The sequence below is a fragment of the Ellagibacter sp. genome (assembly GCF_048412355.1).
Lineage (GTDB): Bacteria > Actinomycetota > Coriobacteriia > Coriobacteriales > Eggerthellaceae > Ellagibacter.
In genome coordinates, this window is the sequence record NZ_DBFSAP010000055.1 from 1 (window position 1) to 50192 (window position 50192).

The window sequence follows — 50192 nt, forward strand, 5'->3', positions numbered from 1 at the left end:
GTCGGCGCGCGTGGTAAGATTCATCGTGAAGGGCCTTTCTCTTGCTTGCTTTGGCTTAGACACCCGCAAGCATACCGAAGGGCCCTTTTCCTTCGCTAGCAGATTTCTCGGCTGTTTTTCCTCAAAAACTTAACTCGCACTAGCGAGGGCGCCCGCGTAAGGCGCCCTCGAACGAAGTTCCCTTGTGTTTCAGCCGCTGCAGCGCGCTACTTCCTGAGGTAGCAGCCCACGATGCCGTCGCCCCAGTCGAGCTTGACCACCTTGTCGCCGTCATAGTAGAAGTCGTAAATGAAGTGGCCACCGTCAGCGTTCTCGTAATCGTAGGACTTGAAGTAAATGGTGATGCGGTCGACCGCCGTCACCTTCCATTTTTCGAAGTTGCTGCATTTGGGGCCGACATCGACCGTGCCGTCGGCGTTCAGCGTGAAGTAGTTGTTGTCGGGATCGTCCTTGTCGGCCCAGGAAGTGTCCGCGACCAGCTTCTCGTACTTGGCAACATCGCCGTCGCCGCGCAGGTACCACGTCTCGGTCACATAGTCGTAGCAGGTCATCGCGTCGTTGAACACGATATCGTAATCACGAACGTCGGTGCTTTCGGGACGCAGGTGCTTGTCCTCAACCTTCGAGCTGCCGGGCTCGGTGATCGTACCGTCGGCATCGACGAACACGGCCTGGGGGTAATAGAAGTTTTCGAAGAACAGGCCGCCCTTCGACTTGTCGCCGTCCACGTACCACATGTCGTTCGAGCCGCTCGGATCGCCGAAGTCGTTCGGGCCGCACGTCTCGAGCATCCGAGGATGCTCGTTCGCAGCGGGTTCCTTCTTCGCCACCGCTCCGCCGCCGTTATTTCCGCCGCAGCCTGCAAGGGAAAAAGCGAGCACCGCCGCGCAACACGCGACGAGCAGAGCCGTCAGGGCCTTCGATCCATGCCAACCGATATGTCGTCGAGTGACTTTCATGAGGTTCCTTTCCGCAGTGGCCATTCCTCCTCGTACAGCATCTGCGAAAAGAACTGCGATATAAAGCACCCGAAGGCCCAAATTTGCGAAGGTCCCTCCCCTGCAAGTCCAAAGCCGCAGGAAAGCGGGAACGAGGGGCGAGAATGCGGCCGCCGGCGGAGCAAGGCGAGAAGCGAGGAGGGCAACGCAGGACGGGCGTCGAATCCGCGATCGCCTAGCGAGGGGAATGAGGCCGCGACCGCCCGCCAAGGCCAGCGAACCTCCGCTCGCCTAGCGCACCTTCGCAATCACCACAACAAGCACGCAGACAGCGAGCACAGCCGAGATGCCGAACGCCGCCTGATAGGCGAAGGACATACCCATCGCTCCTGACTGCGCAGTCGCAGAAAGCGACGTGATCACAAGCACCATAATCGCCGTGCCGAGCGACGCGCACGCCTGGCGAACCGCCGCGAAGAACGCGCTCGCGTCCATCATGATCTCGCGTGGAAGCCCGCTCATGCCCCACGAGTTCAAAGGCCCGATCAGCGCGCTCACCCCCATGCCGCGAACCGTCTGCATGAGCGTCGTCATCCAAAGCGGCGTGTTCTCATCCATGAACGCCATGGACACGGCGCCCACCGTGAGGAGCGCCGCCGCGACAATCACCACCGGCCGCGCGCCTACCTTGTCGGAGAGAATGCCCGCAAGGGGGTTCACCACCACGGCCAGGATAGTCGCGGGGATGAACACAATCCCAGCTTCGACGGCGCTGCCCCCGCAGAGCCCCTGCACGTACAACGGTACGATCAGCGTGATTCCCATGAACGACGCGAACAGGCAATTCTGCGCGATAAAGCTAATGCGAAAGTGGGACGACTCGAAGATGCGCATGCTGATGAGCGGGTGCTCAATCCGCTTTTGGCGCGCCACGAAAAGCACGAGGCACGCAATGCCCACGACCGCAGGCACCCACACGAGCGGGCTTTGCACGCCCAGGCTTGCCGCGTTGGAGAAAGCGAGCAGAAGCCCGCCGAAGCCAAGCGCGGAATACAGGAAGGACACGCCTTCGAAGCGCGCGTCGCGCATCGGGGCGTCTTCGCGCGCGATCAGGAGGAACGCCGCAAGAATCAAAAGGACGACGATGGCGATGAACAGCCAGAAGAAGCTGCGCCATCCCCACGAGTCGACGAGCGCGCCCCCGATGAGCGGGCCAATGTTCGGGGCGAACCCCATGGCGATACCCGCGATACCCATCGCCGTACCGTTTTGCCCTTTGGGGAAGCGCGTCATCGCGATCGACTGCAGGACGGGAAGCGTGATGCCCGCACCGACGGCCTGAAGCACGCGCCCGAAAACGAGCACCCCAAACGTCGGGGCGAGCACATCAACGATGCCTCCGACCAGGAACAATCCCAATGCGAGGAAAACGACGTTGCGAAGGGAAAGGCGCTGCGACAAAAACGTCACAGCAGGAACGGTGATGCCGAGCACGAGCATGTAGATCGTCGTGAGCCACTGCCCAACGCTCGCGTTCACGCCGAAGTCAGCCTCCACGCCGCCGAGCATGGAATTCATCACCGTTTGCGTGAGCGATCCAAGCGCGCACGCCAAAACGACAATTGCAAAGAGCGCGTAAGTGCGCCCTTTTTCGGACAACGACATGATGCCCCACTTCCTGTGCTCCGGGGCGCTACGCACCTATCTTACCGCTCAAGTAGGAACGTTTCGCGTCGGAGCCCCGCCCGACGCGCAAGCAGCGCTCATTATACCCTTCAATCAGGAAGGGAGGACAAAGAACACGCCTCAGTGTCGGCAGGAGGAGAGGCGAGAAAAGGCCCGACTCCCAAGGTTGGGAATCGGGCCAATCGAGATAACGTTTGAGCGCTAGCGGAATTCTGTCCCTTGAGCACCTGATAGACGCTCAGCGATGTCTGGCAACCTTATCGGGCCAGCGCCATCGCCACACGCTAGTTGAATTTCTGCTGCGTCTTCTCCAACCCATGCTCGATGAGGAACAGTGCCGCCTCGCATCCCAAGTCGGTCGCCTGCGCGAAGTCGTCCGCCGCGTCCTTCTTGGGAAGGGACAGCACGTAGTCGGCCACCGGCATGCGTCCCGGCGGGCGCCCGATTCCGCAGCGCACGCGGAACCAATCGCGCGTGCCAAGCTTGTCGCAGATCGAGCGCAGGCCGTTGTGGCCCGCATGCCCGCCACCGAACTTCACGCGAATCGTGCCCGGGTCGATATCGAGCTCGTCGTGGATGACGACGAGGTAATCGGGCGACACGCCGTAGGCGTTCATGAGCTGCTTCACCGGACCGCCCGATGTGTTCATGTAGCTTTGCGGCTTTGCGAGCACCACGTCGATGTCGTGGTAAGCCCCTTTGCCGGTCAGCGCGCCGCACTCGTTCTTCCAGTAGCGCACGCCGATTTCCGCTGCGATCTTATCGACCGTATCGAACCCGGCGTTATGGCGCGTATGCTCGTATTCCTCCCCGGGATTCCCCAGGCCAACAATGAGAAACATATATTTCGTACCCTATTCGAACAGCGAAGCGACCGAGCCGTTGCTGTAAACGTTTTTGATAGTCTGAGCGAACAGCGGGGCAAGCGTGAGGACCTTGATCTTGCCGGTCTGGCGCTCGAGCGGCACGGGGACGGCGTCGGTCACGACGACTTCCTCGATGCAGCTGTTCTCGATGCGATCGTACGCCGGGCCGCTGAACAGGCCGTGCGTTGCGCAGGCGAACACTTTCTTCGCACCCTTCGCCTTCAGCGTAGTCGCCGCGGCGACGAGAGAGCCGGCAGTGTCGATCATGTCGTCGTTCAGGATGCAGACCTTGCCCTCGACGTTGCCGATAAGCGCCGTGATCTCGGCCTGGTTGTGCTTGGGGCGGTCCTTGTGCATGATCGCGATGTCGCAATCGAGCAGCGTGGAGAACTTCTTCGCGGCCTTCGCGCGGCCCACGTCGGGGGACACCACGCAAAGCTCCTCGGGGTCGAAGCCCATGGCCTTGTAGTAGTCCACGAAGATGGGCATCGCGGTCATGTGGTTCACCGGCTTGTCGAAGAAGCCCTGGATAGCATCCTGGTGCAGGTCGATCGCGATAATGTTGTCAGCGCCGGCGGTGGTGAGCAGGTCGGCGACGAGCTTCGCCGTAATCGGCTCGCGCGGAGCGGCCTTGCGATCCTGGCGAGCGTAGCCGTAGTGCGTGATGACGGCGCTCACGCTGTGGGCGCTCGCGCGCTTGGCAGCGTCGATCATGATGAGCAGTTCCATCAGGTTGTCGTTGACGTCGAGGCCGTTGGGGCTCGAGCACACGGACTGCACGATGAACACGTCCGCGCCGCGCACGCTTTCAAGATAGCGCGCGTAGATTTCGCCGTTCGCGAACTTCTCAAGCTTCACATTGCCCAAGGAAATGCCCAGCTCGTGAGCGATTTCGTCAGACAGCCTCGGGTTGGAAGATCCCGAAAATACAGCGATTCTCTTCATCTTCTCGAATTCCATGCGGCGCTCCTTCTTGTGCCAGTCGACTCATCTTCTTCCTGCCCAGAGGGCAAGACCCGTACCGTCCATTGTATCCAAGCCCCGCGCCGCTGCGCGAGAAGTTCGCGGTATCTTCGCAGAGGGGCGCGAAATCCCGCGAGCGTGCAGAGGGGCCGCATAGGTCGCAAACAGCGAGTGCGGCATGGCGGCGCCAAGACCGAACACGCCCACCGACGTGGGCAAGCGGGCTTCAAGCCATATTCGCGAGCCGGTCATGACAGCTATATTCAACGTGTTTCGGTCCTGTTAGCGCACCTCGACCCCGCTGCCACCGCCACATGTCCAATCAGGAGCTGCAGCCCTAATCGATCTCGCTTTCCCCGATTGCGGCCTCGATCGCCGCAATCAAAACCGCCGTCGCACCCTCGCCCGCCCGCGAGTCGTAGTAATCGACGAACCGCTCGTCTTCGAGATAGCTTTGCGCGAGCGCAACATGTGCATCCGTCGAATATGCCCCTTCGCCCCATTGCATGCGAATCCATCGGGCATGCATCTGCGCGAGCTTCGCCGCCTCGGGCCCCTTTGCATTTCCGGCAGCCACCGCCGCTTTCAGCTGCTCGATAATTGCCTGTTCAAGCGTTTCTTTCGCGTCCCACTCAGCCTCGCTCATGCCGAGCAGCCTTTCATTCGCGGCATCGACGGCAGCATCGCCGTAACGCTCGCGCGCTTCTTTCCCGTGCCTCATCTCGTTGGCATGAACAGCACTCCAGCGCTTCAAATGCGGCAGCACCGCGCCCATAAGCGACACCGCTTCGTCGCGAGACATGCCTGTGTTTTCGGCCAAGCGCGGCGCGCAATCCTCGATCATGGCGTCCATCGTGGTTTCGTAGGTATATTTTCCCTGTTCATAGCACCATTTACAGTAATGCTCATCTTTGGAGCCGTCGGCGTCGGAGCCGTAATCGGCCGGCGTCAAAATCATGCCGCAGCTCTCGCAATAGCGCTCGGGCAAATCGAGCAGATGCATAATGGGCTCGTCGAGCACGTTCGCGATGAGCTTCATCATGTCGATGCCCGGCACAATCTCGCCGCGCTCCCAGCGCGACACCGCCTGCCGCGTCACGTACAGCTTCGCCGCAAGCCCTTCCTGCGTCAGGCCCTTGCGTTTGCGCAGCTCAATCAGTTTTGCTGCAAAATCCATCGAAAGCTCCTCTCTCGATTCTGTTGGCAAAACTCTATCCCAACCAAGCGCGAATTCCTAGCAACCTTCAGTTGCGAGTCCAATCGGCATGAAGCGCCTACTCCATTTCAGCCTTTATGCACCGAGGAATTCAGAAAATTGCTCGATGTGCGTAGGTCTTCGCGGTGCGAGCTCGGATGCCGATTAGTGCCATATGCGTGACCTGGGCTTTTCTGATTCCGAAGCGCTGCTGCGAAATGCCCTACGCCAAAGCCTACGCACATCGGGCATTTTTCTTCATTGGCAGCGCATCGGAAGGTGCGGGGGCTCGGCGGCGGGGGCTCGGCGGACGGTGCGGAGCGGAAGGAGCGGGGCGGCGGGGGGCTAAGTGGAAGGGGTGGGGCGTCCCTTGGCAGCAGCGGGTGCGGAGCAGTCCCGAGCCACTGTAGGGGCGGAGCGACGTCCTGCGCATCGGAGGGGGACGGGACGGATGGTGCGGGGCGGCAGCCCTGCGCGCCGAATGATGCGCGCGGCGGCCTTGCGAGCCGCCGCGCGTTTGAGAAGGTGGCGAGATTAACCATCAGCTGGAGAAATTGACCAGCTCCGGCGTTTTAGCTCGATGTCGAGCGCCGCGTGGTAGGAGCCACCTCAGCTGGCCAGCGCCGCACTGCCAACGCCGCCTTAGATGTCGAGCGCCGCGTGGTAAGCCTCGTACACCGCAGTCGTGATGTTGGAAGGACGCACTGCATCACCGACGATGCGCACGAACGGCGCCGCATCCCGCAGGGCGTCCGCGACATCGCTGCGCGAGCGCTGGCCGATGGCGCAAATCACCGTGTCACCAGGAACAAGGTGCTCCTTCCCCTCCCCGTCCGCAACGACAAGGCCACCACGCTCCACGCGCACACCGCGGGCGTTCAGGTTGACGTCAATGCCCGCGCGCTCGACTTCCGCAAGCAAGATGGGCCTATGCCGGATATTGGCGTCGATGGCAAGCCCGTCGCGCATCTCGACGATGTGCGCACGCCTACCAAGTCGCACCTGGTTGATCGCGCATTCGCAGCCCGTCAGCCCACCGCCAAGAACGACAACCTCATCCCCCGGTTGCTCGCCTTCCAGGTACAGGTCGTCGATCGAGAGCACGCGCGCACCCTCTTCGACGGGAAGCGGCATCGGAATCGGAGCCGACCCTACGGCGACAATCACCGCATCGGCCGCAATCCTCTCCGCGAACGCCGCGTCGACCTCGGTGTTCAGGCGGATATCCACCCCAAGGCGATCGAGCAGGTGCGCGTAGGTGCGCCCCAGCCCATACATGTCGCGCTTGAAGGGCAGTGCCGCCTCGGTGCGCAGGATGCCACCGAGCTCGCCCTCGCGCTCGCACAGCACGACGTCGTGCCCGCGACGGGCCGCCGTTGCCGCGGCGGCCATGCCAGCAATGCCGCCGCCCACGACGAGCACCTTGCGCGATCGGGGCGAGCGCGCGATGTCCATCCCCTCGAATTCGCGTCCGATGAGCGGGTTCACCGCGCAGCGGCGCGTTTGCGTCACGGCACGCTCGGCCATGCACACGTAGCAGCGAAGGCATTTCACCACATCGTCGCCGCGATTCGCCATCACCTTCGCGGGGAGCTCGGGGTCGGCCAGAAGCCCGCGCGCCATGGCGACGGCGTCGGCCTGACCGCTCGCGATGATTTCCTCCATCTGCGCGGGGTCGGAAAGCCCGCCGATCGCCACGACAGGAATGCTCACGTGCTTCTTGATTTCCGCCGCAAGATGCACGTTGCAACCGTGGTCGCGGAACATCGACGGGTGCGTGATCGAGAAGCCAAATTGATAGGACCCTGCCGATACATGCATGAGGTCGACCAGATCCTCGAGCGCATGGGCGATGCGGGCGCCCTCGACCACATCGTAGCCGCCCTCGAAAAGCTCGGCTCCGCTTATGCGCAGCTCAATGGGGAATCCGGGGCCAACGGCGCTACGCACCGAAGCGAGAACCTCTCGCGCGAAGCGGATGCGGTTCTCAAGCGGCCCGCCGTATTCGTCCTCGCGCTTATTGAAGTAGGGGGAGAGGAACTGGTTGATCAGCCAGCCGTGCCCCGCATGCACCATGACCATCTGGAAGCCGGCACGCTTCGCGAGCGCAGCCGCCTCACCATATGCTGCAACGATACTCGCAATCTGCTCATGCGAAAGCGCGCGCACGGGCATGCCGTCGGGGCGCACGCCATCGGAGGGCCCCCACTGGCACAGATCGCCCTTCTTCTCCTTGTCGACCATATAGGTGCCGGCATACTGCCCCGAATGCGAAAGCTCGATGGATGCGACCGCGCCGTGACGTTTGATCGCGTCGGCAAGGTAGGTGAAGGCGCCGAGCTGACCGGGCGTCTTCAGCGACAGCCGCAACATTTGCGAGCCGTCGGTTTCGGGATGGACCACCAGCTCGCTCACGGTGACGACTGCCGCGCCGCCCTTTGCGCGCAGCTCGTAGAATCCCAGGGTGCGCGGCCCGGGCGTGCCCTCCGCCGTAATGTCGGTCGCGCCCATCGGCGCAGATAGCATGCGGTTTCGAAGCGTCAGGCGCCCCACCGTAAGTGGCGCACAAAGATGCGGATAATCTCGCTTCATCGAACTCCCCTTCTTATCGATAATTCCCCTCCGCCGCGCTTGCCGGGCTGCATCGCGCGGGTATACCGCGCGGGCTACGCCGGCCGCGCCCGCTGGTCGCTCCCACAGGCTCCCACACGGTCGCACCCCGCATGCGCGACGAGCGGGTGCGGCGCCCCTCCCCGTTCGGGCGCCACCTACCAAACACCGCGAAGTCTAGTTCGACGAACGGTGCTTTTCAACCCAGCCTTCGTGGTTTTCCTGACGACCACGGGCGATAGCGAGCGCGCCGTCGGGCACATCCTTCGTGATGACAGAGCCCGCAGCCACAAGCGTATGTGCGCCCACGTTCACGGGAGCCACCATCATGGTGTCGCTGCCGATGAAGGCACCGTCGCCGATGGTGGTCGGCCACTTCTTAGCGCCATCGTAGTTGCAGGTGATCGAGCCGGCGCCGACGTTCACGCCCTCGCCGAGCGTCGCGTCGCCGATGTAGCTCAGGTGAGGAACCTTGCTGCCGCGGCCGATTGTGGACTTCTTGATTTCCACGTGCGTGCCGGCCTTCGCGCCCTCGCACAGGTGCGCTCCGGGGCGCAGGTACGCGCGCGGACCGCACGTGGCCTCATCGTCGATGCGCGCCTCGATCGCGACCGTCTCGTCGATCGTGCAGCCCGAGCCGACGACGGTGTCGGTCAGGCGCGTGTTCGGGCCGATGACGGAATCCTCCCCGACCTGGGTTTTTCCCAAGAGGAAGGTCTGCGGGAGAAGCTCAACATCGGGCGCGATCTCCACGTCGGGGCCGATCCACACCGAGGCCGGATCCCACATGGTGACACCCGCCGCCATGTGCTCCTTGTTGATGCGCGACTGCAGGGCGCACGTCGCCGCGGCCAGCTGGACGCGTGAGTTCACGCCAAGGCACTCGGAGACGTCGCTTGCGGGAAGCGCAAGCACGTCGCGCCCAGCGGCGCGGCAAATCTCGAGCACATCGGTCAGGTAGAACTCGCCCTGCGCGTTGTCGCTTCCCACCTGCTCGAGCGCCTCGAAAAGCGCCTGCGCGTCGAAGCAGTAGAAGCCGGAATTGCATTCGGTGACGGCGGCCTCGGCGGCGTTCGCGTCCTTCTGCTCGACGATGCGCTCGACGCGCCCTTCGCCGTCGCGGATGATGCGCCCGTAGCCGAACGGGTCGTCGAGCTCCATGGTGAGCACCACGACCGCCGCGTTCGAGCGGGAGCGCATGTCGGCGAGCTCGCGAATGGTATCGGGCGTGATGAGCGGGCAGTCGCCCGACAGCACAAGCAGCGAGCCATCGAAGCCGGCAAGCGCATCCTTGCAGGTGAGCACCGCGTCGGCCGTGCCGCGTTGCGCCTTCTGCACGACGACCTCGGTGTCGGACACCAAAGGCTCCACGATCTCGCGAGCGTGCCCCACCACCGACACGATGCGGTCGGCGCCGGCCTCGCGCGCGGCGTCAACGACCCAGCGAACGAGCGGCTTGCCGAGAATCTCGTGCGCGACCTTGGGTTTTTTCGACTTCATACGAGTTCCCGCACCTGCGGCGAGCACGATGGCGGCAGTATTCATTGAAACGACCTTCCGATTGGTTGAAAAATGCCAGGAAAAGTATAGCGCAACCCGAAACTGACGCGTTCCCGCAGGCTGCAGGCTCACTGGTATACCATCAAAGATAATCGCCCATCGAGCAGAGCGGCCGCTTGCGCGCCTTCGCACGCAACCCCCTTGACCGCGAAGGCGCCCGAGATGGTAGCATATCCCTCGAAGGGCCGGGGCCGCACGTCCCCTTCTGCCGCCCTTCCCATTTCTGCTTTGCAACGCGCGAGGGCGCGGAATTCTGCTTGCAAAGAATCATCAAGACGAGAGCGCCATAGCACAGACGCATATTCGGATTCCGACCAGAGCGCACAGCCCCGCGAGCGCGCCTCGATCTATCGCCTCTTCTCCGCGCTCCTCGCGAAAGAGCCCTCTGCCGAGTTCCTGGCGCAGGCGGCGAACCTCGCGCCCACCGTCCAAGGGGAGCTGGGGGAATACTTCGCGTCGCTTCGCGGCGGCGCTAGCGCTTCTCCTTGAGGGAGACCGCCACTTCCGCAATGCCCTCGCACCCTGTAAGAGCCTGCTCCACCTCGCGAATAACCTCGGGATCGTCGATTTCGCGAAGGAGCCTCTCGGATGCGGCGTTGGCTTCCTCGCCCGCAGTCTGCCGCTGCATCTCGCTCGGGCCGAGCGACATGAAAGCCACGCCCTGCTTCTGCGCCGACTTCGCCTGCACCGCGAGCAGCAAGAAGCCCGCAACGCCCGCGACGAGCGAGGCTAAAAGGATGCCGAGCTTCGCCGCGGCGATTGTGGCCGCATCGACGTAGGCCAGGTTCGCCACAAAGATCGCCATCGTGAAGCCGACACCGCCCAAAACCGCCGCGCCGAGCATATGCATCCAGGTCACATTCTCGGGCAGGCTCGCCGCCCTCAGCTTCACCGCAAGGAAGCTCGCGGCCATAATGCCAAGCGGCTTGCCCACCACCAGGCCGAAGAACGCACCGAGCAGCGCCGGGTTCGAGAACAGGGCGCCCAAATCGCTGCCCGCAAGCCCGACGTTCGCGTTCGTAAGCGCGAACAGGGGCAGGATCGCGAAGTACACCCAGGGGTAGAGCAGATGCTCCAAACGCGTCGCCGGAGGCACGACCTGCTTCGACACACGCGCCAGCGAGGAGACCGTCTTCAGGTAATCCTCCTGCCCGATAACGGGTTCTTGCGCGTTGAAGGCGCTCTTCGCCTCGACGACGCGCTCGCCCGACCAGCGGATGAAGCTCTTCACGTTCACGCGCGAGCCGGAGGGAATCGCAAACGCGAGCAGCACGCCGGCGATGGTCGAGTGCACGCCCGACATGAACACGCAGTACCATAACACGGCCCCCACCAGCAGATACGCATACAGCGAGAACACATGGCGCTTGTTCATGAGCAAAAGCGCGCAAAAGACGACCGCCGCGCAGCCAAGCCACGGCAAAGACGGCACCTGCCCGTAGAACACCGCGATGACGATGATCGCAATGATATCGTCGGCGACGGCCAAGGTGCTCAAGAACACGCGCACCCCGTTCGGCACGCGATTGCCGAGAAGCGCCAAGATTCCCAGCGCGAACGCGATGTCGGTCGCCGTCGGGACGCCCCAGCCGCCCGCCGTGTCGAGGTTGCCCACGTTGAGCGCGGTGTAGACGGCAACGGGCACGAGCACACCGCCCACCGCAGCGACGATGGGAAGAATCGCCTGGCGGATGTTCGTCAGCTCGCCCACCGTCATCTCGTATTTGATCTCCAAGCCCACAAGCAGGAAGAACACCGCCATAAGCACGTCGTTGATCACGTGCGAGAGAGGCATCGTCGCCTGCGTCTGCCCGAACACGAAGCCGACGTCAGTGTGCCAGAAATGGGAGAAGGCGTCGGCGACGGGAGAGTTCGCCACCACAAGCGCCGCGATCGCCGCGAGGAGCATCGCACCCGCCGCCTTCGTGGACGAGCTCGTGAACTGGATGAGCTTGCGATAGCGGGCCTGATGGCGCTGAACCTCGCTGATGTAGATGCGCCCCGGATCGGGGTTTTGCGCGCTGGGGTGCTCGGGTGCTGCAGGCGCATCGAGAGCCACGCCTTCCGCAGAGCTCGTTTCTTTGTGCGCAGGTGAGGCGCAATGTTCGGTCATGGGAAATCCAATCTATGCGCGAAAAGCGCATACCACGGGGTCGGGCGTTTGCTGCATTATCCCTCAAATAACGGGTTCTTAACTTACAAAACCCCCTTTCACCTGCGAATGTAAGCGAAGCGTTGCCAAAATGGTCGCAAATACTCATCTCTCCCGACGCCGTTTTGCGCTATGCTGTTCCTATCAGCTTCGAGGTAAGGAGCCAACATGTTCCATGCAGACGGGTATCGAAATCGCAGATAAACCCGCATGGACAGAGGCATCCTCCCAGGCTGTTTTTTATTCGCCACGATTGTGAGGTGGTAACTATGAGCATTACCGTATCCGGCCGCAAAATGCCTGTAACCGACGCACTGCGCGCCTATGCCGAGGAGAAAATCGGCAACTCGATGAAGGTCATGGATATCGACCCCCTCAACGCCGAAGTCGTCCTGAGCAAAGAGAAGAACCCGGCGAACCCCTGCCCCGACACCTGCGAAGTCACACTGCGCACGAAGGGCCACATCATCCGCGTGGAAGAGCACGAAGACGATATGTACGCGGCCATCGACGTCGCTGCAGCGAAGGTGCTGCGCCAGCTGCGCAAGTACAAGACGCGCGTCATCGATCGCAAGACCCGCAACGGCGAGAAAACCGTCGATGCCTCGCCCATTCCCGTCTCCGAAGGAGAGCTCGATCTCGACGGGCTTATGAGCGAGCTGTCCGACGACGAGGTCGTGCGCGTGAAGGAAATCGAGTTCGCGCCGCTCACCGAGGAAGAAGCGCTCGTGCAGATCGACCTTCTGGGCCACGATTTCTTCGCCTACACCGATCGCGACACGAACTTGGTGAATGTTCTTTACCGTCGCGACAATGGAGGTTACGGCCTTTTGAAGCAGAAGGAGTAGCGATAGGGTACAATACCTTCGCTAGTTCACTGTGAGAAAGGATGCCTTCAATGGCTACGCTTGATACCGTTAAAGAAGTTCTCGAATCGAACCTCGACATCGACCCCGAGAACGTGACCGAAGACGCCACCTTCGAGGACCTGGGAATCGACTCCCTCGACATGGTCGAGCTCATCTGCGATCTCGAGGAGAAGTGCAGCGTCGACTTCGGCGAGCCGGAAGGCCTCACCACCGTCGGTGACCTCGTCGAGTACATCGACAACCTGTAAGGTTTCACCACCGCAACGAAAGAGCCCGCATCTGCGGGCTCTTTTCTTTTTGGGGAATGCACGGCGGGGCGAAAACGCGTACGGCAACGGGAAAACGCGAGGGCACGCACAGTGGCTTCAGCGAAACGCGAGGACACGCGCGGCGGCTTCGACAAGATGCCGGGACGCGCGCGCCCGCGTCAGCAGGAAACCTACGAGCGATCGCGGCGAGAAAACCACGCGAGCACGGCGGCGGCCGCAACGAGCAGGCAGATCGTCGCCACGCGCCCGACGCTTAAGGACTGATACCCTACAGCGAAGATGCCCACCCCGAACGCCGCCAGTACCACGCAAAGGACGGAGAGCCATTTCAGGTAGTGTTTCCTCTCCATGCTACGCCACGTCTTCCTCGCTCAAGCGGCCACGGAACGTGCGGTAGACGATGACGTGGTACACCAACACGAGCGGCACGCCGATACACGCGATGCCCGTCATCCAAGCAAGGGAGATCTCCGAGGATGCTGCCGTCGCCGCGGTGATCGAGGCGCCCACGCCGGCGGGATCAGCAACGACGAGCGTCGGGAACATCGACGTCGCCAGAAGCCCGATAAGGCAGACCGCGCCTGCGGACTGGGCGAGAAACGCGCCCAAGTCGCTCCCCTTCGCGCGGCCCAGGTATATCGACACGATGAGGGCAGCCACGAAGAGTACGGCAAACACGCAGGCCACTGGCCACATTGCGGGCTCAATAGCAGGACGGATGACCCCGAGCGTCATAACACCGCAGACCACGAACAGCACGAGCGTCACAATCTGCAGAATGCCCCCGAGCTTGCGCGCCCGCGCACGAAGGTCACTCCCCTCGGGCGTTTTAAGCGCGATCCACAAGCACCCCGCCGTCAGGCACATCGCGAAACCGAGAAGCCCGACAAGCAGCGTGTATGGGGTGATGAGCCCCAGAAGCGGGACACCCGAGTAATCACCGTTCGCCGCCATGGGAATACCCGCGAACGCATTGCCCACGGCAACCCCGAGCAGAAGCGCCGGCAGAAACGATCCCACGACGAAGCACACGTCCCACACGCGCGACCAGCTAGCGTCGTGGGCGCGAAACTCGAGCGATACGGCGCGCACGATAAGCCCGAAGAGCACGAGCATCACCGCGAGGTAGAAACCCGAGAACGTCGTGGCGTATGCTGCAGGAAACGCCGCGAACAACGCACCGCCCGCTGTGAGCAGCCAGACCTCGTTGCCATCCCACACAGGGCCGATGCTGCGGCGGATATACGCGCGCTCGGTCTCGTTCTTCGCAAGGATCGGGTAGAGCACACCCGCGCCCAAGTCGAATCCGTCGAGGACGAAATAGCCCGCGATCAGCACGAAGATCAGGAAGAACCACAGTATCTGAAGAATCGTCATTACTGCTCACCACCCTTTTCACCTGCACCGGCCACCGCAAGATTCCCATCGGCCGCCTTGGCGGCACCCTCATCGGGCCCCTGCTTCACGAAATGGGAGATGACGCGCACCCAGCCAATGAGGAGGAACAGGTAGACCGCGAGGAACAGCGCCAGCGTGATCAAAAGCTCAGGCGCCGACACGGATTGGGAAATCGCGTCGTTCGTCAGAAGAGCCACGCCGTCGGGACCGGTCGTCGAGGGATAGACAACCCACGGCTGACGCCCCACCTCCGCCGTAATCCAGCCGACCTGGATAGCCACGAACGGGAACAGCGGCGAAATGACGAACAGCTTCTGCAGCCAGCGCATCGAACGAACGCGCTCGCCGCGCATGGAGAAGACGATCGCAAGGATCGCCGTCACCATGATGAGCCCATACATGGCGACCATCAGGTGATATGTTTGGAACACGAGGTTCACGGGCTGATCGGCGACGTTCATGTCGGAGTACTTCTCCTCCTGCGCGAGCGAGTGCAGGCCCTTGTACTCGGTATCCCATGTGCCGGTGGCGAGGAAGCTCGTCCCGCCGGGAATCGCGAACGGGGTGATCACTTTCTCGTTTTCCTCGTCCACCCAACCGAATGCGTAGAGCGGCGGCACCTCGTCGTTGTACATGCCCTCCATCATGGCGAGCTTGGTGGGCTGCTCTTCGGACACCTGGACGGCGGACGCGTGCGCGGTCACGATCATGGCGCACGAGGCGACGATGCCGACAACAGCACCGATGCGCACCGTTTTCATGGCGAAGTCGGTGTGCTTGTTCTTGAGCAGGTACCACCCACCCAAGGCGAGCGACGTGAACGCACCGATGATCAGCAGCGCAACGATCACGTGGAAGTAGCGCGGGGCAATCGAGGGGTTCATGGCTGCTGCGAGGAAGTCAGTGATGATGGCCTTCTTCCCATCGGCTGCAAGCTCGGCGCCGGCGGGCGTCTGCATCCACGAGTTAGCGATAAGGATCCAGAGCGCGCTTAAAAGGGAGCCTGCCCACACAAGCCACGCCGACACGGTGTAGAACTTGGGCGAAACCTTGTTACGGCCGAACAGCAGCACGCCCAAGAACACCGACTCCAGGAAGAAGGCGAACAGCGCCTCTGCGGCAAGCGGGGCGCCGAAGATGTCGCCTACGAAGCGCGAATAATCTGCCCAGTTCGTACCGAAGGAGAATTCCATTGTGATGCCCGTCGCCACACCGATGGCGAACGTCGCGGTGAAGATCTTTACCCAGAGGCGCACCGCCGCGCCGTCCTTCTCGTCGCGCGAACGGTAGTACTTCGTCGCGAAAATCGCCGTGATCAGGCCAAGCCCGATCGAGAGCGGGACGAATATGAAGTGGTACGCAACGGTGAGCGCAAACTGGATACGTGAGAGCAAAGCAACGTCGGTCAAGATATCCATAACGCAACCCCCTCCTCTTCGCATATGCGATGGTTGATTATTGGATGTCAGGATAGCACATTATCGATAACTATTCTCATTATTATCGAGATTTATTTTCGATAATGTACCTTGCAGAAAGTCCCTCTGCAAGCGGACAGCAAAAGCCTAGCCCCGCCGCGCGCAGTAGCCAAGCGCCGTATATGCGAAATGTTGTCGGAAAACCCTACGACTGTAGAGAGCTGCTATCCGCAGCGCGAAGAAACGCGGCCTTGACATCGGCAATCGAGTAAAGGCTGCCGAATGCGCAGATAAGACCTTCAGAGCCGGCGAGCTTGCGCGCAGCAGAGACGGCGCCGTCGAAATCGCCCGCAACCTCGACCGTTGCGCGAACGCCGATTTCATCGCATGTCTCGCGAATCGTCTCAGCGAGATCGGCCGCATCAAGGGCGCGCGGATTAGGCGGCGTCACGCACACGAAGGCGCTCGCCAGCGGCGCGACAGCGCGAAGCATCGAGCGATAGTCTTTATCGGCAAGGATACCAACAAGGAATACTGGCCTTTTACCGGGGAAAACGTCGCGCAGCGAATCGGCGAGCACGCCCGCGCCCTGCGGGTTGTGGCCGCCATCGATCACCGCAGTCGGCATACCCGCTGGTTGATCAAGCACTTCAAAGCGCGCAGGCCACCGCGTCTCGGCAATTCCACGAGCGATAGCCTCATCAGGAATCTCCCAGCCGCGCTCGCGCAGCGCACCAGCGATCTCGATAGCCATCGCCGCGTTCGAGGGTTGATACGACCCCAAAAGCCGCGTCGCATACTCACACCCGCGATACGAGAACTGACGCATGGGAACAGCACTCTCAACCTGCGACACGGGGGTTCGGTGGGCATATGCCATGCTCAAACAGTCCTGAGCTCGCACGAACGTGCCAGAGGGCACGTTCGGCTCGTGCGGAACTGCGCGTGGCATACGCCCACCGAACCCGGCATCGAACCCTGCCCCCGCCTGGAGCTCTTGAGCATGAGGGGCGTGCTCCGCGCGCAGTTCCGCAGCGCAGCGAGGACTGTCTGAGCACGGAGTATGCCCCTCATGCTCAAGAGCGGTCCCGCAGGTCGCCCCAACCACCTTCCCCACCGAAAGCATCGAGAAATCAGGCACGACGAGCTTGTCACCCACGCGCCGTGCCGCATCTTCCACCACTTCCATGGCGGAAGGCTCCTGCGGCCACGACACCACGGTTGAGCCTTCTTTCACGATGCCCGCCTTCTCGTGGGCAATCTCGGCAAGCGTGTTGCCGAGCAGGTTCGTGTGGTCGAGCGCAATCGACACGATTGCCGCAACCTCGGGCGCAGCGATGACGTTGGTCGAGTCGAGCCGGCCGCCAAGCCCCACCTCGAGCACCACGATATCGCAGTCGACGTGCGCGAAATGCACGAGCGCCACGGCGGTCATCAGCTCGAACTCGGTGGGGTGCTCGCCACCTTCCGCCTCCATCGCCTCGGCACACTCGCGCACGCGAAGCGTTGCAGCCGTGAGGTCTTCATCCGAGATGTTGCACCCGTTCACGCGGATGCGCTCGTGGAAGGTCTCCACATAGGGGCTCGTGAAAAGCCCCGTCTTGAAACCGGCCTCCGCAAGGATCGACGCCGCGAAGGCGCAAGTCGACCCCTTGCCGTTCGTGCCGGCGACATGGACGAACTTCAATCGGTCTTGGGGGCGCCCCAGCCGATCAAGGAGCTCGCGGATGCGCTCAAGGCCGAGTCGGGACGTCAGCCAACGGGGCGTGTTGATGTATTCGATTGCGTCGAAAGGCATGCTTCCACCTTTTTAGAGAAGTTTTTGCTGCGAGAACGATTCATTCTCTTTCACTGGAGAAGGCTGCGGCGCATCCCCCAACTCATCAGGGGAAACAGGGGTGGTCGAGCGCACTTGCTGTACCCCGTCTTCCCCACCTGTCTGCGAGCCATCGGGAGCGGCGGCAACGATGCCTGCCTGTCGCAAAAGCTCACCGAGCGTCGCAAAATCGTTCTCCAACGCCTCGCGCTTGCTGCCGTCGTAGAGCGCAGCCGCGGGATGGTAGATCGGAAAGACGCTGAAACGGCCCGCATGCTGCAAGGTACCGTGTAGCCGCGTGATTCCCACCTCGGTCTTCAGGATGAACTGCGTGGCGAACTTGCCGAGCGTCACGATGAAGTCGGGCATGATGGTGCGCGTCTGTTCGCGCAGGAAAGGCGCGCACAGCTCGATTTCCTCAGGCCTGGGGTCGCGATTTCCAGGAGGGCGGCATTTCAGCACGTTCGCGATGTAGACGTCGTCGCGGGAAAGCCCCGCGATCGCAAGCAGGTCGTTGAGCATGTGCCCAGCGGCGCCCACGAATGGCTCGCCCTGCAAATCCTCATTGCGACCAGGCGCTTCCCCTACGAAAAGCACGCGGGCGCGAGGGTTTCCCACCCCGAACACCGTTTGCGTACGCCCCTGCGAAAGCGGGCAGCGGCGACAAGCCTCCACCGCGGCGCGAATCTCGGGAAGGGGTATGTGCGGCTTGCCCATCTACACGTACACCTTCGGCAGGCGCATTCCAAAGGCGCAGGCCAGCTCGTAGTGGATCGTGCCGAGCTTGTTCGCCATGTCGTCGAGCGTCACCACGGAGTCTCCCTGACGGCCGACGATGACCACCTCGTCGCCGATCTGCGGGTCGAGGCGGCGGCGGGTGCCGTACGTGCGCAAGTCGACCTCGAACATGCACTGGTCCATGCAGATGTTGCCCACCTGGCGCACGCGCGTGCCGTCGACGATGAAGTCGGTGCGACCGGAAAGACCGCGGTTCAAGCCGTCCGCATAGCCGACAGGCACCGTGCAAATCTTCACGCTGCCGGGGCTGCGGTAATTCAACCCATAGCTCACGCCCTCGCTCATGGGAAGCGTGCGCGTGTCGGTGATGCGCGCATGAACGCTCATCGCGGGCTTGAGGTTGATCATCGAGCGCGTCTCCTGACAGGTGTGCAGTCCGTAGAGCGACACGCCCCACCGCACCATGTCGAAGTGGACCTGCGGATAGCGAACCGTCGCGGCGGAGTTCGCGCAGTGCACGATGCCGGGATCGATGCCCACCTCGCGCAGTGCGGAAATCGCCTCCGTGAAGCGCTTCACCTGGATACCGAAGTCGAGCGTCCCCTCGCAGTCCGCCGTCGCGAAGTGCGTGAACGTGCCCACCAGATCGAGCGCGCGATGGAAGCTCACCTTCCGCATGAAATCGACCACGTCGTCGTAGCGTACGCCGATGCGGTTCATACCCGTGTTCACCGCCAGGTGGAACGGCGCGCGAATGCCGTACTCGTCGGCCTTCTCGGCGTAGGCAATGGCGAACTCGGGCGTGTAGATGGACGGCATGATCTTGTAGGCGAGCAGCAGGGGCGCCGCCGTCGCGGGGGGCTCGGACAGAAGCACGATCGGCGCTCCCACCATGCCCTCACGCAGCTTGATGCCCTCATCGATCGTGGCGACCGCCAGGTAGTTCGCGCCCGATTGCAGCGCGGTTTTCGCAACACGCACGGCGCCGTGACCGTACGCGTCGGACTTCACCACGGCGAGAAGACGCGTGCTCGGCTTGATGAGCGATCGCGCGACACCGACGTTGTGGCGGATGGCCGAAAGGTCGATTTCCACCCATGACCAGCGACGATCGGTTTCGGGAATCAGAGCTAGCTGGTCGGGATCGAACACAGACTTTTCCACCTGCTCATCCTTGGCGCCAGCCGCGCTCGTCTCATCGGGGGCCATCGCGCCAGACCGCCGTGCAGATTGTTGTTGCTGCTGTTGAGCTTTGCGAGCGAACCCCGTGAAGCCGTTGATGAGCTCCTCCACCGCTTCCAAGCCTTTCTCGTAACCTGTTATCGGTAGCAAAGTATAGCACTCATGAAAAACGCGCCCGAGCAATCAGGCTGTTCGGGCGCGTTTCGAAACAAAGCGGAAATAAAGCGGCAGAGGAATTAGTGCCCGCCGCCGGCCATCATCTTCACCGCGTGGGGAAGCGCAGCGACGATGCCGTCCCAATTCTCGCGGGCGGCCTTCTCGCTTCCCGGCAGGTTGATAACGATGGAGTTGCCGCGCTGCATGCAGATTGCGCGCGAGAGCATCGCGTAGGGAGTGATCTGCAGGCTGTGGTAGCGCATAGCCTCGGCGATACCGGGAACCTCGCGCTCGCACACGTCGCGCGTCGCCTCGGGGGTGTTGTCGCGCGGGGACAAGCCGCTTCCACCGCAGGTGAGCACGATGTCGACTTTCAGGTCGTCGGTGCAGCGCTTGATGGCGGCGGCGATGCCGGCGCGATCGTCCTTCACGATCATGTGCGTACGGCAGGCCCAGCCTTGCTCCTCGATCAGCGACTCAAGCGCGTCACCTGCGGTATCGCACTCAGGACCGCGCGTATCGGAACAGGTGATGATGGCGAATACCGGCTTCTCAACACTCATGGTTTTATCCTTTCTTCTTCCATCGGCGCCTCTGCGGCGCAAAATCGTGGGGAGTTCTTTTAGATCAGCACTTCCTCGGAGACGTCGAGCAGCATACAGTCGATCATCGAACCTGCTGCGCGAGACTCCAGCCCCTCGGGCATGATCGCCATGCAGTTGCTGCGCTGGATCGGCCCGAAAAGCCCCGAGCTCTGGTTCTGCGCAGGGGTGACCAGATAACCTTCGTCGTCTTTCGTAAGCATCGCACGCAAGAAAATGCGGCGCGGATCCTTCTTCTTGGTGTCCTGGGACAAACGCGCGCGAACAACAGGGCGGTTGAAGTGGCTATAACCCTGCATCTTGCGCAGCGCCTGGCGGACGATCATCTCGAAACCGCAGTACGCCGCGGCGGGATTGCCGGGAAGGCCGAAGACGGGCTTGCCCTTCACCAGGCCGAACGTCTGAGCTTTGCCGGGACGCATGTTCACGGTGGTCATGAGCAGCTCGCCCGTGCCCTCCACCACCGGCTTGATGAAGTCGAAGTCGCCGTTTGCGGCACCGCCGGTCGTGATCACGAAATCATAGGTTTCCACCGCATCGAGCACCGTCTTCTCAAGCGCCTCGTAAGTATCCTCCACGATGGGAAGGATAGTAGGAATGCAGCCGGCCGCCTTTGCGCATGCCGCGATGGCAAGGCTGTTCGAATTGCGGATCTTGCCAGCAGAGGGGACCTCGGAGGGGTCGATGAGCTCTGACCCCGTTGCCGCGATGGCGACCTTCGGACGTCGATAGACCGGCACCTGCAACACGCCACAGCCAGCAAGGAAGCCGACGCCGGCGGAGGTGATGACCTCGCCTGCATGGACGATGACCTCGCCCGCATGGGCCTCTTCGCCCGCTTCGCGGATGTTGTTGCGCAGCTTGGTCGGGGCGGTGAAGGAAACGCGGCTGCCCGGCTTGCCGTCGCCCGAAACGACGCCGACGATCTCGTACTTCACCACTGCATCCGCGGCGTCGGGAACGGGTGCGCCCGTCATGATGCGCACGCACTGGCCCGACTCGATCGGCCCGTCGTACACCTCGCCTGCACCAATCTCGGCAATGACGTCGAGTTCCACCGGCTCGTCCTCGCTCGCGCTCTCGAGCTCTGCCGCATGCACCGCAAAGCCGTCCATCGCCGAGTGGGCAAATGGCGCGATATCGATGTCGCTCGCCAAATCGGCGGCCGACACGCGGCCCACGGCGTCGAGAACCTCGACCACCTCCGTCGAAAGCGGCGCCACGTTCGCGAGAACGAGCGCTTGCGCCTCTTCCAGAGAAATCATCTCTGTCATCGAATCCCCTTTCATAGAAAAACGCGCCGCCGCGAAAGCGACGGCGCGCACACGTTCGATGGCACCTATTATAGCGGTTTGACTCGAAAGGCCACCGAGCGATTTCTTCTTACGCTTGCGGCACCTTGATGTTGTAGAACGCGGAAAGACCTGCGTATTCAGCCTGATCGCCCAGCTCTTCCTCGATACGGAGAAGCTGGTTGTACTTCGCGACGCGGTCGCTTCGGCACGGCGCGCCGGTCTTGATTTGGCCGGTGTTGCAGGCAACGGCCAAGTCGGCGATGGTCGTGTCCTCCGTCTCGCCCGAGCGGTGGCTCATGACGCACGCATAGCCCGCACGCTTCGCCATCTCGATCGCCTCGAGCGTCTCGGTGAGGCTGCCGATCTGGTTCACCTTGATGAGGATCGCGTTCGCGCAGCCAAGCTGGATGCCCTTCGCAAGGCGCTTGGAGTTCGTGACGAACAGGTCGTCGCCGACGAGCTGCACCTTGTCGCCGATACGATCGGTCAGCGCCTTCCAGCCGTCCCAATCCTCCTCGGCCATGCCATCCTCGATGGAGATGATGGGGTACTTCTCGACGAGCGCGGCCCAGTAGTCGACCATTTCGGCGCTGGAAAGCTCGCGGCCTTCGCCCTTAAGCTCGTACTTGCCCGTCTCGGCGTTGTAGAACTCGGTGGAAGCCGGATCCATCGCGAACATGATGTCGACGCCCGGCTTGTAGCCCGCGGCCTCGCACGCGCGGACGATGTATTCGAGCGGCTCCTCGTTGGTGGTGAAGTTCGGCGCAAAGCCGCCCTCGTCACCCACGCCACCGCCAAGGCCGGCCTCATGCAGGACCTTCTTGAGCGTGTGATAGATCTCCGCACACCAGCGCAGCGCCTCGGCGAACGTGGGCGCGCCAACCGGCATGATCATGAATTCCTGGAAGTCGACGTTGTTGTCAGCGTGCACGCCGCCGTTCAGGATGTTCATCATCGGCGTGGGCAGCACATGCGCCCCGATGCCGCCGACGTACTTGTACAGGGGAAGCTGCGCAGATTCGGCTGCCGCCTTAGCGCAGGCAAGCGATGCTCCCAGAATGGCGTTTGCGCCGAGCGCACCCTTGTTGTCGGTGCCATCGATCTCGAGCATCGTCGCGTCGATAGCGCGCTGATCCTCGGCCTCGAAGCCGATAAGGGCCTCAGCGATTTCCTCGTTGACATGGGTCACAGCGTCCAGAACGCCCTTGCCCATATAGCGATGCGTGTCGCAATCGCGCAGTTCGACAGCCTCGAATGCGCCCGTCGACGCACCGGAGGGAACCGCAGCGCGACCGAACGAGCCGTCGTCAAGCGCCACTTCAACCTCAACCGTCGGGTTTCCGCGAGAGTCGAGAACCTCACGCCCGAATACGTCGATGATCATGCCCATGCAAAACCTCCCTGAAGGATTCTTTTCGTCCGACCGACGCAAACGCGGCCGAAACCTAACAGGGAAACTATACCACTACAACCGCGCATAGCCTCACACCCGCACCTGAAGCGCCCGCCTGGACGCGTCTGCGGGGAAGCGCGCAGGCAAAACGGCGTTCTAGAAGAAGAGGGCGAGAAGCACACAGGCCGCAATGCCAACGACGATTGTCGCCGCCCCCCGAATGCCGAGATGCGATTCCTCAAGGGCGCTTCGACGCCCATCCTTCGTCGGAGCGCCGTAGCAGCGTGCGTCCATGGCTGCCGCCAGGCGATCTGCGCGCCGGAAGAGTGCGACGAAGAGCGCGACGAACACGCGCCCCCATGCGCGCAGCGTCTCGACAACGCCCGACCCCGAGAAGCGGGCGCATCGCGACCACTGCGCATCGTGAACCTGGCAGAGCTCCTCGGCCGTCACGGGAATGAAGCGAAGCGCGATCGAAAGGGCGCATGCGGCATCGTCGACGGGAATCGGCGTGCGTTTGAGGGGAGCCATGAAGCTCGATGCCGCGCTCATCATCTCCGTCGAGGTCGTCGTGAAGCTTACAAGCAGGCTTGCATACACCAAAATCACGACACGGATCGCGTTAAACGCCCCCTTGGCGAAGCCAGCGGGAACGAAGCCGAACGACCCCGCAAGGGCAATGGGGTCGAACGCCTCGAAGGGAGCTGCTATGGACGCCTCGGCGCTCGAAAGGTATATCGGCAACGAAACGTCCCAGGTGAAGGAACAGAATGCAATGGCAATGGCAACCAAGACGTACGTCGGCGCCGCAAGCACGAAGACGCTCCTGAAGGGGACGCGACTTATCGTGTGAGCGAGCGCGTACAGCACCGCAGCAATCGCGAGCCCCGTCCAGGTCTCAAGGAGAAACAGGGTGATCGAGTACGCGAGGAGCAGCGCGATCTTCACGCGCGGATCGGCCCGATGGAGATGCGATGTCCCAAAATGATATGTCTTCACAGCTAAATGCACGCAAGCAGTATACCGACCAAAGCGCGCAGGACAGCGTTAGTCGGCCCAAATGCAAAAAGAGAGCCGAGGCAATGCCTCGGCTCTCTCGTACATCCCATAGGGGAAAGGCTATTCGGCCTTCTCCTCGGTAGCGGCCTCCTCGGCAGGAGCAGCTTCCTCAGCTGCAGCTTCCTCGGCGGGAGCAGCCTCTTCGGCAACTTCCTCGGCCTTGGCTTCCTCAGCAGCCTCAACCTTCTTCGGAGCAACCTTCTTGGCAGCCGGCTTCTCCTCGGTCTTAGTCTTCTTGGAAACAGGCTCAGTGCACAGCTCCATGATGACCATAGGAGCATTGTCGCCCTTGCGGAAACCCAGCTTCATAATGCGGGTGTAGCCGCCCTGGCGGTCAGCGAACAGGCCCTGCTCAACCTTCTCGAAGATCTCGCGAACGAGCTCTTTGTCGTTGCCAAGAGCTGCGATAGCGAGACGACGGGAATGCAGGTCGCCCTTCTTCGCCCAGGTGATGATTTTGTCGACGTCAGGACGGATCTCCTTGGCGCGCGACTCGACCGTCTTGATGCGGTCGTTCAGGAAAAGGGCTTTGACAAGGCTGCGCTTCATAGCCTTAGTGTGGCTCCAGTCGGTGCCGAGCTTGCGCCCCTTCTTGTTGTGTCTCATGATCTCGGTCTCCTATTGCTTCAAATTGAGGTCCATGGAAATGAGTTTGTCCTTCACTTCCTCGATGGACTTCGCACCAAAGTTCCTGATGTTCAGCAGGTCGTTCTCGGAGAACTCGACGAGCTGACGGACGGAATGAATGCCAGCGCGCTTCAGGCAGTTGTAGGAGCGGACGGAAAGGTCCAGGTCCTCGATCTGCTTGTCGAGCTCGGCATTGGACTCCTGACCCTCGGGCGCGAAGATGGAGGGAGCTTCTTCCCCTTCTTCCTCGTCGGTATTCGAAAGGCTCAGGAACGCGCCCATATACTGGTTCACGATGTTCGCAGCACGGCACACGGCCTCAGTCGGGGCGATGCTACCGTCGGTCTCGACTTCGAGGACGAGCTTGTCGTAGTCGGTACGCTGACCAACGCGCGTGTCCGACACGTTCAGCGTGCAGCGGCGAACCGGCGAGAACAGCGAGTCGACATGGATGACCCCGATGGGATCTTCCGTGCGCTTGTTGCGCTCGGCGGAGACGTAGCCGCGGCCGACGCCGATGCGAATCGTCATGTCGAGCGTGCCGCCGTCGGCGACCGTCGCGATGACGTGCTCGGGGTTCACGAGCGTGAACTCGGTCGGGACGTCGAGGTCGGCACCGGTAACCGTGCACGGACCCTCAGCGAGCACGTGAGCAGTCGCCTCGGTGACGTCGTCGTTCAGAGCCGAGAAAACAAGGCCCTTCACGTTCAGCACGATGTCGGTGATGTCCTCGATGACACCCTCAGCCGTGGTGAACTCATGCTGCACGCCCTCGATTTGGATGGCGGTCGCTTTCGCGCCGTCAAGGGAGGAGAGCAGCACGCGACGCAGGCTGTTGCCAAGAGTATGGCCATAACCACGCTCGAGAGGCTCGACGATGTAGCGAGCCACCGTGTCGTTGACTTCTTCCGTTGTTACAGTAGGCCTCATGAACTCTGTCATGTTTTAAAAGCCTCCTTACTATGCTGCGATTACTTCGAGTAAAGTTCGACAATAAGCTGTTCGTTAATGTCCAAATCGATTTGATCGCGCTGCGGAAGGGCCAACACGTTGCCCTGGAGTTTCTCGATGTCAACCTCGAGCCAAGCAGGAACCTCGAAACGAGCGTTGGAAACGAGAGCGCTCTTGATGACGAGGAGCTCCTTGGATTTCGGAGCCACAGAGACGACGTCGCCGGCCTTCACGCGGTAGGAAGGAACGTCGACACGACGACCGTTGACCATGATGTGGCCGTGGGTGACGATCTGACGAGCTTCCTTGCGGGTACGGGCGAAGCCGAGACGGAAGATGACGCTGTCGAGACGAGACTCGAGGATGCGCATCAGGTTCTCGCCGGTGATGCCGGGCATGGCCTTTGCCTTCTCGAAGTAGCCATGGAACTGCTTCTCGAGAACGCCGTAGATGAACTTCACCTTCTGCTTCTCGCGCAGCTGCATGCCGTACTCGGATTCCTTGCGACGACGCTTGGGCTCGCGCTTGGAGGTTTTAGAGCTGCTGTACCCCAGCACAACGGGATCAAGGCCCAGCTGGCGGCAGCGCTTAAGAACCGGAGTTCTGTTAATTGCCATGGTTATATGATCCTTTCAACTACACGCGACGACGCTTGCACGGACGGCAACCGTTGTGCGGGATGGGGGTGCAATCCTGGATGCTCGCGATTTCGAGGCCAGCTGCCTGCAGGGAGCGGATTGCGGTCTCGCGACCGGAACCGGGACCCTTCACGTAAACGGCAACCTTCTTGAGGCCGTGCTCCATCGCGGTCTTGGCAGCAGCTTCCGCAGCCATCTGCGCCGCGAACGGCGTGGACTTGCGGGAGCCCTTGAAGCCGACGGTGCCGGCGGACTGCCAGGAGATCACATTGCCCTGAGGATCGGTGATGCTCACAATGGTGTTGTTGAACGTGGATTTGATATGTGCGGCGCCAACGGCAATGTTCTTGCGCTCGGAGCGCTTGATGCGCGCACGCACTTGTTTCTTAGCTGCCACTTATCTGCTCCCTTACTTCTTCTTGCCGCCGATTTGCTTACGCGGGCCCTTACGGGTGCGTGCATTGGTGTGGGTACGCTGACCGCGAACGGGCAGACCCTTGCGGTGACGAAGGCCACGGTAGCAGCCGATTTCCATGAGGCGCTTCACGTTCTGGGAAACTTCGCGGTGCAGGTCGCCCTCAACCGTGAGGTTCTCCTGGATGTAATCGCGGAGCTTGCCGAGATCCTCTTCGGAGAGGTCCTTCACGCGGATGTCCGGGTTCACGCCGGTTTCCGCGAGGATCTTCTTGGAGGTCGTGAGGCCAATGCCGTAGATGTAGGTCAAGCCGACTTCAATGCGCTTATCGCGAGGAAGGTCGACACCAACGAGACGTGCCATAGGTTAATTCCCCTTCTTTCTTCCTAGCCCTGACGCTGCTTATGACGAGGGTTCTCGCAGATGACGAGGACCTTGCCATGGCGTCGGATGATTTTGAACTTGTAGAACATTTACATGACCTAAGGACGTACCTTCATTTCTCAATTCCTTTCGGTTATGCGTTCTCTTCTATATACAAACGTCCAGCCGCAGACGTTATTGCCGAGATTCGGCGAGGAAACCCGCGTTTCCCTACTTGAAGCGGTACGTGATGCGCCCGCGATTCAAGTCGTAGACGGACAACTCGACCGTGACCTTGTCGCCAGGGAGGATCTTGATGTAGTGCATGCGCATCTTCCCCGAAATGTGGGCCAGGATCTCGTGGCCGTTCTCGAGCTCGACCTTGAACATCGCGTTCGGCAACGCTTCAAGGACCGTGCCCTCAAGCTCGATGACATCTTGTTTCGCCAACTGTGCTCTCCTCTTAATGTGGACTTAAGACAGCAACACGAGATGATATCAAACGTATGAAGTTGGGTGGGAGATTTGAGCGTAAAAGCACACAAAACCAACAAACCTGTGGTTTTCGAAATACCTGCTTGCCAGGCCCGCGGTCATGCCGCGCGATTGTCGCTCCGCTTTATCCGGAGTGGAATCGCCAGGTATTCGCGCTTTCGGGAAGCGCAGCCGCCTTGTCGGCTTTTCGTGACTGGTGCCAGCTTGGTTGCTATGGCCCCAGCCGAACGCTGCTTTGCTGCATCCAAGATGGCTGGGGTACCAGGATTCGAACCTAGATAGCTGGTACCAAAAACCAGAGTCCTGCCGTTGGACGATACCCCAGTCTGGATTGGTGCAGACCCAAAGCAGGTCTTACGCAATCGGAATGGTGGGCCGTCGGGGATTCGAACCCCGGGCCTTGGGATTAAAAGTCCCCTGCTCTGCCAACTGAGCTAACGGCCCTCTTATCCAATAGCGCAACTGTATATGCTAGCGGTGCTTCGGTGCCGCGTCAAGGAAAAAGTTCGCGATTCCTCGGCACGGGAACTTGCGGCTGCTCGACTCGTCCTACGCGTTTTCGCGGAAGACGACCTCGCCGGTGTTGGGATCCATCGACTCGAGGATTGCGAGCGACTCCAGGTGATAGCCCTGCTCGCGCAGCTTGTCGCCCCCGTGTTGGAAGCCCTTCTCCACCGCGATGCCGATGCCCTCAACCGTGGCGCCCGACTCCTCCACCAGCTCGATAAGGCCGTTCAAAGCACAACCGTTGGCCAGGAAATCATCGATGATGAGCACGTGGTCTTCAGGGCTTAGGAACTTCTTCGAAACGATGACGTCGAAGATGCGGCCGTGGGTGAACGACTGGATCTTGGTGGAGTACATCTCGCCGTCGAGGTTGATGGACTGGGCCTTCTTCGCGAACACGACGGGCGCGTTGCCGAAATGGCGCGCGACCAGACATGCGATGCCGATGCCCGACGCCTCGATCGTGAGGATCTTGTTCACGGGCGCACCCGCGAACAGTCGGGCGAACTCCGCGCCCATCTCGTCGATCAGGTTAACATCGATCTGGTGGTTGAGGAAGCTGTCGACCTTCAAAACGCCTTCCGACTTAACCACGCCGTCGCGCCTGATACGCTCCTCCAAGATCTTCATGCCCAAAGCCCTTCCTTGCCTTTCGCGCCTCATGTAAATGTGCGCTTTAGTGTAGCGCATCAATGCGCAAAGAAGGCGAGAAACCCGCAGGCGCACTGCCGGCAAAGCGGTCCGAGGAGCGGCTGCGGCAAAGGCTTGGCGGGTGCGCCGTGCAAGACGCGCCACCCTGCACCAGAGCTTCCGTACCCTAGTGTTTTCCTAGGTTTACACAATATAAAATCCCTATTCAAAAGGTAGTTTTATAATGTCTGAAAAGCAACGCTTTTTAACGTTTTCCCTCCTTGGCAATCATTCTGCTTCCACTTATTTGCAATATCAGCGTCAAACATCGACGAAGCTCCTCAGAATGACGACTACGCGCCCAGACAGCAGAACGCAGTTAGCATATCCTCGCCAAACGGTCGCATCATTTGCGACGCCATGGCTACGTAACCGATCTTGCGTTTTCTAAGGTAACCTAAGCAGGTTAGCACCTTGCACTTACCCGCGGCGCACTCCTCCTTCGAGCATATCGGTCATAATATGGTAGTAGGTGACGGCATCCTGCGCTGCTGTGAGCCCGGAGACCTGCCCGTCGCCCATCTCGATGACAACCCAGCCGCCATCTGCAAGCTCGACGAAGTCGACGGTGTAGTATGGGCTACCGAGTTCGGCGCAGGACGCAACAAGGCCTTCGGGCGGAGCAGCTGCGGAAGCCGGTTGTCTCGAGTTGCGACACAAGCTTAATGGATTGGCTATACTGAATTAGACAGTTTGGAGAGGGTCGCGAGATCGAGGATGGGCTCATGGCCGACCCGCCCAACGTTGCGGCAAGGCGGTTCGGCGGGCGCGAGCCGCGCACCCACGTGCGCAGCGACCTCACCCACGTGCGCGTCGGCGGCGGCTGGAGCTACGTCTGCCCGCTGGCGGACCTGGCCAACCGTGAGATCGTCGGGCATTCGGCGGGGCCGCGCAAGGGCGCCGACCTGGCGAGGGCCGCGTTCGCGACGGTCGAGTTCAGGAAGGCAGGCATGATCCTCCCGGAATCGTCCAAATAGGTATAGCCAATCCATCTGTCTACGTCGAACCGAAACAAGGGAGGGCGCCTCACCACGCGCTCGGTATCGGGCATCGTCAAAAACGCTCTACGCAATATAGGTTTGGATTCTGAGCGCTATACGGCGCATTCCCTGCGCTAACGAGCGTCACCTACGCGCTCCTGGCGGGGGCCTCCTTGGAGGAGGCGCAGCAGATGGCGCGTCATGCCGACATCTCCACGACCATGAGATATGCGCATCACATAGACCGCATGAGGCAAGCAAGCGAGTACCGAGTCTCGTCCTATCTTGACAACGACCTATAGGCGAGAATCAACGCACAAAAGAAAGAGGCGAGGCCTCTAGGGAAGGAGCTCGCCTCTTTCTCGATCTACGGATGCTTCGGCTTATTCTAGGAGATGAAGGAACGGGAGGGGCAAGCTTGTTCGCAATCACAACACCCCGTCCCTTTTCTTCAAAAGAAGACGGCGTCGGTTTCTCCATGTCAAATAGCGTTCGTTGGAAACCGAAGTCAGCGAGAAGGCTCTGGGAGGAACGCTGAGAGACCAGCGCGTTGCAAACGACACGGGGCTTTCTAAGGGCTCTTGAGCACCTTCGGGCGCGCCGCATAGCCTGCTTCCATGCGAGCCGCGTAAAGCCTTACTGGCCAGGAGCCTTGGGCATGCCGGGAGCGCCGGGCATCGGGGGCATGCCAGACATACCCCCTGCCTTCGTACGGCACATCTTGCACTCGGCATCCCCGATCGCGACACTCACCACAGGGCGCAAGATGCCTATTCTGCGGAAGATGCACGCTCAGCAGATGGCGAAGCGTCCGAATTGGAATCTCGGCCCTTTTCGCCATCCCGGTCGGGGTCGCCAAGCGAAACGCCCGGCGGCGGCGCATCGGGAACATCGGCATCCGAAAGCACAGTTCCGAGCACTCGGCCGCACCTTCCGCAAAACGAGCAGAATGCACCTACTCCGCAGCCTCCCGCCATGGCACCTCACCTCCAACGTCACGTGCATCCATCTTTTTCCTGTGTAAAGGCGAAGTTGCGGTGAGGACCTTCGCTCCTCTTTCTCCTTTTGCGGGTCCGCCAGGCCCCGTTTCTCCGAATTCTGGCAGACCCGCTTTCGAAGAGCTAAGCAAGGAAGATCGCGGCCTTCTCGCCCTTAGCGGCGAGCTTGGCAGCCATTTCCTCGACAGAGCCGAACTCCAGAACCTTGGCCTGGCAGGACTGCACGCAAGACGGAAGCTTGCCGGCAGCTACGCGGCTCTCGCACATATCACACAGCTCGGTGGGATATGCGATGTAGTCCCAATGCCACTTGCCATCGGGATTCTGGCGCGGCTTATCCTCGAGCATCTTGATGCCGAAGCTGTCGATGGGCAGCTCAAGCTCGTTGCGGCATGCGATCTCGCAAGAGTGGCAACCGGTGCAGTACTCGAAGTCGATGTACAAAGCGTTCTTGCTCATTTTCAAAACCTCCTAACCTCTCCGGTATCGGGCCTACAGGTCAATGCGGTCAGAGATGGGGGCGTCGGCGGGACGCCAAACCTGCTGGACCTCAAACTCAGCCTGGCGGCTGGCCTCAACGTAAACCTCGGGCTCGTTGTGGTCGCCGATGCCGTCAACCTTGACGACGTTGCAGATCATCGACTTGAAAGTGTTGCCGAAGCCGCTCTTGGCGTTGACGCTGTTCGGCATGAGCACATTGATGTTGGACTTCCAGTTACCGTAGAGGTTGGGCTCGGAGCCTTCCTCTTCCGGATACCAGAAGCCATGCATCGCATGGACAACGCCCGACTTGATGGTCGGGGTGACCTTGGCCTTCTGACGAACATGGCCGTACGGCGAGGAGATCTCCACCCAGTCGCCGTCCTCGATGCCCAGACGCGCTGCGTCCTCGGGGTTGATGTCGAGCTCAGGCCACGGGCTGATCTGGCGCAGAGACGGAACCTGCTTGTGCTCGGAGTGGAAGAACTCCTGACGGCGCGCGCCGGTGGTGAGCACGAACGGGTACGCGGTCTTCATCATCTCGGGCATGGTGTCCGGGCTGAAGGCCGGCGGCTCGAAGTAGGGCAGCGGGTCCTCGCCGAAGCGGGCGTATGCGTAGGAGTACAGCTCGACGCGACCGGTCTGGGTCGGGAAGCCGATCTGCCCGTCAGGACGCAGCTTGCCCTCCTTGTACTTGTAGTACGGCTCGTTAGACATGGTCACGACGTTGTCGCGCAGCTGCTCCCACGGCAGCCAGGAACGCAGAACGTGGAAGTTGTTGTAGTCTTCCAGCGTCTCAAAGCGGCTCCAGAAGTGCGGATAGGTCTTCTTGCCGACCATCATCATGATCTCGACGTCGGAGAGGCACTCGCCGACCTGGGCGCACTTGTTCTGAGCGCCGTAGAAGGATGCGTTCAGGCCGTAGTGAGTGACGACCATACCGTTGTGCTCGACGGTGGAGGCAACGGGCAGGAAGACGTCGCAGCAGGACTGAATCGTCGGGTTCATGAACAGGTCGCAGGCGAAGTTGAAGTCAAGCTGCTTCAGGGCTTTCCACCAACGCTGCGGTTCTGCGGAGATCGCGGTGCCGACCGGGTTGGAGGAGACGAAGCCCGCCATGTGCATCTTGTACGGTTTGTCCGTTTCGAGGCACTTGATGAACTCGTCGGGGTGGACGGTCCACATGACCTGGCCGACGCAGGGGTACTTGTCGACGCCGATGCGCTTGGTGTACCAAGTCTCCTCTGACATGATGCCGTGGGTCAGGGCGAGGGACAGCGTGGAAGCGGTCTCGTCCTCGACCTTCTCGTCAGCGCCGATCGCGCCGCCGTCGCGAACGACGTTGCCCTGGTCGTCGCCCATGCCGAGCGTGGTGCCGCCGGGGGCATCCAGGAAGCCGGTGATGGTCATGAGCGCGACGAGACACATGCCGAGCTGGGCGCCGTTGGTGGACTCGTCGGTTGCGAGGCCCCAAGCTACGCTGGAGGGCTTGGCTTTGCCGTACAGGCGGGCCGCACGCCAGATCTGCTCCTCGGGAACGCCGCAGATCTCGGCAGCGCGAGAGGGCGGCATCTCCTGGCAGCGCTCGACCAGCTGGTCGTAGCCGTAGGTCCACTTCTCGATGAAGTCATGGTCGACCAGGTCATCGTGAGCGAGGACGTAGATGAACGCCATGGCAAGAGCGGTGTCGGTGCCGGGGCGAACCTGCAAGATCTCCTCGGCGCGGGTGCCGAGCCAGGTGACGCGCGGGTCAACGCAGATGATCTTGGTGCCGAACTGGCGCATCATCTCGATGACCGCATGGCCGTACATGCCGTCGGGGTTCGAGCGCAGCGGCTCCTTGCCCCAGAGCAGGATGACCTCGGGGGCGACGAAGCGCGGGTCATCGTAGCGATCATCGAACTTCATTGCGTAGTCGATCTCGGGATAGCCGCCGCCTATCATGAAGGCGGTGTTGGTCATACGCGGACCGTAGCAGGACCAGCCGGCCTGACCGTAGACGGAGTTCGGCGTACCGAAGACGAGGTTCGCCCACTGCGGATACCAGTTGTTGCCCTCACGGCCGGTGCCGCCGAAGACAGCGATGGTCTCTGCGCCGTACTTCTCGGTGATTTCGAGAGCCGCATTGGCTACGAGGTCGGTAGCCTCGTCCCAAGAGCACTGCTCCCATTTGTCAGCCTGACCACGGTACTGCTTCTCGCGCTTCATCGGGTGGATGATGCGATCGGGATGGTAGATATACTCCGTAAGAGCCAGGCAACGGGGGCACAAAGCGCCCTTCGTGATGGGGTGCTCGGGGTCGCCCTCGACCTTGGTGATGACACCGTCCTTCACGTGAACCTGAAGCCCGCATCCTACAGGATGGCATCCCGGAGGAGACCAAGCGCAGGTTCTGAAGATCGTCTCCTCGCCTTCCTGCCTTTTCCATTCCGTCATGCTCTTTCCTCCCTCTCTCTTCAAATAACGAAAGACGCACCCAGGCATAAACGTCCAAGTGCGTCTTTAATTGTCGATTGCGATCCCCGTGAAAAGAAGAGGCCGGAGTTTTGCGAGCTGTCAAACGCTATTTGCCATCCCCTAAGCGCCGGCGTAGCGAGAGGCGACTTCGCTTTCTTCGAACGCCTTGCGAATATCATGTATGAGGCGCATGACATCGTCGGTGCCGCGTTCGCCGCCCTTGTAGAGGATGTAGAATCCCCAGTTCATCCGCGAATCGGCGATAGGAACGGAGACCGTTCCCCTCGGCGGGTTCGCGGCGAACTTGCGCGAGGGGATGCTCACGGCTTCCTCGCGCGTGCGCACAAGATGGATCATCGAGCTCGTAGAGGGGAACACGCTCGCAAAGGAGCGGTCGAACCCAAGCTTGTCGAGCTGGGTGAACAAGGGCTCGTACTGAAAGCTCGGCTCGGACATGAGGATAAGCGTTTTGTCGACGAGGTCCGAGGCGGTGCACCCCGATTTCCTCGCCAGCGGGGACGTCTCGCTCACGAGCGCGTAAGCCACCGACCCGCCGATTCTCATGGTGTTGCAGTTGGGGAAGGCCCTGTCCATGCACATGACGATCGCTGCGTCAACTTTGCCAGCGCAGACAAGCTCATAGCACTGCTCGCAGCCGAACTCCAGGAACTGCAGGTTCCCCGGACGTCGCATGAGAACCTCGTCGACGCCTTCCGGCATGCCGGCGAATAGGTTGACGCTGACGGCCAGGCTTAGCGCGGAGGCAGCCGAGCCTCGGTCGGAGAACGTAACCCGAAGGCCGTCGACCCTGGCGATGATTTCCTCGGTTACGGGCGCCACCTTCCTGCCTTCTTCCGTAAGCACCATAACGTTGCCCTTGCGCTCGAACAGCGTGACGCCGAGCTCGGCCTCGATTGCCCTGACGGAATGGGCTATGTTCTGGCGGCTCGTGAAGCACTTCTTCGCAGCCTGGGCGTAACTTGCGCTGTTCGCCGCGGCATGCAAGTGCCGCAGCTGCTGCAGTTGGATATCCAAGGCCCCTCCTCATATCGATCAAATCACAACATCTCGGGCATCAGACGAGAAGGGATCTTAGAGGGAGCAGGCGCACGCCCCTTTCTGGGAGGCCCTCCTCTTGCGGTAGCCCAGCTCATCGAACACCCACCTTTCAAACAGGAGGGCGCGGCCGGCGCGGTATATGTCGAAGGTTCCCTCCAGGGGAAGCCCGTAGCATGTAAAAGAGCCACTAATCGAGCCGTAATATTCCCCGAGGTCAACGTTGAAGCCGTCGTCGGGGAACAGGAAGATGTCAACGGTCCTGTCATGGGCTCGCACTCCGCGCACGGGTATGAGGATCATGCTCTCGTTGCAATCGATGACGACCCCTCCCCTTTCGACGAGCGCGCCCTCGTATACTTTCTCGGGCTTGAACCGGGAATACCAGTCCTTGTTGCTCATCTTCGCCCAGAGCGCCCACGCTTTTTCGAAACGGCAGGAGTCGTCCTCATATATCAAATCAAAGAACTCCCGCATTGTCGACGCCTGCTCGAGATGCCCCTTCATGGAAGGAAGGACGTCACCGCCCAAGCTGACCAGCGCAATCAGCTCGCGATAGGCTTTTCTCTGAGACGGGGGCAGAGCCTCGAGCTCAACATTAAGCCGATTGAAATCCATGCAGGCCATCCTCTCGTCGTATCTCAATCCATTCCCAGCCTCTGTCGTGCAAATCTGACCCCTCCCGGCAAAAGCATCCCAGGCAGAGCAGGCGGCTCTGCCTGGGATTTAGCTAGTAAGCCACCTGCTCGCGCTTCGGCGGCGAAGACTCCGTGGGCCGATGGGAGCTCGCAGGGAATCTGCTACGCCCCCACAGAGGAGGTGCAGCTGTAGAAGGGGGTGAAGGGTCCCGGCTCGGCAAGCGGACCGTACAGGTTCGGCTTTCGGTCACGCAGCAGGTCTACTCCGCCCATCGACAGCATTCGCGCCTCAACGACCTCCTTCTTCGGGTCCATCTCGGCGATAACCATCTCCTCGCCGAATCCGCCCTGTGCGATCACCTTGCCCGCAGTCGCGCCAAGTATCATGCTGTTTCCCTCGAGATAGGGTCCGCACAGGGTGGAGACCACGATGGGAACCATGTTCTCGGCGGCGCGAGCCTTCTGGAAGGTCATGTACTCGATATGGCCGGCAGCATCTTCGGTTCCGGTGATGTTCGGCCATCCCGTGAGGCAGATCAACAGCTCGGCCCCCTTGATGGCGAGAGAGCGCGCGACCTCGGGGAAGCACATGTCGTAGCAGATGTACATGCCGATCCTGCCCAACGCGGTGTCGAATACGGGGAACTCTGTTCCGGGGAAATGGTACAGGCTCTCCGTCAGAACGAGATGGGTCTTCCTGTACTTTCCGATATAGCCCTCAGGGCCGACGAGCACGGCGCAGTTGTGGTAGGCGAAGTCGCGCTCGGGGTCCCTCTCCGCCATTCCCCAGCAGATGTACATGCCGTATTCCTTCGCAAGCTCGATGAAAAGCTGCGTGGACGGGCCCTCGGGAATGAGCTCGGAGTTCCGATGGATGCCGATCTTGTCCTCGCTGCTCACGGCTACAAAGCCTGCGGTGCCGATGCCGGTCAGGGCCTCCTCGGGCAGCACAACCAAGTCGCAGGCCTGCTCGCCGGCCTGCTTGATGAAATCGACCATCTTGGCAAGGTTGGCCTCCTTGTCCATCGATGTTTCGAAGTTGACAGTTGCAATTTTCGTCATAGCGTTGCCTCTCTTTTCATTGCCGCACCATGCCGTTGCGCGGCTTCATGAGCTTGTTTGACGGCGTCGGAGCCGCCCTTTTCCAGCTATCTTGACAAGGCAATGTTAAATGGCACGAAAAGAGACCCGCAATGGGCTTTGATGGGTAAAAAAGGTAGCCCGTCTAGTCCTTTTGGAAACTTGAGGATAAGAGAGAGGGGTTTGCCACACATCCTCTCCGGAGCAGTGGAAGCTACTCTCGGTTTAGGAGGGCCATCAGCTGCGCGCGGTTGTTGACCCCGAGCTTCTCGTAGGCGCTGTAGAGGTGCTTCTTGAACGTGGAATGCGAGATGCAGAGTCTGTCGGCGACGGATCCGTCGCTCTCCCCCGACACTAGGAGCATCACGACCTCCCTCTCCCTGGGGGTTAGTCCCTGCTGGTTGAAAACCTGCGACATGGCGTACGTTTGCCCGCCTCCGTTAGCCAGCTTCTTCATCTGCAGGGCGATGTGCGGGGCGAGCGCGCCAAGGATTGCGACGTCTTTGTTCGTGAACTCGCCTTGCTCTGCGCTGTTGAAGAGGGAGATGTTGCCGACGCTGGTCCCGTTTTGAACCAGATGGCAGCGAAGCGCATGCAAAAACCCCTGCCCCTTGTAAACCTTCTGGTAGAGCTTGGTCTTCTTAAGCTGTTCGAGGGGCATGCGGTCGGAGTCGCGGTACACCTCGGTGGCCGTGGGGATGGCCTCGGACTTAATGATGGGGTCGTCGTCGAAGTCTCCTCTGAGGAACTCCTCCATGTACATCGCCTTCGGGCCCCAGACGACGGGATGGGTGAATTTGATGACCCCGAGGCCGTTTTTTTCCGCAACGTAGATCGTAGCCTGCGTGCAGTGGACAAGCGACGTGATACACCTCAGGGATTCGTTCTGAAGGGCGCTGACTGTGCAGGTGGAGTTGATCCTCAGGATAGAGTCGAGGATAAGCCTCCAATCGCGCTCGTACATAGCATCGCACATGGCTGGCCCCTTTCCGAAAAGGCAAGTACAGCCGTTTGCCACCGTTTCGCATATTCATGTCGCCGGCTGCAACGAGATTATACTGCACGCAGATGCGCCTATGACGCTCCTCCCGGGACGAAGAAGGCTACCATTTCTAGCACGAGGACCATATTAGGTGTCCCGGCTTTCCATTGAAGGCCCACTCCCCCGTTTGCTAGCCTCCTACGAGGAGCCAATGCCCTCCGGCTATCGACTGGGGCTTCCGCCCCAAGAATCAACGTCTCTATTTGTAGAGGGGAGTAGATCTGTGAAAAACAGGGGTTTAATGTTTTTGGTCATGTACTGCGCTACCGCATGCGTGTTCCTGAACCAGTTCAAAGTCGTTCCGCTTATGCCCACGCTCATGGAAATGCTGGGGGTTACCTCGGCTGAAGCGTCGTGGCTCCTTGCGGTCTTCACGGTGGTCGGCATCTTCTTCGCCATCCCGGCGGGCGCCCTCATTTCGAAGTTCGGACCAAAGAAGACCTACATCGCCATCTTGGCAATCATGATTTGCGGCAGCGCCCTCGGAACGTTCGCGTTGGACAACTTCGCGCTGCTTCTGGTGTCGCGCGTCATCGAGGGAGCTTCCTTCATCTTCGTGAGCATTGCAGGCATCGTGCTTGTCAACATGTGGTTTCCGGACAAGAACACCGGACTGTTCGTGGGCATATTCATGACCACAGCCTCTATCGGCTCTCTTGTCATTTTGAATTCGGCAATTCCCCTGAGCAGTGAATTCGGTGTTGCCGGCGTTTGGTGGATTATCAACGCAGCTACAGCCGTCTTCACCGTTCTTTTCGCTTTAATCGTGAAGGAGGCCGCACCAATCGGCGGCGGCGCGGCTCCCAAGGCGGCCATCGCTCCCGTTCTGAAGAACAAGCGAATCCTCTGCATCTCCATTGTCGGACTTTCTATGGGCTGGTTGCTGTATTTCTTCCTCAACAACTACCCTACGATCTTCATGAACGTATATGGAATGGACATTGCGACCGCGAGTTTCTACGGTAGCCTCGACAGCTTATTCGGCATCCCGTTCTGCATTATTGGCGGTCTTATTGTCGATAAAATCGGCATCAAAAACACGCCTAAATTCATGATAATATGTCTGGCCTGCCTCGCTGTCACCTGCCTGGCCACCGCAATTCTACCAAGCATTCCGTTCTATCTCGTGCATATCGTCCTTATTGCCTTCTTTCCCGGCGTTGTGGTCACCGCCTACAACTGCCTCGTACCGCTGTGCGTGGAAAGCCCCGTTCAAATTGGCAACGGCATCGGAGTCGTGAACACGCTGTATAACCTGGGCATATTTCTCGGAAGCCCCATTGTGCTCTATGCAGTGGAGGCGGCGGGGACTTGGACGGCGGCTTCCGTTATTCTTGCTTCCGTTGCGGTGCTGGCGATTCTGGCCATGTTGGCGTATCTGGCCTTTGCGAGCAAGGAGATAGACCCGCCATCGAAAGCAGGGGCCTGACGGTTCGGCCTGATTTCCCTCCATCCTCTGTGGTGCCAACCCTTAACCTCTGCATGGCTCTAACGCTCTGTAGTCGATAGGCTCTCCGACATCAATTCATAAACTAGTTGATTGGGCGCATCTTGCAAGGATTTGATGCGCCCAATCTAATGATTCCGCCTGCTGAAAAGCATCCCTCCGCAGGACTCTCCGGAAGGAGGGGAATAAACGGGGGCATAGGAAACGCACCGGGCGGTGATTCAGTCGACAATACCTCAGTCTCATAAACCTGGCGTTTTTGGGGCGGGTTTTTATGACATTTGCCCTGCGCAGATAAAGACTGAATTCGACGTCTTTTGAAAAGTCGGCGTAACGACCGTTATTGTTACGATAAACAAGGCGTTTGACCTGCGATTATGCAAGTTGAGGCAATCTTTCAAAAAAATCCTTGAAACGCTTTTAGATACGGGTTGTAGGAAAATTCGACGCTGACCGTCTTTTCCTGTTTCTATGGTACGATGGCGGCTGTTTGTTAATTGCTTAATGCAACTAATGTGCTTCGTGCATCATTATCCAATCGGTAAAAGAGGAGGCGGGCATGAGAAAGTCCTGGGAAGAGTCTCTTCTCACTTTCGAGCTGTCGCGAACAAGCGAGCGGCGCGGCGCGCTTCCCGTTGCCCACGCGCGTGTGGCGCGCTCGGCATCGCGCTTGGAATTTTCATCTGGCAATTCTTCGCCATATTGCTGAACTCGAACGGCTCGACGCTGGGATTTCCCGCCCCAATCGACACCTTCAACCGCGTCGGCGAGTATCTCTTCGATGGTCGATCGCTTTACGGCCATTCGATCTACGAGCATATCCTCGCCAGCCTGCAGCGCCTGCTCGTCGCGTTCGCACTCGCAGCCGCGTTCGGCATCGTCGCGGGATCGGTACTCGGGTATTTCACCAGGCTTTACCCCATCGGCATCGTGCCGGTGTCGATCATCAGATGATTCCGGGCCTCGCCTGGCTTCCCGTCGCGATTCTGCTCTTCGGCCTCGGCGACGAGTCGGCGGTGTTCATCATCTGAGCCGTGTCTTCCATAGTCATCACCATCGGCGTGTCGAGCGGCATTCGCATGGTGCCTCAAGTTCTGGCCAATGCCGCGAAAATGACGGGGGCGAACAGCCTTTCGATCTTTTTGCATGTACTCATCCCGCAAGCTGCCGGCAGCATCGTGAACGCGCTTCGCCTCGGCATGTCCTCGGCATGGCGCGTGCTCATCGCGACCGAAATGGTCGTCGGCATGGGCATCGGAGTGGGATACTCCATCGAGCTCACCCGAGACCTGCTCGACTACGTGGGCGCATTCGCGTGCATCACCATCATCTGCGTCATGGGGCTCGCCATCGACCGCATCGTCCTTGCCGGGATCGAGCGACGCATGCGCCATCGCCTGGGATTGGAGGGCGAATGAGCCTCATCGAACTCAAGGGCATCACCAAGGGCTTCTATCTGGGCAGCAAAAAGGACCATGCGCAAATCGCCGTCGACAACGTCGACCTTTCAATCGAGCGCGGCGAGTTCGTGAGTCTGGTCGGGCCCTCGGGCTGCGGCAAGACGGTTTCCCTCAGCATGATGGCGGGCTTCACGTAACCGACGCTCGAAAGCGTTTCCTATCAGGGGAAACCCATCGTGAAGCCGAACCCCGACCGCGGCGTGGTCTTTCCGGAGCACAGCCTGCTCCCCTGGCTTTCCGTGAAGCAGAACGTCATGTTCTCGCTGAAAAACTGCGTGAAGCATCGCGGACAGCGCTTCGACAAACGGGCCACTGAGAAGGCCGCCCTGTCGGCTCTTGTCACAGTCGGGCTCGGCGACTTGGCCGACTGGCGCCCCAACACGCTTTCCAGAGGTCAAAAGCAACGCGTGGCGATTGCGCGGCTTTTGGCCATGGACTCCGACGTGATGCTCATGGACGAACCGTTTTCCGCGCTCGACGAGCAAACGCGCTCCGCTCTCGACGCCGAGCTGGACAAGCTTTGGAAAGCCGGGCAAGACCATCGTGTTCGTGACCCACAACATATCCGAGGCGGTGCTCGCATCCTCACGCATCGTCATGTTCTCGGCGGCTCCAGGAAAGATCCTTACGCGGTGGGAAGTACCGAGCGATTTCCCCCGCGACCCCGCCAATCCGCCCTATCAGGCGCTTTGCGCCGAGAAATGGGGGAATGCGAAGAAACGTGCAGAGCTCGAAAGCGCCGAAATCGTGCGAATCGCGAACGAGTACGTGAAAGCGGGTGTGAACCATCTGACGCTTCGCACAACGGAGTTCTACGACCTTGACAAGCTTTGCTTCCATGTGCGGACCATCAGGGAAAACGTACCCGGCCTTTACGAAATGAGCGTCAATACCGGCGAGCTTGACGCCCAGGCCGCACAAAAGCTCTACTTCGCGGGGGCGAGCTCGGCCTACCATGTGCTGCGCCTCCACGAGGGGACGGACACGCCTTTCGATCCCCGAGGTGCGCAAAGCCACCATCAGAGTCATCGCCGAGTTGCCGCTTAAGTTCTCGACCTGCATCGAGCCCATCGACGTCGAGCACACCGACGAGGAAATCGCCGAGCGCATCGCGTTCGCGGCGATGCAGCGCCCCTACGAGCTCGGCGTGATGCCGCGCATCCCCGCGTCGGGCACGCCTTTGGGGACCCTTCCCATGCTGGGACGCGAACGGCTTTGCCACATATTCTCCGTCGTGCGCCTCGCTGCAAACAGCACATACCGTTATGTAGGCATATACCCTGATGAGGTTACAGGAATGGAACCGGGGTCGAACCGCTTCACCATCGAGCGCGGTGCCATTCCGCGCGACACCGAGTTTTCCGAGCGCGAATGGAAGGGATTTTCGGCCGACCGCGCGCTTGCCATGGCTCACGACGCGGGATTCTCAACCACCGGACTTAAGGGAGACCCCCGTTTTTGCTAGAAAATGCCCCAGGCGCCCAAAACCAGCTTGAATCGCCCGGGCTGGGAACTTGGGCTAGAACACGATCCCCACAGCCGAAATGATGAAGCCGCACGCGATTCCCACGCCGAGCATCGTCGCCACGATGGCGAGGTTTTGCTTAGGTCGACGGTTCGCGCGGAAAAGTACGAGAAGACCCACACCCGCGCTCACAAGCAGACCAGCGAACATGGCCCCCGCGCCGAGCACGCCTTCCACATATAGGTCGGCGATAACGACGCTCGCCGCGCAGTTCGGGATGAGGCCCACGATGGCCGCCACAACGACCGAAAGCGCGCTGTTCGAGCCGAGAATCTGCGCCAGTGCGTCCTCGCCCACCGTTTCGAGCACCACGTTCAAAAGCAGCGTGACGATGAAAATGAAGACTGTGACCTGGGCAGTGTGCTTGAGCGCGCTCTTCACGATGGAGGCGCCCGCGTGGTCATGATGGTGTTCCTCGTCCTTTTCAGCCTCGTAGGCAAGCTCGGGATTCTCCTCGCAGGCGTGACATTCGCCGTTGCAGTGGCAATGATCGCGCTGGCAGAGCTCGTGGATGCGCAGGTGCTCTTCGGGACGATGGAGCAAGCGAAGCACACCGTCGAGCGCAAGGCCCGCGATGATGCCCACGACCACCTTCGCACCCAGGATAGCGCCCATGGTGGAAAGGGGCACCTGAGCCGCGAGGAAGATGGGAATCATCTCATCGGAGGTGGACAGGAGCACGGCGATGAGCGTGCCGACCGTGATGACGCGACCCGCGTAGAGCGTCGAGGCCGCAGCAGAAAAGCCGCATTGGGGCACAACACCGAGCACCGCGCCAATGACGGGGCCCGCCTTCCCCGCGCGCTTGATGGCGTTTTGCGCCTTGTCGCCCGCCTTGTGCTCGAGCCACTCCATCGCTAGATAGGTGACGAACAGAAACGGGATAAGGTAGAGTGTGTCTTCTATTGAGTGTTCGAGGACGTGCCCCGCGATATGCATGATTTCTTCCATAGCGAGGTATTCTAGCGCAGTGACTTTCGCGCGGGCAGCAACGTGCGCGCAGTTTCGCCAAGTGACAAGAAAAACAGAAGGAGCAAACACGACCATGATCGGAACCGTCGTCAACACCGCCGCAATCGTCGTAGGGAGCGCCATCGGAAGCCTTGCGAAACGCGGACTTGGCGAGAAATACCAGAACATCCTATTCTGCGCGATGGGTCTTGCGGCGACGGGCCTTGGTCTTCATTCCGTGGTCGAGGGCATGAGCGGAAGCGTCTATCCCGTGCTGTTCATCGCGAGCCTCGCCATCGGAGGCGTCGTGGGCACAGCGATCGACATCGAGGGACGCTTCGACCGCCTGACCAAGCGCCTGTCGAAATCGAAGGCGGATGGAAGCGGCGGAACCAACCTCTCACGTGGTCTTTCGACTGGCATCGTGCTCTTCTGCTTCGGCACGCTTTCCATCTTGGGGCCGATCAACAGCGCGCTTTACGGCGACGAGACCTTCCTGCTTACCAACGCGACACTCGACTTCGTGACCTCGATGGTCTTAGCGTCGTCATTCGGCGTCGGCATGGCGCTCGCGGGCGTGGTGCTCTTTTGCTGGCAGGGTTCGATCTTCCTTTTGGCGCAGTGGCTCGAGCCGCTTATGACCGCGAACCTGATGTGCGAGATCACCATCGTCGGCGGATTTCTGATTCTCGCATCGGGCCTGTCCATCTTGAAGATCAAGGAGATTTCGGTCATGAATCTCCTGCCCGCGCTTTTGGTGCCACCCGTTTGGTTTGCCATCCTGCCGCTTTTACCCCTTGGGTGAGCGATATTCGCCCTCTAGCATATATCGCTCCCGTCCTGCGGGGGCCTCAGGCGCCTCATTCCCCTTTGTCGGACGCGATTTCCCCAATGGTTTTTTCCAGCTTGCCCCTGTAAACCGAATCGACGGAATAGAGCACTGAACAGGGGTTATGAACCGTCACGAAATCCTTTGCGACCAAAGTCACTGCGGGCGCATTTGAGTATTTGCAGAAAAGCGCATCATGCCCGACGCATATCCCCATGAGGATATTCAGGTCCGTCTTGGCATCGTTGAGCAGCAAAGCCTGCATAATCGGATTGCAGATAACGCAATCCTCAGCCAAAGAAGGTGCGTCGATGTTCAGATCGGCTTTCATGTTGCTTTCCAGCTTGCAGCCAACTGCCCACACTTCAAACCCAGCCTTTCGAAGAAGGTCTGCGAGAATGCGCGTTTCCCTTAGCATGGCCGTGCATGTTGCTATGCCGACAAGAGATGCTCCCATGCAGGACGCAAACTTGATCGTGTCCTGAACACGTGTCGAGTTAACCGTCTCAGCGCTGACTATCGCGGCAGATTCCATTATGAGATGGTTCTCGGGCTCGTTGTAGAGACGCAGCGCTTCATCATGCATCTCTTTGGTGATTGATGCCTGAACGCAGAAATCAGGCGCCGTCTTGTCCAGATGTTCGCAAGCTGCTACCCGGCAACTCTCGCAAGCAATACCGCTCATCGTCTTCAACGCCTTTCAACTCTTAGAGCGTGATGAGGCTCCGTCCAGTGTCGCAACACAGCACAAAATAACACCCGGCAAAAGGAAAGACAATTCTTGACAAGCGCTCCGACCAGGGCACAAGGTTGAGGACGCGCAGGAAGAGAGGGGGCTTTATCACTTTCGTCCCGAAGACAGCGAGAAGGCCCCTGGCGGATGCGGGGCGTGCGAAAGGATTTCGACGCGTACTTCGGTACGCGAGAAAATGACGCACTTTCGCCCTAAAAGACAGCGAGGGCCCGCCTGGCGAGTTCAGATGGCGCGAAAGGTTGAGGACGCGTACTTCGGTACGCGACGAAACCTTGGAGCGCCAGCTGGACCGCCAGGCGGGCCCGCAGCGTCGAGCAGTTGCGATGATCGTCAGATCATCGCAACCCCATTACATCATGCCCATGCCGCCGCCCTGACCTGCTGCAGCGAGAGCGGAGAGGTCGGGACCGTCCTTGGGGATCTCGTTGATCGTGGCCTCGGTGATGAGGATGAGGCCGGCGACGGAGGCTGCGGACTGCAGCGCCGTGCGGGTAACCTTGACCGGGTCGTTCACGCCCATCTCGATCATGTTGCCGTACTCACCGGTTGCGCAGTTCAGGCCTTCACCAGTGGGCAGACCCTTGATCCTCTCGACCACAACGGAGCCTTCGAAGCCGGCGTTCTGGGCGATTGCGCGAATCGGGGCCTCGAGGGCCTTGCGGATGATGTCGATGCCGACGAGTTCGTCCTTATCGGTGGTCTCGATCTTGTCGAGCTCGGAGACAACGTCGAGCAGAGCGACGCCGCCGCCAGGAACGATGCCCTCTTCGACAGCTGCGCGCGTTGCCTGCAGCGCGTCTTCGATGCGGGACTTCTTCTCCTTGAGCTCGGACTCGGTTGCAGCACCGACCTTGAGCACTGCCACGCCGCCGGAGAGCTTGGCGAGGCGCTCCTGAAGCTTCTCGCGGTCGAAGTCGGACTCGGTGCGATCGAGCTCGGCCTTGATCTGGGCGATGCGGTCCTCGATGTCCTTCTTCTCGCCCGCGCCGTCGACGATGAGCGAGTTCTCCTTGGTGACCTTGACGGTCTTGGCGGTGCCGAGCATGTCGATGGTGACGTCGGCGAGCGTCATACCGAGATCCTTCGAGACGACGGTCGCGCCGGTGACGGCGGCCATGTCCTCAAGGATGCGCTTGCGGCGATCGCCGAAGCCGGGGGCCTTGATGGCGACGCAGTTGAAGGTGCCGCGCAGCTTGTTGAGCAGGATGGTGGCAAGCGCTTCGCCTTCGACGTCCTCAGCGACGAGGAACAGCGGGCGGCCGGTCTTGATGATCGACTCGAGCAGCGAGACCATATCCTGGATGTTGGTGACCTTCTGGTCGGTGAGCAGAATGAACGGGTCCTTCAGGTTCGCTTCCATCTTCTCGGCGTCGGTCGCCATGTACGGAGAGATGTAGCCGCGATCGTACTGCATGCCCTCGACGATGTTCACGTCCATACCGAACGTCTGGGAATCCTCGACGGAGATGGCGCCGTCCTTGCCGACAGCCTCCATAGCCTCAGCGATCTTCTCGCCGATCTCGGGGTCGCCCGCGGAGATGGTGCCGACGTTGGCAATCTGCTCCTTGGTGTCGATGGTCTGAGCGTTTGCCTTGATGGCCTCGACAACGGCGTTGGTCGCCTTCTGGATGCCGCGGCGGATGCCGAGCGCGTCAGCGCCAGCGGTGACGTTGCGCAGGCCCTCGTTGACGATAACGTCGGCGAGCAGGGTTGCGGTCGTGGTGCCGTCGCCCGCGTCGTCGTTGGTCTTCACGGCAGCCTCGCGGATGAGCTGGGCGCCCATGTTCTCAACGGGATCTTCCAGCTCGACTTCCTTCGCGACGGTGACGCCGTCGTTGGTGACGACCGGCGCGCCGTAGGACTTCTCGAGGGCGACGTAGCGGCCCTTGGGGCCAAGCGTGACCTTCACGGCATCGGCGAGCTTGGAAACGCCGGCCGCGAGAGCGGAGCGGGCGTCAGATTCGAACTTGATATCCTTAGCCATTTTTAGGCTTCCTTTCCTAGAAAGAACTCAACTACGTAAAAGACGGGCTTTCACGGTAGATTCCGAAAGCGAAATCGTTGTATGCGCGCACCGTATGGCCTTGTGACCAGGCGTGAAGGCGACGAGCGCTTTCGGAGCCGCCGCTGAAAGCCGCCGGAGAAGCTATTCGAAGACCGCGTAGATGTCCTCGGAGCGAAGAATCATAACCTCTTCGCCGTTGACCTTGACTTCGGTTCCACCGTACTTGCCATAAAGCACGCGGTCGCCTTCCTTCACGGGCACGGGAACGAGGTTGCCGTCCTTGTCGAGCTTGCCCTCGCCCACCTTGAGGACGACGCCCGTCTGGGGCTTTTCCTTCGCGTCGTGCGCGAGGATGAGGCCACCTGCGGTGGTTTCCTCTGCTTCGTCCTGCTTCACGATGACGCGATCGCCGAGCGGCTTAAGGTTCATCATTGCTTGCCTTCCTCTCATCAACCTTGAATCGATGGTTGTTAATACCGAGCTTTCGAGTGCTAGCACTCTTCGAACGTGAGTGCTAACAACATTGGGTTACTATAGCATCTGGGAAGGCGAATGCAAGCATTTTGCAGAAAACTTGAGCGATAGGGACTTAGGTTTTATCGAATCGCCACACTGCGTTCATAATTCACATTGAACGCGGGGAAACGAGACCGCTCTCATAGGCGCACACCACGAGCTGCGCCCGGTCGTGCGCATCGAGCTTTCCCATGATGCGGGCGACGTGCGTTTTCACCGTTGCAGGAGAAATTATTAGTTCGCCTGCGATTTCCTCATTGGTGAGCCCCCGCGCGACGAGCATGAGAATCTCTCGCTCGCGGTCGGTGAGCGACCGTATGGCCTCCCGCGCATGCGAGCCTTGCGGCATGCCCGCGCGCGGGCGCGACGCCACGAATGTCTCCACCAGACGGCGCATGACCGAGGGTTGAATGAGGGCATCGCCGCGTGCGACGACGTGGATTGCCTCGACGATGTCGTCGGGCTCGGCGTCTTTCAGCAAAAAGCCGCTCGCCCCCGCAGCGAGCGCGTCGTAGACGTACTCGTCGATGTCGAACGTGGTGAGAACGAGGACGTGCGTACCTGCGAGCAGCGGGTTCGATGTGATGTCGCGCGTGGCGTCGATGCCGTTTCGCACCGGCATGCGGATGTCCATGAGCACCACGTCGGGGCGGATCTTCTGGGCGAGGTAGACCGCCTCTTCGCCGTTGCGCGCTTCGCCCGCAACCGAAAGCCCGTCGTAGGAGTTGAGAATCATGCGAAATCCACTTCTCACAAGATCCTGGTCATCTGCGACGAGGATGCGCAGCGCTTCCTTGGATAAGGCCTGGTCACTTGCGACACGGGCGCTGCTGGCATCGCGCGCACCGAACTCGGAATCCACGGGAAATCCCGCCGCTTTCCGCCTATCTTCGCTCATGGGATTCCCCTTCCCCGCGCGCAGCACCGAAGCTTGCAGACGAGTCGCCGACGGGAATGGACGCGCGAACGCGAAAGCCGCCGCTGGGAAGCGGACCCGCGTCGAGGGTGCCGCCAAGCAGCTTCGCGCGCTCCTTCATGCCGTCGATGCCGTGACCGCCCGTCAAAGGCGCCCCTTTCGCGGCGCCCATCGAGCCGTCGCCGTCATCTTGCACGGTAAGCGTCGCCTTCACGCCGTCGCTTTCGAGGACGATCGACGCGTTTCTCGCGTGGGCGTGGCGGACGATGTTGGTCGTGGCCTCGCGGGCAATGCCGAACAGCGCGATATCGATGAACGCCGGCGTCGCTTCCCGGTCGTAGCCCGACACGTCGAGCGTTGCGGCAACCCCTGCTTCTCGAAGGTAGTCCGCCAAATCCACAAGGCGCGCCGTGCCCTCGGTCGGCGTGGTCTCGGCGGAGGAATCCCCCGTCCTGAGCACGCCGATCATCGCGCGGATTTCCTCGAGCGCCTCTTTCGCGGTCTTGTGAGCGAGCGACACCGCTTCCTTCGCGGCGGCGGGATCGCGCTCGATCAGGCGCTCGGCCGCCGCAGTTTGAATGCTGACCGCCGAAAGCGAGTGAGCCGTGATGTCGTGGACCTCGCGGGCGATGCGAACGCGTTCCTCCTCGACGCGGCGGGCAGCCACTTCCTCGCGCGTGCGCTCGGCCTCCTCGGCTCGCTGCTCGGTGGCCCGCACGGAATCGCGATGGGCGCACACGGCCAACCCACCGAGCGCCGAGGCGGCCATGAGCACGAGGTTTTGCACGTACGCCCAGAACCACAGCGCAGCCGAGGTTCCGCCGTACGTCGCCGCGGCGAGCCCTAAGGCACTCGCAACGCAGGCGATGGCCATCTCGACGTGCGAGCATTCCACGACGATAGTGAACAGAGCGACCATCGGCCCGAAGACGGCGAGCGTGGAGCCATGGAAGGTGTTTTGCAGCCCGACGAACACCACGAGAGTGAACACGAAGACGAGCCAAGGGGATTTCCTGCGCGCCACGAGGGGAAATGTCGTGAGCGCAAGCGCGATGAAGGACGAGGTTGCGGGAACGACCGCCTCGATACCGAGCATGCGGCGCAAGGTCTCATCAGGGAGGATGAGGCTCGCGGAGACCATGAGCTGCACGGCGCCGAAAGCAAAGGCAACCATCGCCACCGCGACATCGATCGCCCAATCGCGCGGGGTCATTTCCTTATTATGTATGAGTACACCGTCCATGCCCCCATTATGCGCAAACCCCGCACGGCGCGCCATACGCCATACGGGGTATCTGAGCAAAACCAGAGTTGAACGAGAGGACGAAATGATATCAGCGCACTTGGCAAGCGCGGTGAACCCGCTACGCGTTGGCGGTAGCGGCCTCTTTCGCCTTCGCGGCCTTCTCGGCCGCCTCCTCGGCGCGCACCTTGTCGATCTCGTCGAGCGCTTCTTGCGGGGTGTACTTGCAGTGGCCGTCGCCCATCTTGGTGACGACGATGGCATCGCCCACCGACACTGTGCCGCCGGTAACGACCTCGAAGAAGATGCCCTCGCGCGGGAAGATGCAGTCGCCCGCCAGGTAATAGATGGCGCACTTCTTGTGGCACACCTTACCGATCTGGGAAAGCTCGAGCACAACCTCGTCGCCGATCTTCACCTGGGTGCCGAGTGGCAGCGCGAGCAGGTCTATCCCCTCGGTGGTGATGTTCTCGGCGAAGTCGCCCTCCTTCACATCGAGGCCCATCGCGCGCGCCTTCTCGATGGATTCCCAGGCGAGCAGCGACACCTGGCGATGCCAATCGCCGGCATGGGCGTCGCCCGTCACACCATGGTGCGGGTCGATATGGATTTGCCCACTCTCAACTGGCTTTTTACGCGTGCCCTTGCGCTCGGAGACGTTGACGGAGCGAACGTGGCCGGTGTTTTCCATGATGGTTTCTCCCCTCAGTGCGAAAAAGGCCGCCAGTCCGTGCGAGCGAGCTCGCGGCGAGGACTTGCGGCCTTTACGTAACTTCTAGTAACTGAGTAGGAATAATAGAACGCTTCGCTATTGAACGCAAGAAGGTGCGAGTTAAGTTTTGCGGGAAAAGCCGACCGGAAGCCTTGCCGGTGCGACGGGGATCGGGGCGCCGTCGGCGCTGCGGATGACCGCATTCTAGCACGACCTGGCGCGGAAGCGCGCGTTGGACCTCATCGCCCAGGT

The 50192-nt window shown here is 60.8% G+C and carries 49 protein-coding genes, 2 tRNA genes and 1 pseudogene; 10 read left to right on the plus strand and 42 right to left on the minus strand.

All coding sequences use genetic code 11. The features are described from left to right. Positions 1–206: 206 nt before the first annotated feature. The 8 genes from ACMRQN_RS09065 to nhaA all read right to left on the minus strand — a co-directional run bounded on the left by ACMRQN_RS09065 (position 207) and on the right by nhaA (position 11931). Entirely contained in the window at positions 207–959 is a 753-nt protein-coding gene (locus ACMRQN_RS09065) for a hypothetical protein (protein WP_418734716.1), read from the minus strand. A gap of 270 nt (positions 960–1229) precedes the next feature. After that, a complete protein-coding gene (locus ACMRQN_RS09070; RefSeq protein WP_418734717.1) occupies positions 1230–2603 on the minus strand; it encodes a DHA2 family efflux MFS transporter permease subunit in 1374 nt (457 codons plus the stop codon). Between the two features lie 305 nt (positions 2604–2908). Then, positions 2909–3466 carry an aminoacyl-tRNA hydrolase gene (pth, locus tag ACMRQN_RS09075; protein ID WP_418734718.1) on the minus strand — a complete coding sequence of 186 codons (558 nt, stop codon included), beginning with the start codon at positions 3464–3466 and terminating at the stop codon, positions 2909–2911. A 12-nt stretch (positions 3467–3478) separates the two neighbouring features. Then, positions 3479–4450, minus strand: a complete 972-nt coding sequence (locus ACMRQN_RS09080) for a ribose-phosphate diphosphokinase (RefSeq protein WP_158048661.1) — start codon at positions 4448–4450, stop codon at positions 3479–3481. Positions 4451–4790: 340 nt separating this feature from the next. Next, positions 4791–5630, minus strand: coding sequence for a TipAS antibiotic-recognition domain-containing protein (locus tag ACMRQN_RS09085; protein WP_418734719.1), 840 nt, complete (start codon positions 5628–5630; stop codon positions 4791–4793). 660 nt (positions 5631–6290) lie between these two features. Continuing rightward, positions 6291–8240, minus strand: a complete 1950-nt coding sequence (locus ACMRQN_RS09090) for an FAD-dependent oxidoreductase (RefSeq protein WP_418734720.1) — start codon at positions 8238–8240, stop codon at positions 6291–6293. Positions 8241–8435: 195 nt separating this feature from the next. Continuing rightward, positions 8436–9803, minus strand: coding sequence for a bifunctional UDP-N-acetylglucosamine diphosphorylase/glucosamine-1-phosphate N-acetyltransferase GlmU (gene glmU, locus ACMRQN_RS09095; RefSeq protein WP_418734721.1), 1368 nt, complete (start codon positions 9801–9803; stop codon positions 8436–8438). Between the two features lie 487 nt (positions 9804–10290). Beyond that, the gene (gene nhaA, locus ACMRQN_RS09100) at positions 10291–11931 is read right to left on the minus strand and encodes a Na+/H+ antiporter NhaA (RefSeq protein ID WP_418734722.1); all 1641 of its coding nucleotides are present in this window, start codon (positions 11929–11931) and stop codon (positions 10291–10293) included. A 308-nt stretch (positions 11932–12239) separates the two neighbouring features. On the opposite strand from nhaA, the gene hpf reads away from it, so the two are divergent. Continuing rightward, complete coding sequence (gene hpf, locus ACMRQN_RS09105) at positions 12240–12818, plus strand: ribosome hibernation-promoting factor, HPF/YfiA family (RefSeq protein ID WP_158048656.1); 579 nt, start codon at positions 12240–12242, stop codon at positions 12816–12818. Between the two features lie 50 nt (positions 12819–12868). Next, positions 12869–13087, plus strand: a complete 219-nt coding sequence (locus ACMRQN_RS09110; RefSeq protein ID WP_296060580.1) for an acyl carrier protein — start codon at positions 12869–12871, stop codon at positions 13085–13087. Between the two features lie 191 nt (positions 13088–13278). On the opposite strand, the gene ACMRQN_RS09115 is transcribed toward ACMRQN_RS09110, so the two are convergent. From ACMRQN_RS09115 to ACMRQN_RS09215, 21 genes are all read right to left on the minus strand, one after another. Beyond that, positions 13279–13458, minus strand: coding sequence for a preprotein translocase subunit SecE (locus ACMRQN_RS09115; RefSeq protein WP_418734723.1), 180 nt, complete (start codon positions 13456–13458; stop codon positions 13279–13281). Position 13459: 1 nt separating this feature from the next. Then, positions 13460–14485 (minus strand): cytochrome d ubiquinol oxidase subunit II, encoded by a 1026-nt coding sequence (gene cydB / locus ACMRQN_RS09120; protein WP_418734724.1) that lies wholly within the window; start codon positions 14483–14485, stop codon positions 13460–13462. Beyond that, entirely contained in the window at positions 14485–15924 is a 1440-nt protein-coding gene (locus ACMRQN_RS09125; protein ID WP_418734725.1) for a cytochrome ubiquinol oxidase subunit I, read from the minus strand. The genes cydB and ACMRQN_RS09125 overlap by 1 nt, the downstream gene beginning before the upstream one ends. Before the next feature lie 205 nt (positions 15925–16129). After that, complete coding sequence (locus ACMRQN_RS09130; RefSeq protein WP_418734726.1) at positions 16130–17722, minus strand: bifunctional folylpolyglutamate synthase/dihydrofolate synthase; 1593 nt, start codon at positions 17720–17722, stop codon at positions 16130–16132. Positions 17723–17734: 12 nt separating this feature from the next. After that, positions 17735–18457, minus strand: coding sequence for a uracil-DNA glycosylase (locus tag ACMRQN_RS09135; protein WP_418734727.1), 723 nt, complete (start codon positions 18455–18457; stop codon positions 17735–17737). Next, positions 18458–19771 (minus strand): alanine racemase, encoded by a 1314-nt coding sequence (gene alr / locus ACMRQN_RS09140; RefSeq protein WP_418734749.1) that lies wholly within the window; start codon positions 19769–19771, stop codon positions 18458–18460. Positions 19772–19896: 125 nt separating this feature from the next. Beyond that, on the minus strand, positions 19897–20379 hold the full coding sequence (locus ACMRQN_RS09145; RefSeq protein WP_297150578.1) for a MogA/MoaB family molybdenum cofactor biosynthesis protein: 483 nt from the start codon (positions 20377–20379) through the stop codon (positions 19897–19899). A gap of 59 nt (positions 20380–20438) precedes the next feature. Continuing rightward, positions 20439–21692 carry a gephyrin-like molybdotransferase Glp gene (gene glp, locus ACMRQN_RS09150; RefSeq protein WP_418734728.1) on the minus strand — a complete coding sequence of 418 codons (1254 nt, stop codon included), beginning with the start codon at positions 21690–21692 and terminating at the stop codon, positions 20439–20441. A gap of 109 nt (positions 21693–21801) precedes the next feature. Continuing rightward, on the minus strand, positions 21802–23103 hold the full coding sequence (gene eno, locus ACMRQN_RS09155; protein WP_276997933.1) for a phosphopyruvate hydratase: 1302 nt from the start codon (positions 23101–23103) through the stop codon (positions 21802–21804). Between the two features lie 159 nt (positions 23104–23262). After that, positions 23263–24105, minus strand: a complete 843-nt coding sequence (locus tag ACMRQN_RS09160; RefSeq protein ID WP_418734729.1) for an energy-coupling factor transporter transmembrane component T family protein — start codon at positions 24103–24105, stop codon at positions 23263–23265. A gap of 120 nt (positions 24106–24225) precedes the next feature. Beyond that, a complete protein-coding gene (gene rplQ / locus ACMRQN_RS09165) occupies positions 24226–24771 on the minus strand; it encodes a 50S ribosomal protein L17 (protein ID WP_158048646.1) in 546 nt (181 codons plus the stop codon). Between the two features lie 12 nt (positions 24772–24783). Further along, positions 24784–25734, minus strand: a complete 951-nt coding sequence (locus tag ACMRQN_RS09170) for a DNA-directed RNA polymerase subunit alpha (RefSeq protein ID WP_158048645.1) — start codon at positions 25732–25734, stop codon at positions 24784–24786. A gap of 29 nt (positions 25735–25763) precedes the next feature. Continuing rightward, complete coding sequence (gene rpsD / locus ACMRQN_RS09175; RefSeq protein ID WP_158048644.1) at positions 25764–26360, minus strand: 30S ribosomal protein S4; 597 nt, start codon at positions 26358–26360, stop codon at positions 25764–25766. Positions 26361–26379: 19 nt separating this feature from the next. After that, on the minus strand, positions 26380–26778 hold the full coding sequence (rpsK, locus tag ACMRQN_RS09180) for a 30S ribosomal protein S11 (RefSeq protein ID WP_158048643.1): 399 nt from the start codon (positions 26776–26778) through the stop codon (positions 26380–26382). A gap of 12 nt (positions 26779–26790) precedes the next feature. Further along, positions 26791–27159 (minus strand): 30S ribosomal protein S13, encoded by a 369-nt coding sequence (gene rpsM / locus ACMRQN_RS09185; RefSeq protein ID WP_296060609.1) that lies wholly within the window; start codon positions 27157–27159, stop codon positions 26791–26793. Positions 27160–27182: 23 nt separating this feature from the next. After that, entirely contained in the window at positions 27183–27269 is an 87-nt protein-coding gene (rpmJ, locus tag ACMRQN_RS09190) for a 50S ribosomal protein L36 (protein WP_418734750.1), read from the minus strand. Between the two features lie 121 nt (positions 27270–27390). After that, positions 27391–27609 (minus strand): translation initiation factor IF-1, encoded by a 219-nt coding sequence (infA, locus tag ACMRQN_RS09195; RefSeq protein WP_158048641.1) that lies wholly within the window; start codon positions 27607–27609, stop codon positions 27391–27393. A 295-nt stretch (positions 27610–27904) separates the two neighbouring features. Then, positions 27905–27978: transfer RNA gene (locus ACMRQN_RS09200), tRNA-Gln, on the minus strand. Between the two features lie 44 nt (positions 27979–28022). After that, positions 28023–28098 (minus strand) — tRNA-Lys (locus ACMRQN_RS09205). Between the two features lie 105 nt (positions 28099–28203). Beyond that, positions 28204–28791 carry a xanthine phosphoribosyltransferase gene (locus ACMRQN_RS09210; RefSeq protein ID WP_418734730.1) on the minus strand — a complete coding sequence of 196 codons (588 nt, stop codon included), beginning with the start codon at positions 28789–28791 and terminating at the stop codon, positions 28204–28206. Between the two features lie 480 nt (positions 28792–29271). Then, positions 29272–29511 (minus strand): ATP-grasp domain-containing protein, encoded by a 240-nt coding sequence (locus tag ACMRQN_RS09215; RefSeq protein WP_418734731.1) that lies wholly within the window; start codon positions 29509–29511, stop codon positions 29272–29274. Positions 29512–29576: 65 nt separating this feature from the next. Between ACMRQN_RS09215 and ACMRQN_RS09220 the strand changes: the two genes are divergently transcribed. Next, positions 29577–29828 carry a hypothetical protein gene (locus tag ACMRQN_RS09220; protein WP_418734732.1) on the plus strand — a complete coding sequence of 84 codons (252 nt, stop codon included), beginning with the start codon at positions 29577–29579 and terminating at the stop codon, positions 29826–29828. Between the two features lie 1124 nt (positions 29829–30952). Here ACMRQN_RS09220 and ACMRQN_RS09225 read toward each other — a convergent pair. The 6 genes from ACMRQN_RS09225 to ACMRQN_RS09250 all read right to left on the minus strand — a co-directional run bounded on the left by ACMRQN_RS09225 (position 30953) and on the right by ACMRQN_RS09250 (position 37516). Next, positions 30953–31288: a 4Fe-4S dicluster domain-containing protein gene (locus ACMRQN_RS09225; RefSeq protein WP_418734733.1), complete on the minus strand. Its 336-nt coding sequence runs from the start codon at positions 31286–31288 to the stop codon at positions 30953–30955. Positions 31289–31321: 33 nt separating this feature from the next. Beyond that, a complete protein-coding gene (locus tag ACMRQN_RS09230; RefSeq protein ID WP_418734734.1) occupies positions 31322–33745 on the minus strand; it encodes a molybdopterin-containing oxidoreductase family protein in 2424 nt (807 codons plus the stop codon). Positions 33746–33886: 141 nt separating this feature from the next. After that, on the minus strand, positions 33887–34801 hold the full coding sequence (locus tag ACMRQN_RS09235) for a LysR family transcriptional regulator (RefSeq protein ID WP_418734735.1): 915 nt from the start codon (positions 34799–34801) through the stop codon (positions 33887–33889). Between the two features lie 57 nt (positions 34802–34858). Continuing rightward, entirely contained in the window at positions 34859–35440 is a 582-nt protein-coding gene (locus tag ACMRQN_RS09240; RefSeq protein ID WP_418734736.1) for a hypothetical protein, read from the minus strand. A gap of 182 nt (positions 35441–35622) precedes the next feature. Beyond that, positions 35623–36522: a carbon-nitrogen hydrolase family protein gene (locus ACMRQN_RS09245; protein WP_418734737.1), complete on the minus strand. Its 900-nt coding sequence runs from the start codon at positions 36520–36522 to the stop codon at positions 35623–35625. A 232-nt stretch (positions 36523–36754) separates the two neighbouring features. After that, the gene (locus tag ACMRQN_RS09250) at positions 36755–37516 is read right to left on the minus strand and encodes a helix-turn-helix transcriptional regulator (RefSeq protein WP_418734738.1); all 762 of its coding nucleotides are present in this window, start codon (positions 37514–37516) and stop codon (positions 36755–36757) included. Between the two features lie 319 nt (positions 37517–37835). Here ACMRQN_RS09250 and ACMRQN_RS09255 point away from each other — a divergent pair, with 319 nt between their 5' ends. The 6 genes and pseudogenes from ACMRQN_RS09255 (at position 37836) to ACMRQN_RS09280 (ending at position 41954) form a co-directional block, all read left to right on the plus strand. Beyond that, the gene (locus ACMRQN_RS09255) at positions 37836–39011 is read left to right on the plus strand and encodes an MFS transporter (RefSeq protein ID WP_418734751.1); all 1176 of its coding nucleotides are present in this window, start codon (positions 37836–37838) and stop codon (positions 39009–39011) included. Between the two features lie 720 nt (positions 39012–39731). After that, on the plus strand, positions 39732–39983 hold the full coding sequence (locus tag ACMRQN_RS09260) for a hypothetical protein (RefSeq protein ID WP_418734739.1): 252 nt from the start codon (positions 39732–39734) through the stop codon (positions 39981–39983). An 80-nt stretch (positions 39984–40063) separates the two neighbouring features. Further along, the gene (locus ACMRQN_RS09265) at positions 40064–40447 is read left to right on the plus strand and encodes an ABC transporter permease (RefSeq protein ID WP_418734740.1); all 384 of its coding nucleotides are present in this window, start codon (positions 40064–40066) and stop codon (positions 40445–40447) included. After that, positions 40444–40896 (plus strand): annotated as a pseudogene (locus ACMRQN_RS09270) (ATP-binding cassette domain-containing protein); the annotation flags it as partial. The gene ACMRQN_RS09265 and the pseudogene ACMRQN_RS09270, both read left to right, overlap by 4 nt. A 142-nt stretch (positions 40897–41038) precedes the next feature. After that, a complete protein-coding gene (locus tag ACMRQN_RS09275; RefSeq protein ID WP_418734752.1) occupies positions 41039–41536 on the plus strand; it encodes a hypothetical protein in 498 nt (165 codons plus the stop codon). After that, a complete protein-coding gene (locus ACMRQN_RS09280; RefSeq protein WP_418734741.1) occupies positions 41493–41954 on the plus strand; it encodes a hypothetical protein in 462 nt (153 codons plus the stop codon). The genes ACMRQN_RS09275 and ACMRQN_RS09280 overlap by 44 nt, the downstream gene beginning before the upstream one ends. 54 nt (positions 41955–42008) lie before the next feature. Here ACMRQN_RS09280 and ACMRQN_RS09285 read toward each other — a convergent pair whose 3' ends face one another. Then, entirely contained in the window at positions 42009–42965 is a 957-nt protein-coding gene (locus ACMRQN_RS09285; protein ID WP_418734742.1) for a putative manganese transporter, read from the minus strand. Between the two features lie 94 nt (positions 42966–43059). On the opposite strand from ACMRQN_RS09285, the gene ACMRQN_RS09290 reads away from it, so the two are divergent. Next, a complete protein-coding gene (locus tag ACMRQN_RS09290; RefSeq protein ID WP_418734743.1) occupies positions 43060–43770 on the plus strand; it encodes a DUF554 domain-containing protein in 711 nt (236 codons plus the stop codon). A 55-nt stretch (positions 43771–43825) separates the two neighbouring features. On the opposite strand, the gene ACMRQN_RS09295 is transcribed toward ACMRQN_RS09290, so the two are convergent. From ACMRQN_RS09295 to ACMRQN_RS09320, 6 genes are all read right to left on the minus strand, one after another. Beyond that, on the minus strand, positions 43826–44479 hold the full coding sequence (locus ACMRQN_RS09295; protein WP_418734744.1) for a DUF1847 domain-containing protein: 654 nt from the start codon (positions 44477–44479) through the stop codon (positions 43826–43828). 418 nt (positions 44480–44897) lie between these two features. After that, on the minus strand, positions 44898–46532 hold the full coding sequence (groL, locus tag ACMRQN_RS09300) for a chaperonin GroEL (RefSeq protein WP_418734745.1): 1635 nt from the start codon (positions 46530–46532) through the stop codon (positions 44898–44900). Between the two features lie 162 nt (positions 46533–46694). Next, positions 46695–46982 carry a co-chaperone GroES gene (locus ACMRQN_RS09305; RefSeq protein ID WP_158048796.1) on the minus strand — a complete coding sequence of 96 codons (288 nt, stop codon included), beginning with the start codon at positions 46980–46982 and terminating at the stop codon, positions 46695–46697. 196 nt (positions 46983–47178) lie between these two features. Continuing rightward, complete coding sequence (locus ACMRQN_RS09310) at positions 47179–47967, minus strand: response regulator (protein WP_418734746.1); 789 nt, start codon at positions 47965–47967, stop codon at positions 47179–47181. After that, positions 47954–49198: a sensor histidine kinase gene (locus ACMRQN_RS09315; protein ID WP_418734747.1), complete on the minus strand. Its 1245-nt coding sequence runs from the start codon at positions 49196–49198 to the stop codon at positions 47954–47956. The genes ACMRQN_RS09310 and ACMRQN_RS09315 overlap by 14 nt, the downstream gene beginning before the upstream one ends. 151 nt (positions 49199–49349) lie before the next feature. Further along, positions 49350–49919 (minus strand): MOSC domain-containing protein, encoded by a 570-nt coding sequence (locus ACMRQN_RS09320; RefSeq protein ID WP_418734748.1) that lies wholly within the window; start codon positions 49917–49919, stop codon positions 49350–49352. Positions 49920–50192 lie beyond the last annotated feature (273 nt).

What these genes read in the sequence shown, in the direction of transcription:
- ACMRQN_RS09065 (WP_418734716.1), bottom strand. Translation starts at nt 959, where the DNA reads ATGAAAGTCACTCGACGACATATCGGTTGGCATGGATCGAAGGCCCTG.
- ACMRQN_RS09070 (WP_418734717.1), bottom strand. Translation starts at nt 2,603, where the DNA reads ATGTCGTTGTCCGAAAAAGGGCGCACTTACGCGCTCTTTGCAATTGTC.
- pth (WP_418734718.1), bottom strand. Translation starts at nt 3,466, where the DNA reads ATGTTTCTCATTGTTGGCCTGGGGAATCCCGGGGAGGAATACGAGCAT.
- ACMRQN_RS09080 (WP_158048661.1), bottom strand. Translation starts at nt 4,450, where the DNA reads ATGGAATTCGAGAAGATGAAGAGAATCGCTGTATTTTCGGGATCTTCC.
- ACMRQN_RS09085 (WP_418734719.1), bottom strand. Translation starts at nt 5,630, where the DNA reads ATGGATTTTGCAGCAAAACTGATTGAGCTGCGCAAACGCAAGGGCCTG.
- ACMRQN_RS09090 (WP_418734720.1), bottom strand. Translation starts at nt 8,240, where the DNA reads ATGAAGCGAGATTATCCGCATCTTTGTGCGCCACTTACGGTGGGGCGC.
- glmU (WP_418734721.1), bottom strand. Translation starts at nt 9,803, where the DNA reads ATGAATACTGCCGCCATCGTGCTCGCCGCAGGTGCGGGAACTCGTATG.
- nhaA (WP_418734722.1), bottom strand. Translation starts at nt 11,931, where the DNA reads ATGACCGAACATTGCGCCTCACCTGCGCACAAAGAAACGAGCTCTGCG.
- hpf (WP_158048656.1), top strand. Translation starts at nt 12,240, where the DNA reads ATGAGCATTACCGTATCCGGCCGCAAAATGCCTGTAACCGACGCACTG.
- ACMRQN_RS09110 (WP_296060580.1), top strand. Translation starts at nt 12,869, where the DNA reads ATGGCTACGCTTGATACCGTTAAAGAAGTTCTCGAATCGAACCTCGAC.
- ACMRQN_RS09115 (WP_418734723.1), bottom strand. Translation starts at nt 13,458, where the DNA reads ATGGAGAGGAAACACTACCTGAAATGGCTCTCCGTCCTTTGCGTGGTA.
- cydB (WP_418734724.1), bottom strand. Translation starts at nt 14,485, where the DNA reads ATGACGATTCTTCAGATACTGTGGTTCTTCCTGATCTTCGTGCTGATC.
- ACMRQN_RS09125 (WP_418734725.1), bottom strand. Translation starts at nt 15,924, where the DNA reads ATGGATATCTTGACCGACGTTGCTTTGCTCTCACGTATCCAGTTTGCG.
- ACMRQN_RS09130 (WP_418734726.1), bottom strand. Translation starts at nt 17,722, where the DNA reads ATGCCTTTCGACGCAATCGAATACATCAACACGCCCCGTTGGCTGACG.
- ACMRQN_RS09135 (WP_418734727.1), bottom strand. Translation starts at nt 18,457, where the DNA reads ATGGGCAAGCCGCACATACCCCTTCCCGAGATTCGCGCCGCGGTGGAG.
- ACMRQN_RS09145 (WP_297150578.1), bottom strand. Translation starts at nt 20,379, where the DNA reads ATGAGTGTTGAGAAGCCGGTATTCGCCATCATCACCTGTTCCGATACG.
- glp (WP_418734728.1), bottom strand. Translation starts at nt 21,692, where the DNA reads ATGACAGAGATGATTTCTCTGGAAGAGGCGCAAGCGCTCGTTCTCGCG.
- eno (WP_276997933.1), bottom strand. Translation starts at nt 23,103, where the DNA reads ATGGGCATGATCATCGACGTATTCGGGCGTGAGGTTCTCGACTCTCGC.
- rplQ (WP_158048646.1), bottom strand. Translation starts at nt 24,771, where the DNA reads ATGAGACACAACAAGAAGGGGCGCAAGCTCGGCACCGACTGGAGCCAC.
- ACMRQN_RS09170 (WP_158048645.1), bottom strand. Translation starts at nt 25,734, where the DNA reads ATGACAGAGTTCATGAGGCCTACTGTAACAACGGAAGAAGTCAACGAC.
- rpsD (WP_158048644.1), bottom strand. Translation starts at nt 26,360, where the DNA reads ATGGCAATTAACAGAACTCCGGTTCTTAAGCGCTGCCGCCAGCTGGGC.
- rpsM (WP_296060609.1), bottom strand. Translation starts at nt 27,159, where the DNA reads ATGGCACGTCTCGTTGGTGTCGACCTTCCTCGCGATAAGCGCATTGAA.
- rpmJ (WP_418734750.1), bottom strand. Translation starts at nt 27,269, where the DNA reads ATGTTCTACAAGTTCAAAATCATCCGACGCCATGGCAAGGTCCTCGTC.
- ACMRQN_RS09210 (WP_418734730.1), bottom strand. Translation starts at nt 28,791, where the DNA reads ATGAAGATCTTGGAGGAGCGTATCAGGCGCGACGGCGTGGTTAAGTCG.
- ACMRQN_RS09220 (WP_418734732.1), top strand. Translation starts at nt 29,577, where the DNA reads ATGGCCGACCCGCCCAACGTTGCGGCAAGGCGGTTCGGCGGGCGCGAG.
- ACMRQN_RS09225 (WP_418734733.1), bottom strand. Translation starts at nt 31,288, where the DNA reads ATGAGCAAGAACGCTTTGTACATCGACTTCGAGTACTGCACCGGTTGC.
- ACMRQN_RS09230 (WP_418734734.1), bottom strand. Translation starts at nt 33,745, where the DNA reads ATGACGGAATGGAAAAGGCAGGAAGGCGAGGAGACGATCTTCAGAACC.
- ACMRQN_RS09240 (WP_418734736.1), bottom strand. Translation starts at nt 35,440, where the DNA reads ATGGATTTCAATCGGCTTAATGTTGAGCTCGAGGCTCTGCCCCCGTCT.
- ACMRQN_RS09245 (WP_418734737.1), bottom strand. Translation starts at nt 36,522, where the DNA reads ATGACGAAAATTGCAACTGTCAACTTCGAAACATCGATGGACAAGGAG.
- ACMRQN_RS09250 (WP_418734738.1), bottom strand. Translation starts at nt 37,516, where the DNA reads ATGTGCGATGCTATGTACGAGCGCGATTGGAGGCTTATCCTCGACTCT.
- ACMRQN_RS09255 (WP_418734751.1), top strand. Translation starts at nt 37,836, where the DNA reads ATGTACTGCGCTACCGCATGCGTGTTCCTGAACCAGTTCAAAGTCGTT.
- ACMRQN_RS09285 (WP_418734742.1), bottom strand. Translation starts at nt 42,965, where the DNA reads ATGGAAGAAATCATGCATATCGCGGGGCACGTCCTCGAACACTCAATA.
- ACMRQN_RS09290 (WP_418734743.1), top strand. Translation starts at nt 43,060, where the DNA reads ATGATCGGAACCGTCGTCAACACCGCCGCAATCGTCGTAGGGAGCGCC.
- ACMRQN_RS09295 (WP_418734744.1), bottom strand. Translation starts at nt 44,479, where the DNA reads ATGAGCGGTATTGCTTGCGAGAGTTGCCGGGTAGCAGCTTGCGAACAT.
- groL (WP_418734745.1), bottom strand. Translation starts at nt 46,532, where the DNA reads ATGGCTAAGGATATCAAGTTCGAATCTGACGCCCGCTCCGCTCTCGCG.
- ACMRQN_RS09305 (WP_158048796.1), bottom strand. Translation starts at nt 46,982, where the DNA reads ATGAACCTTAAGCCGCTCGGCGATCGCGTCATCGTGAAGCAGGACGAA.
- ACMRQN_RS09310 (WP_418734746.1), bottom strand. Translation starts at nt 47,967, where the DNA reads ATGAGCGAAGATAGGCGGAAAGCGGCGGGATTTCCCGTGGATTCCGAG.
- ACMRQN_RS09315 (WP_418734747.1), bottom strand. Translation starts at nt 49,198, where the DNA reads ATGACCCCGCGCGATTGGGCGATCGATGTCGCGGTGGCGATGGTTGCC.
- ACMRQN_RS09320 (WP_418734748.1), bottom strand. Translation starts at nt 49,919, where the DNA reads ATGGAAAACACCGGCCACGTTCGCTCCGTCAACGTCTCCGAGCGCAAG.